Genomic DNA, 44367 nt, shown 5'->3' with positions numbered 1-44367 from the left:
CATCGCCGCCATCGGCGCGGCCCACCGGCCCTATGGCACCACCGGCTTCCTGCCGACCCTGATCAGCGACGACCTCGAGGTCGTCGATGCCGCCATGCGCGCCACCGAAGACGCCATCGAGCAGGGCGTGCCCGGGGTGCTGGGCGTCCACATCGAGGGCCCGTTCCTCAACGAGCAGCGCAAGGGCATCCACGACGCCGGCAAGTTCCGCGTCCTCGACGATGCGGCAATCGCCCTGCTGTCGTCGCTCAAGCGCGGCAAGGCCCTGGTCACCCTGGCGCCCGAAACCACCACGCCCGACATGATCGCCCGCCTGGCCAAGGCCGGGGTGGTGGTCGCGGCCGGCCACACCAACGCAGCTTACGAGACCGTCAGCGCCGCCCTCGACGCCGGCCTGACCGGCTTCACCCACCTCTTCAACGCCATGTCGCCCCTGACCAGCCGCGCCCCGGGCGCGGTCGGCGCTGCCCTGGAGAGCCAGTCGGCCTGGTGCGGCATCATCGTCGACGGCCGCCATGTCGATCCGGCCACGCTGCGCATAGCGCTGCGCACCCGGCCGCTGGACCGCTTCATGCTGGTCACCGACGCCATGCCCACCGTCGGCATGAGCGACAAGCGCTTCGTCCTGCAAGGCCAGCCGATCACCGTCGAGGACGGCGTCTGCGTCGGCCCCGGCGGCACCCTGGCCGGCTCCGACCTCGACATGATCGGCGCCGTCCGCAACGCGGTGGAGATGCTGGGCCTGTCGCTGGAAGACGCGGTGATGACCGCCTCGGCCGCTCCAGCCGCGTTCCTGGGCCTCTCGGCCACGCGCGGCGCCATCGCCCCCGGCCAGGCCGCCGACCTCGTGCTGCTCGATGACGAGCGCAATGTCGTTCGCACCTGGATCGACGGGCGAGGGTAGCCCCGCCCCTCCTCCGAGCATCCCCGCGAAGGCGGGGATCCAAGCCGAGTCCGCATGTGACCCACGGCCTCGCCCCACCTGAAAGTCAGCTTGGATCCCCGCCTTCGCGGGGATCTTGCGGGTGGGGGTCAGGGACGAAAGCTCCACAACCCCGCCCCAGCATCGCCAAAGATTACCAACCGTAGCGTCGCCGACGTCGGCCCGCAAAACCCCGCCCATCAAATCACCAGCATGTGCGCGAGCACGTAAGCGGGCCGCCGTGGCGGTCGTTCTGGGACGCTGGGGCTTTTGGGTCTGGAGACCACCACCGCGACACGGCCGAGCGTCGACGCCGGGCAAGGCCGCCGGACGTGAGCTCCTACGTCACCTCGCTGAGCGCCGCCCAGGTCTCGGCCCTGACCACCACCGCGGTCTCGGCGCTGACCAAGGCCGACATCTCGGCCCTGACGACCGACCAGATCCAGGCCTTCACGGTCGAAGAGATCCAGGCGCTCTCGTCGACCCAGATCACCTATCTGTCGACCAAGCAGGTCGCAGCCCTCACCACGACCCAGATCTCGGCCCTGTCGGCCGGGCAGATGTCGTTCAGCGCCGCCCAGCTGTCGGTGCTGATCGACGACCAGATCGAGGCCTTCGGCGTCGACGAGATCGCCGCCCTCACCACCCAGCAGATGAAGGGCTTCACCGCCGCCGAGATCGGCGAGCTGACCAGCGCCCAGTTCGCGGTGCTGTCGCCGACCCAGCTCAGCGCCCTGACCACCACCCAGATCAAGGGGCTGACCGAGGATCAGGTCTCGTCCCTGACCACCACCCAGCTGTCGGGCCTGACCGCCACCCAGCTGGGCGCCATGACCGTCACCCAGGTCGGGGCCCTGACGACGACCTCGATCGCGACCCTGACCACCACCCAGGTCAAGGGGCTGACGGCGACCGAGCTGAGCGCCCTGTCGACCGAACAGCTGGCCGTGCTGAGCACCAGCCAGATCGCCGTGCTCAGCACCAAGCAGGTGCGCGGCCTGACCGTGACCGAGATCGTCGCCCTCAGCATCGACCAGCTGGGCGCCCTGACCTCGACCCAGGTCGGCGCCCTGACCGTCACCCAGATCGACGCCCTGACCACCACCGAGGTCGCGGCCCTGACCATCACCCAGATGGACGGGATGACGGTCACCGAGATCGCCGCCCTCGACGCCGAGCAGATCGCCGCCCTCAGCATCACCCAGATCGACGAGCTGTCGAAGACCCAGATCAAGGGGCTGACGGCCACGGCCCTGTCGGGCCTGACCTCCGACCAGGCCTCGGCCCTGACGGCGACCCAGCTGGGCAACCTGACCACCACCCAGGTCAAGGGCCTGTCCGAGGCCTTCGTCTCGGCCCTGACCACGACCCAGCTGCGCGGCTTCACCTCCACCGAACTGGCGGCGCTGAAGGTCACCCAGATCGAGGCCCTGAGCGTCGAGCAGCTGCAATCGCTGACCACGACCCAGATCCGCGGCCTGACGGCGACCTCGCTACAAGCGCTGAACGCCACCCAGTTCGGCGCGCTGAGCGCCACCCAGATCGGCGCCCTGACGGCCACCCAGATCAAGGGCCTCAGCACCACCGAGATCGCCGGGCTCAGCGACGCCCAGCTTGCGGGCCTGACCGCGACCCAGGTTGTGTCGATGACCACGACCCAGGTCTCGGCCCTGTCGGCCGGCGAGATCAACAGCCTGACGACCTCGCAGCGGGCCGCCCTCAGCTACACCCAGGTGGCGGCGATCAGCGTCGACGAGATCGACGACCTGTCGACCACCGTCATCGCCGCCTTCACCACCACCCAGCTCAAGGGCCTGACCAAGACCGAGGCGGCGGCCCTGACCGTCGACCAGGTGTCGAGCCTGTCGTCCAAGCAGCTGTCGGCCCTGACCACCACGGCGACGGCGGCCCTCACCGAGGACCAGATCGGCGCCCTGACCACCACCCAGGCGGCCGGCCTCACCTCGACCCAGATCGGGGCCCTGACCAGCACCGAGATCGGCGCCCTGTCGGCGACCGTGCTGGCGGCGCTGAGCGCCACCCAGATCAAGGGCCTGACCGCCACGGCGATCGCCGGCCTGGACGCCGACACCCAGCTGGCCGCCCTGACCGCCACCCAGACCGCGGCCCTGACGACCACGGCGCTGGCCGGCCTGACCAGCGACCAGGTCTCGTCCCTGACGACCACCCAGCTCGACGCCTTCAATTCCTCCCAGATCAACGCCCTGTCGACCACCGCCCTGGCCGGCCTGACGGCGACGCAGGTCACCAGCCTCAGCACCACCCAGCTGAAGGGCCTGACGGCGACCGACATCGGCAAGCTGTCGACCACCCAGGTCGAAGCGCTGAGCGCCACCCAGATGGCCAGCTTGACGACGACACAGCTGGGGGGCCTGACAACGACGGAGATCGCCGCCCTCAGCGGAACCCAGCTGTCGGCGCTCAGCACCACCCAGTTCGCCGCCCTGTCCTCGACCGGCATCTCGGGCCTGACCGAGGACCAGATCGGGTCGCTGACCAACACCCAGCTGTCGGCCCTGACCTCGACCCAGATCAAGGGGCTGACCACCACCCAGCTGGACAGCCTGTCGACCACCGCCGTCGCCGGCCTCACCGCCACCCAGCTGTCGGGCCTGACCAAGACCCAGATCGGCGCCCTCTCGACCGACCAGGTCGCGGCCCTGACGACCGGCCAGCTGGCCTCGCTGACCACCACGGCGATCTCGGGCCTGACCTCGACCCAGGTCGGTGCCCTGACGGCGACCCAGGCCGCGTCCCTGACCTCGACCCAGCTGGCGGCCCTGACCACCACCGCCGTCGAGGGCCTGACCGCCGCCGAGATCGCCGGCCTATCGACGACGCAGCTCTCGGGCCTGACCGCCACCCAGATCGGCGCGCTCTCGACCGACCAGGTCCGCGCCCTGACCACCACCGAGGTCGCCGCCCTGTCGACGGGCCAGGTCGCCGGCCTGACCAGGACCGAGGTCGCGGCCCTCACCACCGCCCAGCTGGCGGCCATGAGCTCGACCCAGCTGAAGGCCCTGACCACCAGCGCCCTGACCGGCTTCACCGAGACCCAGATCGACGCCCTGACCACGACCCAGCTGGCCGGCCTGACCTCGACCCAGATCGGGGCGCTGACGGCCACCGAGATCGCCGAGCTCGACGTCGTCCAGCTGGCCTCTCTGAGCACGACCCAGGTCAAGGGCCTGACCACCACCCAGATGGGCGCCCTGACGGCCGAGCAGGTCGCGGGGCTGACCACCGCCGAGGTGGCGGTCCTGACCTCGACCCAGATCGGGGCGCTCAGCGACGACGCCGTGGCCGGTCTGACCGCCACCGAGATCGCCGGCCTGACGACCACCCAGGTCAAGGGTCTGAAGGCGACGCAGCTGGAAGCTCTGTCCACCGCCCAGCTGTCCAACCTCAGCGCCACGCAGATCGCCAACCTGACGGCCACGGCCATCGCCGGCCTCAGCGAGGACCAGATGGCCTCGCTGACCACGACCCAGCTGGCCGGGCTGACGACGACCCAGATCTCGGCCCTGACCACCGACGAGATCGGCGGCCTCGACGCCGCCGACCTGCAATCGCTGACCACCACACAGATCCGGGGCCTGACCGCCACCCAGATCGGCTCGCTCGATACGGGGACCCAGATCTCGGCCCTGTCCTCGACCCAGCTGTCGGTGCTGACCGCCACGGCCCTGGCCGGCCTGAACGAGGACCAGGTCTCGGCCCTGACGACGACCCAGCTGGCGGGCCTGACCTCGACCCAGATCGGGGCGCTGACGACAACGGCCCTGGCGGGCCTGGCCTCGACCCAGATCGCCGGCCTGACGACCACCCAGCTGTCGGGCCTGACGGCGACCGAGGTGGCCAATCTCGAGACCACCCAGCTGGCCGCGCTCAGCACCACCCAGTTCGCGGCGCTGTCGACCACCCAGCTGGCGGCCCTGACCGTCACCGAGATCGAATCCCTGAGCGGCGAGAAGCTGTCGGCCCTGAACGCCACCCAGCTCAGCTCGCTGTCGACCACCGGCATCGCCGGCCTCAGCGCCGAGCAGATCGCCGCCCTGACCACCACCCAGCTGACCACCCTGACGGGCACCCAGGTGGCGGCCCTGACCACCACCCAGATCGGCGGCCTGACGGTCACCGAGATGGGCGCCCTGACCACCACCCAGCTGCAAGCCCTGACCGCCACCCAGCTGGCGGCGCTGACCACGACGCAGCTGCGGGCCCTGACGACGGGCCAGATGAGCGCCCTGACGACGACCCAGCTGGGCGCCCTGACCTCGAACCAGGCCGCCAACCTGACCGCGACGCAGTTGGCGGGCTTCAACTCGACCCAGATCGCGGCCCTGTCGACCACCGCCGTGGCCGGCCTGACGACGACCGAGATCGCCTCCCTGACCACGACCCAGCTGCGCGGGCTGACCAGCGCCCAGGTCGCGGCCCTGACCACCAGCGAGATCGCCGCCATCACCACCACCGGCCTGGCGGCCATGACCACCACCCAGCTCCAGGGCCTGACCGCCGCCGAGGCCGAGGCCCTGACCACCGCCCAGATCGAGGCCCTGACCTCGACCCAGGTGGCGGCCCTGACGACGACGGCGATCTCGGGCCTGAGTTCGGAGCAGGTCGCGGCCCTCTCGACCACCCAGCTGCACCGCCTGAGCGCGACCCAGATCGCCGCGCTGGACACCGACGCCCTGGCCGGCCTGTCCGCCGCCGACATCGCGGTGCTGACCACCACCCAGGTCAAGGGCCTGACCGCCACCGAGCTGGGCGCCCTGACGACGACCCAGGTCGCGGCCTTCACCACCACCCAGGTCTCGGCCCTGACGGCGACGGCCCTGGCCGGCCTGCGCGACGACCAGCTGGCGGCCCTGTCGAGCAGCCAGCTGGCGGCCCTGACCTCGACCCAGGTCGCGGGCCTCACCACCACCGAGATCGGCGCCCTGTCGACCGACCAGATCGCCGCCCTGACCACCACCCAGATCGCCGGCCTGTCGACCACCCAGCTGGCGTCCCTGACCACCACCCAGCTGTCGGCCTTCAGCCCCGCCAGCATCGCCGCCCTGTCGACCACCCAGGTGGCGGCCCTGACCTCGACCGAGGTCGCCGCCCTGTCGGTCGATCAGCTCGGCGCCCTGACCGCCTCCCAGGTCTCGGCCCTGACGGCGACGGGGCTCAGCGGCCTGTCCTCGAGCCAGCTGGCGGCGCTGAGCACGACGCAGCTGGCCGCCCTCAGCTCGACCCAGATCTCGGGCCTGTCGACCAGCCTGATCAGCGCCCTGACCACGACCGAGATCGCCGCCCTCAGCTCGACCCAGCTGCGCGGCCTGACCGCCACCCAGGTCGGGGCCCTGACCCCCAGCCAGATCGCCGGCCTGACGACCACGGGCGTGGCGGCCCTGACCGCCACCCAGCTGTCGGGCCTGACCAAGACCGAAATGGCCGCCTTCTCGACCTCGCAGCTGGCGGCCCTGACCACGACCCAGGTCTCGGCCCTGACGACCACGGCGCTGTCGGGCCTGACCTCCGGCCAGCTCGGCGCGTTGACCACCACCCAGCTGCGGCGGCTGTCGGCGACCCAGATCGCCGCGCTCAATCCCGACGCCCTGGTCGGGCTGACGACCACTGAGGTCTCGTCCCTGACCACGACCCAGCTGGCGGGCCTGACCAGCACGGAGACCGCCGCACTCACCACCACCCAGGTCGGGGCCCTGACCTCGACCCAGCTGGCGGCGCTGTCGACCACCGCCATCGCCGGCCTGACGGGCGACCAGATCGCGGCCCTGACGACGACCCAGCTGTCGGGCCTGACCAGCACTCTTGTCCGCGCCCTTTCCACGGCCGAGGTCGCCGCCCTGACCACGGCCCAGGTGGCGGCGCTGTCGACCACCCAGGTCTCGGGCCTGACCGCCACCCAGGTCGGCGCGATGGAGGGCGAGGACGTCGCCTCCCTGACCGCCGCCCAGCTGGCCGCCCTGACCACCACCCAGTTGGCCGGCCTCGGCGCGGCGGGAGCCTCGTCGCTCAGCGTCACCCAGATCGACGATCTGGCCTCGACCCAGGTGGCGGCCCTGTCGACCACCGCCGTCGCGGCCCTTACGGCCACTCAGGTCGCCAGCCTCAGCACCACCCAGATCGACGGCCTGACCGCGACCCAGATGGGCGCGCTGAGCGCCGCCCAGATCGACGCCATGTCGTCCGAGCAAATCGCCGAGCTGACCACCACCCAGTTCAGCGGCCTGTCGGCGGCCGGGGTCGAGGCCCTGACCGCCGCCCACCTGGACTCCCTCACCACCAGCCAGATCGCCGCCCTGTCCCTGACCGGCGTCTCGGGCCTGACCGCCGACGAGGTGGCGCGCCTCACCACCACCCAGCTGTCGGCCCTCAGCTCGACCCAGATCGGCGCCCTGGCGGCCTCGGCGGTCAGCGGCTTCACCGAGACCCAGATCGCCGCCCTGACCCTGACCCAGCTGGGCGGGCTGACCACCACCCAGATCGGCGCCCTGACGGTGACCGACATCGGCGAGCTGACCACCACGGCCATCGCCGCCCTCAGCACCACCCAGCTCGGCGCCCTGGTGCGGATGCAACTGCGGGCCCTGACCACCACCCAGGTCTCGGCCCTGACCACCACCCAGCTGTCGTCGCTGAGCACCACCCAGGTCTCGAACCTGGCGGTGACCGAACTGCAGGCGCTCAGCGCCGCGCAGTTCGCGTCCCTGACCTCGACCCAGGTCGGGGCCCTGACCACGGTGCAGCTCGACAACCTGTCGGCTGTCGACATGGCGGCCCTGACCTACACCCAGATCTCGGGCCTCACGACGACCCAGGTCGCCACGCTGGGCACGACCTTCCTGGCCGGCCTGACCACCAGCCAGATCGGCGCCCTGAACGCCGAGCAGCTTTCCTACGTGACCACGACCCAGCTGGCCGCCCTCAGCGCCGCCCAGCAGGCGGCCGTGACCGCCGCCCAGCACTAGAGCCCAGATGCCCGACTCCGCCCCTGCAACACCCCTGGTCGCCCTGAGCGTGGTCGAGCTGATCAACGCCGCCGAAGGCGTGCGCCGCGCCCAGGGCCCGGCCGCGGCCGTGGCCCTCTACCAGGCCTGGATCGCCGCCAACGGCGACAACCCGCTGCTCTATGCGGTGCTGTTCAACTTCGCCGTCGTGCTGACCGACAGCGGCGACCTGGCCGGCGCCCGCAGCCAGCTGGAGCGGGCCGTGGTGGTCAATCCCGACTTCATCCCGACCTATATCAACCTCGGCCGGGTCTATGAGCGGATGGGCGCGGCCAACCTGGCCGTCCTGCAATGGACAGCCGCCACCGACAGGCTGGCCGCCGTCACCGGCGCGTCGATCGCCCACAAGACCACCGCCCTCAACCAGACCGCCCGGGTGCTGGAAGGCGCCAATCAAGACCAGCCGGCCCAGGCCATGCTGCGCCAGAGCCTGGAGCTTGACCCGCGCCAGCGCGAGGCGGTCCAGCACCTGCTGGCCCTGCGCCAGCGCCAGTGCGAATGGCCGATCATTGATCCCTGGGAGCGGATGGACGCCGAGACCCTGATGACCGGCATGTCGCCGCTGTCGCTGGCCGCCTATGCCGACGACCCGATGCTGCAGCTGGCGGCGGCCTGGAACTACAACCGCCTCGACGTCGGCGCACCGCCCGAGCTGATGGACCTCTCGGTCGCACTGGCCCGCGGCGACGACCAGCCCCTGCGGATAGGCTACCTGTCGTCGGACCTGCGCCACCACGCCATCGGCCACCTGACCGCCGAGATCTACGGCCTGCATGATCGCAGCAAGGTCGAGGTCTTCGCCTATTACTGCGGCCCCGAACTGACCGACCCGCTGCAGAAGCGGATCATGGGCGACGTCGACCACTGGGTGGCGATCAACCGCATGGACGACGCCACGGCCGCCCGCCGCATCGCCCAGGACGGCGTCCAGATCCTCGTCGACGTCAACGGCTACACCCGCGACGGCCGCACCAGGCTTTTGGCCATGCGGCCGGCCCCGGTGATCGTCAACTGGCTGGGCTTTCCCGGCACCACCGGCAGCCCCTACCACCACTACATCGTCGCCGATGACTTCATCATCCCGCCCGGCGACGAGGCCTTCTATTCGGAGCAGGTCCTGCGCCTGCCCTGCTACCAGCCCAACGATCGCAAGCGCCGCGTCTCGCCCTTCCCGCCGACCCGTCGCGAGGCCGGCCTGCCCGACGACGCGGTCGTCTATTGCAGCTTCAACGGCACGCAGAAGATCACCCCCTTCACCCTGGACCGCTGGTTCCAGGTGCTGGAGCGCGTGCCCAATTCCGTCCTCTGGCTGCTCAGCGGCTCTGACGACTCGCACGCCCGTCTCAAGGCCAGGGCGAGCGAGCGCGGCCTGTCGCCCGAGCGGCTGGTCTTCGCCGACAAGATGGCCAACCCCGAGCATCTGGCCCGCTACGTCCTGGCCGACGTCTTCCTCGACGCCCTGCCCTACGGCGCCCACACCACCGCCTCGGACGCCCTGTGGATGGGCGTGCCGATCGTCACCCTGGCCGGCCGCAGCTTCGCAGCGAGGGTCTGCGGCAGCATTCTCACCGCCGCCGGCCTGCCCGAGCTGGTCTGCGACAGCCCCGAGGCCTTCGTCGACACCGCCGTCGCCCTGGGCCTCGACGCCGATCGCCTGGCCGACCTCAAGACCCGGATTCTGGACCTGCGCGACGACAGCGTCCTCTTCGACACGCCCAAGCTCGTCGCCGCCCTGGAAGACCTCTACGCCGGCATGTGGCGCGACCTGCGCGAGGACCGCCTGCCGGTTCCCGACCTGTCCAACCTCGACGTCTATCTCGAGGTCGGCGCGACCCAGACCCACGACGCCTTCGACATGCTGGCCGTCGAGGACCATCGCGGCTGGTGGCGCGAGCGCCTGGCCCGCCGCCACGCCCACCGCCCGATCCCGGCCGACAAGCGTCTCTGGGAGGCTGATCGATGAGCAAGCGCGTCCTGGTCACCGGCGGGGCCGGCTTCCTCGGCTCCCACCTCTGCGAGGCCCTGCTGGCGCGGGGGCAGGAGGTGCTGTGCGTCGACAACTTCTTCACCGGCCGCCGCGCCAACATCGCCCACCTGCTGGGCCATCCGCGCTTCGAGCTGCTGCGCCACGACGTGACCTTCCCGCTCTATGTCGAGGTCGACGAGATCTACAATCTCGCCTGTCCGGCCAGCCCCCGGCACTACCAGCACGACCCGGTCCAGACGACCAAGACCAGCGTCATCGGCGCGATCAACATGCTGGGCCTGGCCAAGCGCACCAAGGCTCGGATCCTCCAGGCCTCGACCAGCGAGGTCTATGGCGACCCCGAGGTCCACCCCCAGGTCGAGGGCTACTGGGGCCGGGTCAATCCGATCGGCCCGCGCAGCTGCTACGACGAGGGCAAACGCTGCGCCGAGACCCTGTTCTTCGACTACCGCCGCCAGCACGGCCTCTCGATCAAGGTCATGCGCATCTTCAACACCTACGGCCCGCGCATGGACGTCGACGACGGCCGGGTGGTCAGCAACTTCGTGCTCCAGGCCCTGCGCGGCGAGGACATCACCCTCTATGGCGAGGGCGCCCAGACCCGCAGCTTCTGCTATGTCGACGATCTGGTCGCCGCGATGATCGCGTTGATGGCCACCGACGACGCCGTCACCGGCCCGATCAATGTCGGCAACCCGCACGAGCTCTCGATCCGCGACCTCGCCGAGCGCGTCATCGCCCTGACCGGCTCCCAGAGCCGCCTGATCCACCGCCCCATGCCCGCCGACGACCCCCGCCAGCGCCGCCCCGACATCACACAGGCCAAGGCCGCGCTCGGCTGGGCGCCGTCGACGGCCCTGGACGAAGGCCTGTCGCGGACGATTGCCTACTTCCGGGAGCTTCTGGCGAAGGAAGCGAGAACCGCTTAGCCCCTTCACGTCCCGTCCTCCCCCAATTGCAGACGGCGTCGCGAATACCTAAGCTGCCCGCGCAACCTGAGGAGGCGACCATCAGAGACATTGCCGTCCCCTGCTACACGGCCGGCGTCTTCATCGTGCCGTGGATCCTCGACGCGCTGGGCGCGCATCGGCTTGTTCGACTGCTCGTCGTGATGGCGCTCGTTGTCTGCGCCGTGGTCTTCGTGGTGCGCGATGTGCACGTGTACGTGCCGGCCAGCTACGGCGACCCCTTGTGCATAGGCCTCATCGTGGCGGCCGCGATCGGCGCGATCCGAAACATCGTGGATGCGGCGCGAAGTGAGCACCTCAAGCTGTGGGGCTAGCAGGCAGGAAGCGCCTCATCGGCGGCTTTTGCTAAGCTCCGTCCGTGGCGCTCGCGCCAACTTCCGAACCCGGCCATTGCGGACCTTCAGAAGGTGATCGATGATCGCAACATGGCCCCCTCGACACTGAGCATCAGGCCCGCCCTGCGGGCAGACATCCCGATGCTTCTTGACCTGTATGAGCATCTTATTCCGGGGGATGAGAGGCCCAGCCTCGATGAGGCCGCCAAGGTTCTCGAACGCTTTTTGTGCTATGATGGAAGCGCGATTTTTCTTGGTGAGACTGATGGACTGCTGGTGTCATCGTGCGCGCTTGTAGTCGTTCCAAATCTCACGCGCGGAGCCCGTCCCTATGGCTTGGTGGAGAATGTAGTCACGCACAGGGACTATAGGCAGCGGGGCTTTGGAAAAGAGATTCTGGACGCAGCTTCCGACGCGGCGTGGGACGCTGGTTGCTACAAGATCATGCTGATGACCGGATCGAAGAAACCTGACACGCAGGCCTTCTATCTCCGCGCTGGTTTCGAGCAGTCAAAAACTGGCTTTCAAAAGCGGTGTATTCCGGTTCGTGAGGAGAGTTGATCTGTAACGCAGCCTCTGCAACGGCTGCTTCCCACCCACAGCCGCCATTGGCCCCGTCCGCTCACCGCGACCTCGCCGGCGCCGGCCTTCCCCCGCCTCCAAACCGTCACCCTCCCGCAATCCCCGCGCAAACTTCACCAACCACAAGCGTCCGGACCTCCCAGCCGGACTCCGCCCATGCCCCGCCCCCACGCCCTGCTCCAGGACGGCCTGGCCGCCCATCGTGGCGGTGATCTGGCGAAGGCCGAGCACCTCTACCGCGCCGCCCTCTCCGCCGATCCGCAGCTCGATGACGCGGCCCACTATCTGGGCGTGGTGGCCCAGCAGAAGGGCGATCTCGTTGGCTCCGTCCAGCTGATCCGGGCGGCCCTGGCCAAGCGCCCCACCGCCACGGCTTGGTCGAACCTGGCCAACGCCCTGTGGCTGCAAGGCAAGCACGCCGAGGCCGAGCACGCCTGCCGCCAGGCCCTGGCGCTGGATCCCGACTGCGGCCCGGCCCTGCAGAACCTCGGCAACGTGCTGAAGGCGGCCAAGCGCTACGACGAGGCCGAGGCCGCCTACCGCCGCGCCCTGGCGCTGAGCCCCGGCCACCCGGACCTGCTGTCCAATCTCGGCGTCGTGCTCGGCGCGCTCGATCGTCCGGACGAGGCCCGCGCCCGCTTCGACCAGGCCCTGGCCGCCCGCCCCGGCTTCCCCGCCGCCCTGTTCAACCTGGCCAATCTGGAGGCGGCCTCCGCCGATCTGGCCACGGCCCTGGCCGCCTATGACCGCCTGCTGGCCGCCGCCCCCGCCCATGCCGAGGGCCACGCCGCCCGCGGCGCGGTGCTGCGCCGCCTCGGCCGCGGCGACGAGGCCGAAGCCGCCTACGCCGCCGCGCTCGCCGCCAAGCCGCACGAGGAAAAGCTGCACGGCATGCTGGCCGAGCTGCGGCTCGAGCTGAACCGGCTTGACGAGGCCGAGGCCGGGGTCCGCGCGGCCATGCAGCGCTTCCCCAGGTCGTCCGACCTCAACCGCATCCTGGCCCGCGCCCGCCGCATGCAGGACGACGGTCCCGGCGCCCTGGCCGCCATTGAGGCCGCCCTGGCCCTGGGCGCAAGCGGCGGTGAGATGCAGCTAGAGCTGGGCGCGGCCCGTCGCGCGGCCGGCGACCACGACGGGGCCATCGCCGCCTATGTCCGGGCGGTGCGCGAAAAGCCCGACCTGGCGGTGGCCTACGCCAATCTCGGCGGCCTGCTGCACGAGGAGGGCCGCTCGGACGAGGCCGTCCGTCCGCTGCTCGACGGGCTGAAGGTCGATCCCTGCCTGTCCGAGCTGCACGTCAATCTGGGCGGCGTGCGGCTGTCGCAGAGCCGCTTCGCCGACGCCCTGGCCTCGTTCCGCGCCGCCTTGGCGATCAAGCCGGACTCGTCCGAGGCCGTGTTCGGCGTCGCCGTCGCCAGCATGCATATGGGCGAGCTCGACGCCGCCATCGCCGGCTACGAGGCGGCCCTGGCCCTGAAGGAACTGCCCGAGGCCCGCTGGATGCTGGGCCTGGCCCTGCTCAAGCGCGGCGACTACGCCCGCGGCTTCCGCGAGCACGAGAGCCGCCTGCTGATCCGCGCCAAGAAGAAGATCGCCCGCGACTTCCCCCAGCCGCGCTGGACCGGCCAGCCCCTGGCCGGCAAGACCCTGCTGGTCCACTCCGAACAGGGCCTGGGCGACACCCTGCAATGCCTGCGCTTCGTGCCCCAGGTCGCCGCCCTCGGCGCGCGGGTTCTCTTGCAGGTGCAGGAGGCCCTGCTGCCGCTGCTGGCCGGCCTCGACGGCCCGTTCGAGGCCTTCGGCCCGCACGACGTCCCGCCGGCCTGCGACTATCACTGCCCGATGTTCAGCCTGCCGACGGGCCTGGCCACGACGCTGGACACCCTGCCCGGCGCAAGCGGCTACCTGAAGGCCGATCCGGCCCTGGCCGCGACCTGGGCCGACCGCCTGAAGGACATCCCCGGCCTCAAGGTCGGCGTCGTCTGGCAAGGCAATCCCCGCGCCGACGTCGAGCGCGGCCGCTCCTTCCCGGTGCGCGCCCTCGCCCCGCTGGCCGCCGTGCCCGGCGTCACCCTGATCAGCCTGCAGAAGGACCACGGCCTCGACCAGCTCGACGCCCTGCCTTCGGGCATGAGCGTACGCAGCCTCGGCTTCGACTACGAGGCCGGCGACTTCGCCGACACCGCCGCCATCCTGGCCAATCTCGACCTGCTGGTGACCTGCGACACCTCGGTCGCCCACCTCTCCGGCGCCCTGGGCCGCCCGACCTGGATCGCCGTCAACGCCGTCGCCGACTGGCGCTGGCTCACCGACCGCGCCGACAGCCCCTGGTACGACGGCGTCCGCGTCTTCCGCCAGGCCGAGCGCGGCGACTGGGACAGCGTGGCGGCGGCGATGGCCGAAGCCGCCAGGGCCAAGACCCTCTCTCTTTGAGAGAGGGAGGGGCCCGCGCCGAAGGCGTGGGAGGGTGAGAGGTTACGCCGTCGGTCGGAGGACAGGGAAACTTGCCCCCACCCCATTTGGAATGTCATCGCCCGCTTCATGCGGGCGACCCAAGCTGAAGTCGCCAAGTCCTGACGGGGCGCTTGGGTCGCCCGGACAAGCCGGGCGATGACTTCATCTAAAATCGCAGATTCAACGGAGCAATTCGCTCGAGATCGCCCGCGATATCCCAGCCCCGCCCTATCTGGACAGGCTGAAACCTCTCACCCTCCCACCGCCTGCGGCGGCGGGCCCCTCCCTCTCTCTCAGAGAGAGGGACCACACACCTAGAACATCGCCCGGCCGCTGAAGGTCAGCTTGTAGGCCTTCTGGTGGCGGGTCGCCTCGACCCCGCCCTTCATGGCGAAGTAGGACAGCGCCGAGCCGGTCTTGACGCCAAGGTCCAGCGTCACCGCGCCCTGGCGGTCGTCGATCGAGCTGATCGTGAAGCTGGAGCCGCCGCCGGTGAAGGCCGCCACGGTCTCGCCGAGATCGCCGGCCACGGTCTGGCGGTAGCCGACCCGGACCTCCGGCTCCCACCACACCCCGTCGGCGCTGGTGAAGCGCTTGCCGACCGCGACGCCGAGATTGGCCGACAGGTTGCTGAACGAGCGGGCCTGGATGATCTGGTCGAAGCCGTCGCCGCCGCCGTACTGCTCCTGCTTGCTCTCGTACATGTAGTTGTAGTCGAGCCGGGCCTCGGGCTTGACGAAGGCCGCGCCGATGTCCTGGCGATAGGCGACGCCGCCGAAGGCGTAGCCGGTCAGGGCGTACCAGTCCGAGCGGTTCTTGATGATGACGTCGGCCACGTCGTCGTCGTCGACATCCTCGGAGATCAGCACCCGCCGGCCGTCGAAGCGTCCGCCGCCGCCGCCGCCGCCCAGGTTGAAGCGCCAGCCGCCGGCCGAACGCCGCCAGTAGAGGCCCGCCTGGCCGAACAGGCCGCTGTTCTGCTCGCCGACCTTGGCGGCGGTGTCCTTGGATTCCAGGCTGACCAGCGACAGGGTCGCGCCCAGCGCCCCGCCCGCGTCGCCCATGGCCTCGTAGCCGGCCACGAAGCCGACCGCATAGGTGTCCGAGCCCATGGTGTCGCCGTCGTCGATGCGCACAAGGGCGTTGACCTCCTGCACCCAGACGCTGTCGGGGCCGTAGCGGTCGCCGACGTCGGGACGCTCGGCCGTGGCCTCGCCGATCTGCTGGTTGATCGAGGTCAGGGCGCGGAACGCCCCCACTCCGGTGTCGGGCAGCATCTGGTCGTAGAGGTTATAGAAGCCGTCGCGCGTGTACTGGTTCAGGAAGGCGCTGGCGATCGTCGAGTCCTGGCCCAGGGCCGCGAACACCGAGTCGTAGGCCGAGGCCTGGCCGCTGCTCATGCCCGCTTCCGAGGCCGTGCGGCGGCGCACGTCCAGATAGACGCTGTTGTCTTCGGCATAGGCGCTGGCGACATACAGATAGGGCGCCTGCGAGACGCTGCTGGACAGGGTTCCGGCGGTCAGGGTGTCGGCGGTCAGCACCGTATAGGTGGTCGGCGCGGTCAGCAGGCTGGTCAGGCGCACGCCGATGGTCGCGCCGCTGGCGATGGTCGCCGTGCCGACGGTAAACGAGGTCGACGCCCCCGTCGTCGGATTGGCGGTGATGAATAGGAACGAGTCCGAGCCCAGGTTCAGGCTCTTGACGGCGATGGTGTCGGTGTTGGTCACCGTCAGTCGGCCGGAGCCGATGGTCAGCGAACCCAGGCCGTCGGTGTCGTAGAGCGCGCCATAGGCCGTCGCCCCGCCGTCGATGTTGAGCACGTCGTCGCCGTCGCCGAACGAGATCGCCCCGATCAGATAGCCCGACAGCAGGTTCAGGGTGTCGTCGCCCGAGCCGAACAGCACGTCGCCGTAGATGTAGGGCGTGATGGTCGTCGCCGTGCTCGTGCTCAGGGTCACCGACTCGGTGCCAGCCACCGAGCCGCTGTTCGAGGTCGCCGCCGTCTGGGTCAGGGTCACGCCGGTGGTGTTGGCCGTCAGGTCGAAGGCGACGGCCGAGCCGGTCGCCGTGGTCGTCACCGTGTCGCCCGCCGTGGTCAGGCTCGGGGCCACGATGGCGGCGTAGATGTGGCCGCTGTTGGTGATCGAGGTCAGGGTCCCCGACTTGTCGACCACCGCCACGGCGTCGCCGCTCTCGCCCGTGCGGGTGACGGCGATCGTGCCGACATTGTTGAGGCTGGTCAGGGTGGCGCCCGCATCGACCACCAGGCCGTAAGCCGTCGCCGTCGCGCCGGACTCCGCGTAGGAATACGAGCTGCTGCTTATGGTGCCGCGGTTGAACAGCGTCGCCACGTCGGCGCCCGAGGTCAGGTGGATCGCCGTGGCGTCGGCCTCGTAGCTCGAGGCCCCGATCGAGCCGTCCAGGCGCATGCCGCCGGTCAGGGTCGTGGCGTAGCCGGCGTCGCCGCCGATCTGCAGCGCCGTCGCCGTCACCCCGTCATAGATGCCCGTGGCGGAGATCGAGCCCTTGATGATCAGGGCGTAGCCGTCGGCGTCCGTGCCGACCGCGCCGATGGTGATGTCCTGGGTGTCCGAGCCGATCAGCAGGGCCGGCGCCTCGCCGATCACCGAGATCGAGCCGGTGCCGGTCGAGGAATAGCTGGTGGTCACCGTCGTGGTCGTGGTGCCGTCGACGGTGACGGTGCTGTCCGAGCCGGTCAGGATGATGCCGCCGGCGACGTCGGCCGAGACCTCCACTGCCGAGCCGCTTTCCAGCAGATTGTCGCTGTAGGAGACGATCTTGGCCAGGGTCGAGGTGGCGCTGGCGCGGCTGCTGTAGCGATAGCCGGTGGCGCTGACGCTGCCCTCGATCGACAGGGCGCCGCCGATGGCGCTGTCCACCGCCAGGCCCACCGAATTTTCGCCGATGACGCTGATCGAGCCTGATTGGGTGACGTCGCCGCTGACCCCGCCGGAAATCTTGATGCCGGTGCTGTCGTCGCCGGTGATGGCGATCGAGCCGCTGTTGATCAGGTTCCCGATCAGCGGCGATTCCAGCAGGATGCCGTAGGAGTCGTTGCCCTCGATGGTGATCGAGCCGCTGTTGGTGACGTCGCCGGTGAAGGCGTCGGTTCCCTTCAGATAGATGCCGTAACGCCCCGAGCCCTCGGCGAAGGCGCCATGCACGATGCTCGAGGTGGTGGTGGCCGAATAGTCCTCGGTCAGCGAGATCGAGCCGTCGTTGATCACCGTGCCGGTGTTGCCGCCCAGCACGAGAACGCCGATCGAGTCCGAGACGTCCTCGGAGATCAGGCTGCCGTTGTTGGTGACGCTGTTGCTGCTGTCGAGCGTCACGATCGCGCCCGAGGTCGACAGGGTGATCGCCCCCGCCGTGGTGATCTTGACGTCGTCGGCCGTGCCGTCGCTGGCCGTCGAGGTGGCGATCGGCGTGGTGCGGGAGTCGCTGCTGACCGTCTTCTCGGCATGCGCCATGGTCGCGATCGCAAGCAGCGGCGCGGTCGCCACGGTCGCGATCAAGGTCAGTCTCTTCATGACGCACTCCTGTTGAGGGCGTCGATAGGGACCGTGTGCAGCGAGACGATGGCCCCAGATTTGCGGCGAAGCTACGAGAACTGCGTTCTCTGCAAGCATCGCCCGGATGCTGCAAGACTCGGTCATGAGCGCGCCATCTGGCGGGCTTTTCTTGCGGCGCTCGCGCCCCGGACCTCCCCCCGCCGACGGCGCGTCCCATCAACAGCCGGCGAAGATGGAGAGCGTCCGATGTCGACCCGCCTGGACCTGAAGTGCGAGGCCTGCGGCGGCCCCGCCGTCCTGACCCTCAAGCAGGACGTGCTGGACCTGCTCAGCAGCAAGGTCTCCGTCGACAAGCCCTGCCCCGCCTGCGGCGGCGCCCTCAGCTCGCCCGGCGGCTACTATCGCAAGAACGACGAAGGCGTGCTGGTGCGCCTGTCCGCGTATGCCCCGCCGTCGGCGGCGATCAACTGAGGCTTCGTCAGGTCTAAAAACACCCAAAGCCCGTCATCCCGGGCGGAGGCGCGCAGCGCCGCAGAGCCGGGACCCAGGGGACCGGGCTCGGCGGATCGCTCATCCGCCCTTCGCTAGCCGACGCGCTGCGCCGGCCCCTGGGTCCCGGCTCTCCGCTGCGCTACGGCCGGGATGACGAGCGATTGTGCATAGAAAAAGGGAGCGCCCTCGCGGACGCTCCCCTTCAGGTCTCCACCAATTAAGGCCGAGCCCTACTTCCCGGCCTTGGTCGCGGCGATGTAGTCGTCGACCACGCGGTCCAGCACGGTCAGCGGGGTCATGCCCGACAGCAGGCCCGCGTCGTGGAACTTCTTGATGTCGAACTTCTTGCCCAGTTCCTTCTTGGCGCGCTCGCGGGCCCGCAGCCAGGTGATCTTGCCCAGCATGTACGAGCAGGCCTGGCCCGGCCACACGACGTAGCGTTCGATCTCGGTGATCGTGCCGCTTTCCTCGTCGCCCATGGTCTCGGCCATGTACTTGACGGCCTGTTCGCGGGTCCACTTCTTGTAGTGCATGCCGCTGTCGACCACGAGGCGGACGGCGCGGAACAGGGCATCGTGCAGCATGCCGATGTGGCCGCGCGGGTCGCCCTTGTAGATGCCCATCTCGACGGCCAGCTGCTCGGAATAGAGCGCCCAGCCCTCGGCGTAGCCCGAGAAGCCGATCACCTTGCGGATCATCGGCAGGCCCTGGGCCTCGTTCGACAGCGACAACTGCAGGTGGTGACCCGGGACGCCTTCGTGCACGGTCAGGGTGGTCAGGGTGTACTTGGCCTGCTCCTTGGTGTCGCGCAGGTTGATCCAGTAGATCCCCGGGCGCTTGCCGTCGAGCGAGGGCGAGTTGTAGTAGCCGCCCGGCGCTCCGGCCTCGATGGCCTTGGGCACGCGGCGGATTTCCAGCTCGGCCTTGGGCAGCGCGCCGAAATAGGCCGGCAGCTGCTTCTCGATCCACTTGGCCTTGACGTTCAGGTCGGCGATCAGCTGTTCCTTGGCCGCGTCGGTGTTCTCGTAGATGTCCTTGCCCAGCTCGGACATCCGCTCGCCGACCGTGCCCTTGCTCATGCCGATCGACTTGAACAGCTTGTCGGCCTCGACCGAGATCGACTTCACCAGGTCCAGGCCCAGCTGGTGGATGTCGTCGGGGCTCATGGTCGAGGTCGTGTAGTTCTTCAGCGACACGGCGTAGTAGTCGCCGCCGTCCTTCAGGCGCCACACGCCGGCGTCGTGGGTGGCCTTGGGGCGCACGCTCTCCAGCAGGGCGATCTGGCGCTTCAGGGCCGGCAGCACCGAGTTCTCGTAGACCTTGCTGGCCTCGCCCGCCCAGTCGCCCTCGATCTTCTTTTCCTTGGTGCGGCGGGCCACCGACTTGACCAGCGGCGCGTCGGCCGTCGGCGTGTCGGCGAACGACTTCATCTGCACCAGGGTCTTGTCGATGACGAAGTCCGGCGGGATCACGCCGTCGGCATAGTCCTTCTTGGCGATCAGGGTCTCCTGATCCATCAGCCGGGCGAAGCCTTCCATGCGCTGCAGATAGGCGTCGGCGTCGGCCTTGGTCTCGATGCTGTGCTGGGTGTCGAGGAAGTCGGGCATCGACTGGTAGCTGCCCGTCAGCTGGCTCAGCACGTAGGGCGCGCCCGAACCGCCGCCGGCGTAGCTGAACTTGCGATTGCCCTCGTCCTGCACCGCCAGGGTGAACTCGACGGTGTCGTAGTTGACCGCGTCCATGCCGGTCAGGGCCTTGCGGTCGATGCCGCGCAGCTGCGCCAGCTGGGCGCTGGTCTGCACGACGCCCGCGCCGATCGCCTCGAACGAGCGGTCGGCCAGCAGGCCCTTGGTCCAGGCCAGGTCGCCGCTGTCGAGGCCAAGGCCGGTGGCCAGTTCGGGGGCCTGGCGCAGCAGCTTGGCCATGGCGTCGTCGAAGAAGGCGTTCAGCTTGGCGGCTTCGCCCGAGGCGGCGGCCGGCTGGGCGAAGCCCAGCGAGGGCGCGGCGGCGGCGGCGAGGCCCGCGGCCACGGTCGACAGCAGAAGTTCGCGGCGGTTTTGCAAGAGAGAGTCCCCTTCCCTGAAGCCCCTCCCCCAAGGGCGGGCTCGATCCTTACGTCCGGGCGGGATCGCCGCGTCCGGAACAGCTGGGGTGAAGGCGTAAATGTCCACGTCAGGTGGGGCAACCGGGGACGGATTAATTCCGTGTCATCAAGACACTGGAAGATCCGTCCCCACGTCGACCGATCAGCGGGCGCCCCAATCAGCGGGCGCCCTTGTACAGGCGCCACAGGGCCGCGCCGATCTGGCAGGCGAAGATCAGCCCGGCCACGAACATGCCGATGTGGAAGCCCAGTTCGACCACCCGCTGCAGCTGGGTCACGTCCTTGGCCGTCGAGGTCACCGGCGTCAGGGCGAACAGCGGCAGCGACTTCCACAGCAGGGTCGTCAGGATCATGCCGCCCACGGCCGTCGCCAGCTCGAACACCGCCCGCGCCCGCACCAGGCCCGGCTTGACCAGGGCGATCAGCGCGGCGACCAGGCTCAGCCCCGCCCAGGCCAGGATCGGCCAGTAGAGGCTGGCCCAGACCGGCGACGGGGTCAGGGCGATCGCGCCCTTCAGCGTCACGGCCCCGCTCAGGTCGACCTTCCACAGCCCCGTCCACCACAGGATGAACAGCGCCGTGGCGACCACCTCGAACAGGGCCTCGAAGCGCGCCTCGAACATCCCCTTCTTGCGGGTCAGCTGCGGCAGGTCGCGGACGTTCCAGTCGGTCAGGCCGGTCAGCGGCACCCAGCCGCGCTCGATGCCCGCGGCGACCAGGGTCACCAGCCCGGCCAGCATCAGCGCCGAGCGCGGGAAGTCGTGGGTCAGGGCGCCGATGACGCCCTCCAGCGCGTCGCCGCGGCCCAGCAGGGCGACCACCGCCGCCGGCACGACGGTGACGATCGCCGCCAGGGCCAGCGCCAGCTTCAGGGCGAAGACGTAGAACGGATACAGCGTCGGGCCGATCAGGCTTTGCTGCGGGCCATAGCGGCCGGCCACGGCCAGCGGATGGCCGAACGCCTTGAGCACCGCCTCGCGCTCCTTGTCGGTCAGGGGCCGGCCCAGGTCCTCCTCCTGTTCCTCGATGCGGTTCAGCAGGATGTCGCGCAGCTCGGCGACGATGTCCTCGCGCTGGGCTTTCGGCAGAAGGGCGCCCACGGCGCCGAGATAACGGTCGAGCAGGTCCATGACCTCGTCCCCTCAGATCAGGTTTTGCAGGGTGTCGTTGATGGCGCGCCACTCGGCGGCCAGGCGGGAAAGCACGGCCTCGCCCTCGGGCGACAGGCGGTAGAAGCGCTTCTTGCGCTTCTCTTCCTCGCGCCATTCGGAGGTCAGCAGGCCCTGCCCTTCCAGACGCCGCAGCATCGGGTAGAGCGCGCCTTCGTCGATCTCCAGCCCCACTTCCGAAAGGGCCTGGCGCAGGCTGTAGCCGTAGCGCTCGACCTTCAGCTGGGCCAGCACGGCCAGGATCAGCGTCCCGCGACGCAGCTCCTGGCGAAGGGATTCGAAGATGTCGGTATCGGTCGGCATGAGCCTTCCTGTCTTGGTGTGCGCCGCATGGTGTGCAGCACATAGTGTGCAATACACACTGTGTGTCACACAGTAATATCGTGTGCAACCGCCGTTCGCTGAATCTTTCGTAATGTGGCGGCCGTCGCGTAGACTGCCGCCATGCCTGCCCCCGACCTCCAGCGCTTCGTCGACGCCCAGGCGGCGACCTACGCGGCCGCCCTCGCCGAGCTGCGCGCCGGCCGCAAGCGCAGCCACTGGATGTGGTTCGTCTTCCCGCAGATCGCCGGCCTGGGCCGCAGCTCCACCGCCCAGTTCTATGCGATCGCCGATCTGGCCGAGGCCCGCGCCTATCTCGCCCACCCGTTGCTGGGCCCGCGCCTGATCGCCTGCATCGACGCCATCCTCGCCCTGGCCGGCGACGACGCCCACGCCGTGTTCGGTTCGCCCGACGACCTGAAGCTGCGCTCCAGCCTGACCCTGTTCGCCGCCGCCGCGCCGCAGGAGCCCCGCTTCCGCGCCGCCCTCGCCAAGTATTTCGCCGGCCAGGACGACCCGGCGACACTTGAGCGGTTGTAGGCCTCGCCTCCGACACCCGGCGTTGCGAAACCGGCGACGCCGTGATCTTAAGGCCCCGCTTGAGTGGGGACCTTGCATGAAACGCGTTTTGATCCGGGCGGCGATGTTGGCCGCAGGACTCGCCACGAGCCTGGCGGCCAGCACGGCCCGGGCCGACGAAGCCGCGCTGCGGGCGCGCAGCCAGCCCCTGCTGGCCGCCCTGGACGGCGCCCGGCTCGGCGCCTGCGACGGCGATCTGGCCGCGAACCTGGCGAGCGTGACCGGCGATCCCGACTTCGACCGCCTCGCGGCCGACCAGCGCGAGACCCTGCTGTTCGCCCAGTTCGGCTGCCTCCAGCGCGCCGACGACCGTCCCGCCATCGCGGCGACGGCCCGGCGCCTGCTCGGCGTGGCCACGCGTCCGGAGGTTCGCAGCCAGGCGGCGCTGGCCCTGATGATCGACGCCAGCCGCCGCAACGCGCCCGCCGACATGGCGGCCAACGCCCAGATCGTGCTCGAGACCACGCCGGAGAGGCTCGCCCAGGCGCCGCCGAAGCTGTTCGACTGGGGCCTGTCGGGCCTGACCGCTGACCGGGCCGCCAGCGCCGCCTTCGTCTCCGTCCTGCGCCGCGCGCCCTGGACCACCGAAGACGCCCACCAGGCCGTCGACAACGGCTGGGCCCTGCAGGAGGCGACCTTCGCCGCCGAGGCCGGCGACATGACCCGCGCCGCCGCTGTCCTGTCCCGCGCCACCCAGCTGCCGACCCTGATGGCCGTCTACCAGGACCGGCGCTTCGAGCCGCTGTGGCCGGAGATGGCGGCGGCCGGCCGTTTCGACTGGCGCGCCCTCGAAACCACCCGCCTGGCCGGGATCGACGAGCGCATCCGCCGCGAGCCGCGCCGCCTCGAACTGGTCGTCGAGCGCATCAAGGCCCTGAACAATCTCCAGCGCTACGACGAGGCCCGCGCCGTCGGAGCCGACTACGTGGCCCGCATGAAGCGCAAGGACGCCTTCGACGACCTGGAGGACCAGAAGGCCTGGGTGCTCTACGCCTACGCCAACGTCCTGAGCGCTCTCGGCGAGACCGCTCCGGCCGACGGGGCGCTGGCCGCCGGAGCCGACGGACAGGACAAGATCAGCCAGAACGTCAACCGCGCCGCCCTGCAGCTGACCCTGGGACATCCGGCCCAGGCCCTGGAGGCGATCGAGAAGGTCCCGCCCGGCTACGGCACGGCCTACGGCCGCATGGTCGTCGCCAGCAGCAAGCTGTGCGCCCTGGCCCAGCTCGATCGGCGACCGGAGGCCGAGGCCGAACTGGCCGGGCTCCGGTCGAACTGGCGGGACAACCCGAGCGCTGCGCTCCAGGGCCTGGCCTGCCTCGAACAGGACGACGAGGCGGCCGCCGTTCTGGTCCGCTGGCTGCAGGACCCGACCCTGCGCGGCGGCGCGCTCGCCTGGTTCCGCCATGGCGCCCCCTCGCCCGCCGCCAAGGCGGCCGAGGCGATGCGCCCGGCCTTCCTGCGCCGCCAGAGCGCCCTGAAGACCCGTCCCGAGGTCCAGGCGGCCCTGGCCAAGGTCGGCCGGTCACTCGCCGTCGACCTGGGCGGCGACTACGGCGCCTGACGACCGCCTCAGAACTCGCGGGTGAAGCCCAGCTCCATCCGCCGGCGCTCGAAGCTGTTCAGCGCCAAACTGGAGCGGTTGCGGGCCACCGACACGGCCAGGAACGGGAAGGCGCCGCGCACGGTCCAGTCGCGCTTCGAAAGCCTGGCGCTGACCCCGTACTCGCTGTCGACCCGACGCTCGCCGAAGGCGGCCGCGACCCCGTCATATCGGCGGTTCAGGCCGTAGGCCTCGACATAGGCCAGCACCGACCACGGCAGCGGGTTCAGCCGGCCGATCGCCAGCTGCTGCTGGTGGAAGCCCTCGGTCGGCGCGCTGGCCTGGCGCACCACCGCCGAACCGCTCAGCCGCCACAGGCTGCTGGGCCCGGTAAAGCGGGTGCGCGCGGCCTCCAGCCCATAGGCCATGCCGTCGCGGCCGTTGTTGATCCGGGCGTCGATATGGTCAATCCGCAGCGCCCCCAGCCAGCGCACCGGCGCGGCCGGGGCGGTCTCGGCCTCGATCCGCAGGCCCTGGCCGACCTCCAGCAGTTCGCCGCCGAACCAGCGGCCGCTGACCGAGGCCTGGGCCGTGACCTGCGCGCGGCGCGACAGCGTCCATTCCGGTCCGGCCCGCGCCTGCAGGAAGGTGTCGTCGAAATCGCCGCCCAGCGCCCGGGTGGTGGCGCCCGACAGGCTAGCCCGCACCGCCGTGCCCGGCTCGAAGGCGAAGCGCCGCTCCACCCCGCCCTGCGCCGAGACCGTCACCCCGCCGCGTCGCCGCGCCTCCTCGTCCAGCTCGAACGGCAGGCCGAAGATCTCGATGCGCGAGGCGTCGGTGGCGCCGTTGACGTTGCTGTCCGGCGCGATCGAGCCGCCGGCCCAGAAGCGCCAGCGACGGCGGTCCTGCAAGGTCGTCAGCCGCTGCTCGGCCACGCGCCGGCGCACCGGGTCCAGCCGGCCGGCCAGGGCCAGGCGATAGGCCAGGGTCGCGGCGGCGTCGCGGCCGGCCGCGAAATGCAGCTCGCCGACCTGGAAGCGGGCCAGAGCGTCGTCCGACACCCGCGTCAGCCGGCTCTCCAGCAGGGCCAGCCCCTCGGCCTCGCGACCGGTCAGGGCCAGCAGCTGGGCGCGCAGCCGCACCACGTCGGCGCGGTCGGCCAGGTCGGGCCGGGTGTCGATCAGCGCCAGGGCCTGGGCGTGCTCGCCCGAGCGGATCATCAGCTTCAAGGCCGTGGCGAAGGCCTGGTCGCCGCTCAGCGCCACCGGACCGGAGTCGGCCGCGCCCGCCGAGGCTTGCGACGGGGCCTGCGCCCAGGCGCCGCCCGTCACGATCGTCGCCGCCAGCACCCCGGCCAGGACGGCGAAAGCCGTCCGGCCGCCGCGCCTCAAGGCTTGCGGCCCAGCACCGCCGCGCCCTGCATCCAGGCGTTTCCGCTGGAGGACTGCAGGCTGTAGGCCAGACCCGCCTCGGCCGCGCCGGGACCGTAGAACCCGCCCTGCACCGTGCCGGTCATCGGCTGGGCGCCGCCGCCGAAGCCCGACTGCGTGGCTGAGCCCGAGAAGGTCGAGGTTCCCGAGGCGATCGAGGCGCTGAAGGTGAAGTCGGGATTGTTGGCCAGGGTGTTGAGATTGCCGCTCTGGTCGCGGGTGCGGAAGTTGAAGGTCGAGCCGCTCACCGCGCCGGTGGCGAAGTTGGCGGTCATCTCGATGTCGCTGGCCGTGGTGTAGAGCCCCGAGCCCTGACCCAGGAACAGCGTGCCGCGCGTCTCGCCCTCGAACTTGCCCGTGCCCGTGGTCGGCATCGACGAGGCCGCCGTCTGCGCGCCGACGTTGAGGAAGGCCAGCTGCGCGCTGGTCCCCAGGTCGCGCTCGAACGACACCAGTTGCACGTAGTCCAGGCTGCTGGCGAAGACGTTGTTGATGTCCATCAGATAGAGGGCCTCGCCCCGCCCGCCGACCGTCTGCACGGCGCGACGATACGAACTCAGGCCGTCATTGACGGTCGAGAGGCCCTGGTAGGTGCTCTCGTAGCCGCTCGGTCCATAGCGCACGGTGTAGCGGTCGTCGGTGGTGGTCGTCGGGTCGCCCGGCGTGAAGGTCACCGAGATCGCGCTGCCCGCCGCGTCGATCCGGCGGTCGGTGGCGGTGGAGCTCGACGCCGTCGTCGAGGTCGAGGCCCCCGACAGGGTCAGGGCGCTGGTCGCGCAGGCGATCTGGCCCGGCGCGGTAGCGCAGCTGGCCTCGGCCGGCAGGCTGGTCGCCATCGCCGCCGTCAGGCCGGCGCCGCCGACGCCGATGATCCGGGTCGTGGCGCTGGAGGAGTCGAGGTTGCTGCCCAGGTTGTAGGCGAAGGCGATCTCCTCGGCCTGGCCGCCGGCCGCGCCGTAGAACGCCCCCTCGACCATGCCGCGCAGGGTGGAGTCCGTGCCCGGGGCGCCGCGCGCCACGCCGCTGAAGGTCGACGCCGCCGTCCCGCCGCTCCAGCCGGCCAGGGTGGCGGTAAACACGAAATCCAGCGGCTGGGCCGGGGCGGCGACCACGCCGTTGCTCCCCAGCACCTGGAAGTTGCTGGTCCGCCCCGACAGGTAGCCGGTCTCCAGGTTCAGGTTGACGGCCAGGTCGCTGCGGGTGTCGAGATCCGTCCCGCCGCTGATCACCAGGCCGCGCGTCTGGCCGGCGTAGCTGGCCGTGCCGCGATAGGTCCCGCGGCTCAGGCTCGCGGTCTGGCCGAACGCCCCGTACAGCACGATCGGAGCCGAGATCTTCGCCCCGCCCACGCCGTCCGTGCCCTCCCACAGGCCGTCGAAGCGCGTCAGCAGCACATAGTCCAGCGACGGGGTCGAGCCCTGGTTCAGGTTGTAGATCCGCAGCCGCTGGCCGTTGCCCAGGTCGCGCTGGGTGTAGCCGCCCAGGGCGTCCGAGCCGCCGACGAAGGTCGGGCCGAAGCTCTTCAGGGTGGCCGAGGAGGTCGCGGCGTTCAGGGTGATGGTCTCGTCGCCGCCGACCGTCGGGTCGCCCGACGAGAAGCTCGCGCCATTGCCCGACACCGCCGTCGCGCTCAGCTGGTAGGTCGGCGCCGCCCCGGCCACCGGCGAGGTGTCGCGCCGCACGAAGCCGCCCAGCAGCGCCACGGCCGTCCGCGCCCCGCACGACAGGGCCGTCGGCCGCGCCGCGCAGTCGGAGACCGGCATGCCGTTGACCGGCACGGGGGCCGGCGGGGTCGGGGTCACCGTCGGCGGCGGAGGAGTCGGGGTGGTCACGCCGGTCGACGGTCCGCCGCCACCGCCACCGCCGCCGCAGGCCGCCACCAGGCTCGCCATCCCCAGGACGGCGAGCGACACCATGCCCCTATGACCCATGACGCAAATCCCCACACTGAAGCTGCGGCGATTTACGTCCATAAGTTTTGTTACCGCAAGTTGCTTTTTGCGACAGTAGCGTCACAAAACCCCGTCCCGCGCGAGCACGCCCTCCCGCCACCTGCCGCCAGTCTGCTGACAGCGTCTGTCAGCAGGCCCCCTGGCCTTGAGGCCTCCGCGCCCCTAGATTTGGGCCATGCCCAGCAGCCAGCCCCCCGGCGTCTCCGACGCCTCGACGCCCTTCGTGCTCGACGCGCCTCTGCACGAGGGCCCGCACGGCGACATGCCGATGCTGTGGACGCCCCACCGCCCGGCCCGGCCCGAGAAGTCGGAAGGCGGCAAGACCTTCAAGCTGGTGTCGTCCTACGAGCCGGCCGGCGACCAGCCGACCGCCATCAAGGAGCTGGTCGAGGGCATCGAGAACAACGACCAGGACCAGGTGCTGCTCGGCGTCACCGGCTCGGGCAAGACCTTCACCATGGCCAAGGTCATCGAGGCCACCCAGCGCCCGGCGCTGATCCTGGCCCCCAACAAGACCCTCGCCGCCCAGCTCTACAGCGAGATGAAGTCGTTCTTCCCGGAGAATGCGGTCGAGTATTTCGTCAGCTACTACGACTACTACCAGCCCGAAGCCTACGTCCCGCGCACCGACACCTATATCGAGAAGGACAGCTCCATCAACGAGCAGATCGACCGCATGCGCCACTCGGCCACGCGGGCGATCCTCGAGCGCGACGACGTCATCGTCGTGGCCTCGGTGTCGTGCATCTACGGCATCGGCTCGGTCGAGACCTACACCGCCATGACCTTCACCCTGACGGTGGGCGACCGGGTCGACGAGAAGCAGCTGATGGCCGACCTCGTGGCCCAGCAGTACAAGCGCAACGACGCCGCCTTCGAGCGCGGGACCTTCCGCCGCCGCGGCGACACACTGGAGATCTTCCCCGCCCACTACGAGGACCGCGCCTGGCGCGTCACCATGTTCGGCGACGAGGTCGAGGCCATCGCCGAGTTCGACCCGCTGACCGGCAAGAAGACGTCCGACCTGGAGACCATCAAGGTCTACGCCAACAGCCACCACGTCACCCCGCGCCCGACCCTTCGCCAGGCCATGATCGAGATCAAGAAGGAGCTCAAGGAGCGCCTCGACTGGCTGACCGCCAACGGCAAGCTGCTGGAGGCCCAGCGCCTGGAGCAGCGCACCACCTTCGACCTGGAGATGATCGAGACCACCGGCTCCTGCGCCGGCATCGAGAACTACAGCCGCTACCTGTCGGGCCGCCGGCCCGGCGAGCCGCCGCCGACCTTCTTCGAATACATCCCCGACAACGCCCTCCTCTTCACCGACGAGAGCCACCAGACGGTTCCGCAGATCGGCGCCATGTACAAGGGCGACCGCAACCGCAAATGGACCCTGGCCGAGTTCGGCTTCCGCCTGCCGTCCGCCCTGGATAACCGCCCCCTCAAGTTCGAGGAGTGGGACGCCATGCGCCCGCAGTCGGTGCACGTCTCGGCCACCCCGGCCGACTGGGAGCTGGAGCGGGCCGGCGGCGTCTTCGCCGAGCAGGTCATCCGCCCCACCGGCCTGATCGACCCGCCGGTCGAGATCCGCCCGGTGGCCAAGGACGGCGCCTCCCAGGTCGACGACGTCGTCGACGAGATCCGCCAGACCATCGCCAAGGGCTACCGCACCCTGGTCACCGTCCTGACCAAGAAGATGGCCGAGGACCTCTCGGAGTATCTGAACGAGCAGGGCATCAAGGTCCGCTACATGCACTCCGACATCGACACCCTGGAGCGCATCGAGATCATCCGCGAGCTGCGGATGGGCAATATCGACGTGCTGGTCGGCATCAACCTGCTGCGCGAGGGCCTGGACATTCCCGAGTGCGGCTTCGTCGCCATCCTCGACGCCGACAAGGAAGGCTTCCTGCGCTCGGAGACCTCGCTGATCCAGACCATCGGCCGCGCCGCCCGCAACGTCGACGGCAAGGTCATCCTCTATGCCGACCGGATCACCGGCAGCATGGAGCGGGCCATGGCCGAGACCGCCCGCCGCCGCGAGAAGCAGAACGCCTACAATATCGAGCACGGCATCACGCCCGAGAGCGTCAAGCGCGACATCAAGGACATCCTCAACAGCCCCTACGAGCGCGGCGACCGGGTCCTGGTGCCGATGGGCGTCAGCGACGGGGCCGGCGGCGAGAAGCCGTTCAGCGGCGACAACTTCAAGTCCGCCCTGCGCGACCTCGAAGCCAAGATGCGCGAAGCCGCCGCCAACCTCGAATTCGAAACCGCCGCCCGCCTGCGCGACGAGATCAAGCGCATGAAGCTCCTCGACCTGGAATTCGCCAACGAGGTCCTGACCGGGGCCGGGGAGACGGTGGACAAGTCAGCGCCCAAGCGGGTGCGGGCGGAACACCGGGCGGAGCAGGCGGAGGCGTTTCGGAAGGCGCGGCGGTAGGGGGCGATGGAGCTATTTCAAGGCTCGACTTTGCCAAGCAGCTAAGCTCCACTAATGCGGGAGCCGACCACTGCGCCGAATGGACCTCTTCAATGGCAACAGCACTTTCCAAAAGTAGAATTGATCGAGCAGGAAAGATGCTGTCTGAGGGCGGCGACCTTACCGAGGAATTGATCGAGTTTGAGTACAATTTCGATCAGTATAGAGCATCACACCTAGACCCACTATCAAAGACTACGCACGAAATACAAATGTGGTTACAGGACTATGGCACTAAATATTATCTTGCCCAGAGATTAAAGCGAAAGCCTCAAATTTTACGGAAATTGAAAAGATTAAGCGTTAGATTAACGCAACTACAAGATATTGGCGGAAGTCGCATTATCGTTGATAAAAATAACGACGTTGACAAGCTTATAGATTTTATATCTGAACAAATAAATTCAGGAGCCGCATTCACCCTTAAAAGGGTAACAGATTACAGAGAGAAAGGACGAGATGAGACTGGATATCGAGGAGCTCATCTCATTCTAGAAAGAGATAAAAAGACCCTGGAGCTTCAAATAAGAAGCAGAGTTCAGCACTACTGGGCAGAGTCCATAGAAAGAAGCTCTATAATTTATGGCCATCACCTAAAAGAGCAAGATGGGCACCCTAAAGTTATAGGATATTTTAAGTCTCTATCAGATATTTTCTACGAAATTGAGAGCGGAAGAGACCCTGACGCAAGGAATAAAGTGTCACTCGATCGACAAAGAGAGGAGGCACAAAATATAATTTACGCATCCGATAAACATCGGATATTTGATAGTTACGTAAATGAGGACGTTATCAGAACACTAAAATCCGTGGAAGGCGGATCAGGAGATATTGACAACTGGATCATCGTATTCGACTGGAAAACAGGCGAATTTGTCACCTGGGCGTCCGTGAGCAGAAATGCAGAAGAGGCCACTCAAAAGTATGTAAGCTACGAACAACAATTCCCGGCTGACGAAAATTTTGAAGTTGTCCTTATCGGATCATCCGACATATCGACGATTAGGCAGACGCATAGCCACTATTTTGGGATAGAAAAATTCGACAACATATTAGAGAATTTGGATCAATCAATATCTGGACTCAAAACGAGAATGGATATTGACGTTGGCTCAAGGCAGATACTTTCCGTACTACAAGTTAGAAATTATTGGGGGCGAAACACCGTCTCCATAGATACATTGAAAAACCATTTCGCGAAGAAGGTGGTTACGTTCGATGCATCATTGAAAACACTTCGCGATTTAGGATTAATCAACATGAAAGACTACCAATCCCCCATATCACTAAACATCAAGCGAAAATCGGATATCGAAGCCTATCTTTGACGATCAAACGTCGCCCGCTCCACACCAATATTATCAAGTGGAGCCCCCTGTCGGCCACGATACCCAAGCCCAGCCCAGTGAACGCCGTACAGAATTATTAGCATTTTCGCCCGCCACTTTCTCTCGTGCAGACCCTCACCCTCATCCCTTCGCATGGAGATTGCGCAAGAATGCGGCCCGAAGCGCCGTACAACTACGTTCATATCGCTTCTGGCCACCAGCAGAGACGAGCTAGCCCCTCTCAACGTAATGATCTGGCACGCTCTCCCAAGTCGAACACTTGCGCCCTACGGCCCGCTTGAACGCGCGGAAGAGTTGGTGAGCGTCAACGTCTGCACCGGGAACACACTCCCTCACGGCATCCTCAAGTGCGCGTCGCATTTCAGAACTCAGATGATCCACAACTTATTCGATTTTCACTCGCGCCACGATCATCTCCAAAATACTTGCTGATATTTAATAGGCTCAAAGCAAATCAACTCTATCTCCGATCCGGCCTATCCTCTCCGGGCTGGCTGGGAGGCCAAAGCTCCCTTCGGACATCTTCAATCAATCGCGAGAATCCAGACGCAACATTCGCTGCCAGTACACTCTGGTCAGGCACGTCGCTCAATCGATAGAGGCGATTACCTGGCACTGAGAGGACAGCTAGGTCCGGGACATCTCCCGGCTCGTCCGCATACAACTCCGCCATGAGAGTGAGGGCGGCATAGGTCATCCTGGCTTCCAAGGCTGGAAGCTTAGTGTTCCAAATGTGCACGGCGACAAGAACGCCATCAATGTCGATGCCGAAATCAGGCTCATATCGAACCTTATACCTGCCCTCAGGATCGCTGTAGACGCGCGCAGCGATCGGGCTGACCCGACCTGGGTGGTCGCTTCGCCAGTCCTCTAGATACTCAAGTGCGGCAATTGCAGACCGCCCCTCCGCAGGGTTCGTAATCTCACTCGCCTCACGCAGAAGAGAGCCAATCGGCTCACCTCCAGCCAAATACCGGCGAGCAAAGCGGCGAAAAGCGCGATGAAAATCATAGGCGCTGTCGCTTGGCAGCAAGCGATTGCGCATTTCGGTCCTTTGCCGACGCGGGCTCAAGGACAGCATTTTCAGGAACGCGGAAAAACCAAAAGTCGGCATGACGCACCTCTGATCTCGTTTCAGAGGCTATCGCGATTCTCTCTTTTTGCGATTCATCCACAGGTTGACTCGATTCTTACGGGAGTAAAAGTCGGAAAGGTGGCGCCCCCAATCCCCGTCCGCCGCCCCATAAACCCCAACCCAATCAACGCCCTAGAAAATTATCAGCGTTTTCCATCCGCCCCTTCCAAACCGGCCGCATAATACCTCTCGTCCCGTCGCAGGGAGAGGGCGCAAGGATCCGGCCCGAAGCGTGCGACGGTGATGCGATCGAGCGGGGCCTCCTGGAGCGGCGTGAGCCGGGCCGGCGGGGCTTGAACGGAGGGCGGGGGACGTAAACCCGCCTATCGGGGGCTTGCCTGTCATGGGCTCCCGCCCGCCCGAGGGTTCGCGCCATACGCGCCTCCTGGCCGCAAGAACGGGGGAGCCTGCGCGGTGGAAGGGACACAGGGCGGAAAAGGCCCGCGCGTCCCGGCCTGAGGTCAAACGATCGCGCGGGGCGTCAAGGCTTCGTCGAAACGGTAACCAACACACACGCTCCGGACGCGGTCCGGACGCCCCGCGCCCTCTCCATCCCCTCAGCGGTTTTCCGCGTGAGATCGCCCACCCATTCCCTCTCCCCTTGCGGGAGAGGGTGGCCTCGCGGAGCGAGGTCGGGTGAGGGGTCTCACGGACCTCACAACCGCGTGCGGCGGTCAGGCCGGGCAAAGCGTCCGAAGTCTGAGAAACCCCTCATCCGTCGGCTCCGCCGACACCTTCTCCCGCAAGGGGAGAAGGAAGGAGATCATCATGAAGCACAAGCGCCGCAATCCCCTCCCCGTCCGCCAGCACCGCAAGCGCGGCATCGCGCCCGCGCCCGGTCTCTCTCCCGCTATCGTCGAGGCCAAGCGCCGGCTCGATGAACGCCTCCAGGCCACCCTCTCGGCGTTGCGGATCGAGCACGCGCGGTCCCAGACGGACACGCCCGGCGAGGCGCTGCGGTCGCTGGCCGAGCTGTGGAAGACGACCTACGCCGACGGCTAACTTCAACAAGACGACGCGCCCCCGATCGTGTGACCCTCCGGCCGCGCAACCGCTTCCCCCGGACCGACACGGAGACCCCATGATCGACCTCGTCATCGACGCCCGCCGCCGCGACATCGGCGGTTTCGAGGTCGGGCGGGTGCTGCCGTTCGCCAAGCATCGGATGGTCGGGCCGTTCGTGTTCCTCGACCACATGGGGCCGGCGAGCTTCCAGCCGGGCTTTCCCAAGAGCGTCGACGTGCGGCCCCACCCCCATATCGGCCTGTCGACCCTGACCTACCTGTTCGACGGCGCCATCACCCACAAGGACAGCGTCGGCTCCGACATCGAGATCCTGCCCGGCGAGGTCAACTGGATGACCGCCGGTTCGGGCATCACCCATTCCGAGCGCTTCGAGACCCTGCGCCACGACGGCGGGCTGATGGACGGCATGCAGGCCTGGATCGCCCTGCCGACCGAGCTGGAGGAGATCGCCCCGAGCTTCACCCACCACGCCGGCGGCGAGGATCTGCCCTTCTACGAGGGCGGCGGGATGAAGGCGCGGCTGATCGCCGGCGAGGCCTTCGGCGCCAAGTCGAAGGTGCCGGTCTATTCGCCGCTGTTCTACGTCCACTGGGAGCTGGCGGCCGGGGCCAAGGCGGTCCTGCCGGCCGAATATCCCGAGCGCGCGGCCTATGTCTCCAGCGGCCGGGTCGAGGTCGCCGGCCGCGTGCTGGAAACCGCCCAGATGGCCGTCTTCGCCCCCGGCGAGACCGTGGTCTTCGAGGCCCTGGAGCCCTCGGTGGTCATGCTGCTGGGCGGCGAGCCGATCGGCCCGCGCTTCATCGAATGGAACTTCGTCTCGACCAGCAAGGAGCGCATCGACCAGGCCAAGGCCGACTGGCGCGCGGGGCGGATGAAACTGCCGGATCTGGACAATGGGGAGTTCATTCCGCTGCCGGAGGACCCCGCGCCGCCCGCGCCGCCGATGTCCTGAATCCTTCTCCCCTTGCGGGAGAAGGTGTCAGCGAAGCTGACGGATGAGGGGTCGATAATCCTGTCCATTGCGACAGGCGGAACGACTGGATGCGGCGGCTGAAGGGTCTGAGAGACCCCTCATCCGTCGCCTGTCGGCGCCACCTTCTCCCGCAAGGGGAGAAGGACGTCTTAGGCGGCCGCCTCCTCGAACGCCGCGTAGACCAGCGTCCGCAACTCCCGCCGGATGGGATAGACGCTGGACGGCATCAGCTGGGTCATGAACACCACCGCCAGGTCCTCCAGCGGATCCACCCAGAAGGCGGTCGAGGCCATGCCGCCCCAATAGGCCTCGCCCTCGCTGCCGATCGTGCGGGTGCGGGCCAGGTCGATCGAGACGGCGAAGCCGAGGCCGAAGCCCAGGCCCTCGAACACGCTCTCGCTGAACAGCGAACGCGACAGCTCGGTAAGCTCCTTCCCGCCCGGCAGGTGATTGAGCATCATCGCCTTCAGGGTCTTGGGGCTGACGATGCGGGCGCCGTCCAGCTGGCCGCCGTTCAGGATCATCCGGCAGAAGCGCATGTAGTCCGAGGCGGTGGAAACGAGCCCCCCGCCGCCCGACTTGAACAGCGGGTCCTTGAGGAACGGGCTGGCGGCCGGATCGTCCTGCAGCACCACCCGGCCCTTCGGATCGAGGCTGTAGCAGGCGGCCAGCCGCCCATGGTCGGCCTCGGGCACGAAGAAGCCGGTGTCGGCCATCTTCAGCGGCGTGAGGATCCGCTCCTTGAGGAAGACGTCGAACGGCTGGCCGGAGATCACCTGCACCAGATAGCCGAGCACGTCGGTGCAGACCGAATAGTTCCAGGCCTCGCCGGGGCTGAACTCCAGGGGCAGCTTGGCCAGCTCGGCGATGAAGCCGTCCAGGTCGCGCGGGCCCGGCAGGTCGTCCAGATGCAGCTTGCGATAGGCCGCGTCGATATTGCCCCGCTGCTGGAAGCCGTAGGTGAAGCCGGCCGTGTGGCGCAGCAGGTCGATCATCCGCATCGGCTCGGTCGTCGGCTTGGTCTGGAACATGCCCAGGCTGCCGGCCGCGAACACGCCCAGGTCCTTGAACGCAGGGATGAACCGGTGCACCGGGTCCTCAAGGGCGACGCGGCCCTCCTCGACCAGCATCATGAAGGCGATCGAGGTGATCGGCTTGGTCATCGAATAGATGCGGTAGAGGCTGTCGGCCTTCAGCGGCGCATTGCGCTCGCGGTCGGCCAGGCCCAGCACGGTCTCGTGGGCCAGCTGCCCGCGCCGCCAGACCTGCAGCTGCACGCCCGGCAGCAGGCCCGGGCCGACGTACTTGTCCTGCAGGAAGGCGTCGATGCGTTTGAGGCGCCCCGACGAAAGGCCGACGGATTCAGGCGTACTCACTGGCGTTTTCCCCACATTGGCGCGACCTTGCGTCGCGGTCGCTTTCTTGTCGCGGATCGAATAGGCGGTAAGGGCAACGCAACCTTTGCCGTATCCGGCGTTGGTCGATTGAAGACGAGGGGAGCGCGATGAGCAAGGGCCCGGACGCAGAGACCGGTCCAAGCATCGCCAGGGCCGCGGCCGACTGGTTTTTCGAGAACGGCCTCGACATCTTCGCCGTGCTGCGCGACCGCGCCATCGTCCGCGTCAATCCCGCCTGGACCCGCATGCTCGGCTGGCCCGAGGAGGAGACCCTGGGCCGCCACGTTATGGACTTCCTGCACCTGCACGACACCGAGGTGCTGAAGACCACCGGCCAGACCCTGCGGGCCGAGGGCCAGGTCGAGTCCGAGCACCGCCTGGCCCGCAAGGGCGGCGGCTGGCTGTGGGTGCGGGCGCGGTCCAAGGTCCTGACCGACCAGACGATCCTCGTCGCCTACCAGGACATCACCGAGGAGCGCCTGCGCCGCCAGCGCCGCCAGCAGGCCGAGCGGGCCAACGAGTCGCTGCGCACCGCGGCCGGCGTCTATGTCTGGCGCTTCGAGACCCGCACGGGCCTCTACACCTTCGAGCAGGACATCACGACCCAGGCCCGGCCGATGGGCGGCGTGCGCCAGGTGTCGGGCATCGAGATGGTCGCCGCCATCCATCCCGACGACCGCCAGGCCATGACCGACGCCTTCCGGCGCACCCAGGAGACCGGCGAGCACGTCCAGGTCGTCTATCGCAACATCGACGCGGCCACCGGCCAGTGGATCTGGATCCGCACCGACTGGCGCGGCGTGCGCGCCGCCGCCGGCGAGCTGCACGACGTCATCGGCATCAGCCAGGACGTCACCGAGCTGCTGGGCGCCCGCGACGCGGCGCTGGAGGCCGCCGCGGTCAAGGCCCAGTTCCTGGCCAATATGAGCCACGAGATCCGCACCCCGATGAACGGCGTGCTGGGCGTCCTGCACCTGCTCAAGCACGAGCCGCTGTCCGACGACGGCCGCCGCCTGCTGGCCGAGGCCCTGGGCTGCGGGGCCATGCTGTCGGAGCTGCTCAACGACATCATCGACTTCTCCAAGATCGAGGCCGGCAAACTGGAGCTGAGCCCCGAGGCGCTCGACCCGTCGGCCCTGCTGCGCAGCGTCGCCGACCTGCTGGAGCCCCAGGCCGAGCAGAAGGGCCTGCACCTGCGGGTCGAGGCCCCCGCCGTCGGCCAGGCCTGGGTCGCCACCGACCCGGTCCGCCTGCGCCAGGCGCTGTTCAACCTGATCGGCAACGCCGTGAAATTCACCCTGGAGGGCGGCGTCACCGCCCGCCTCTCCATCGCGCACGGTCCGGACGGCCAGCGCCTGCGCTTCGAGATCGAGGACACCGGCGTCGGCATCGCCCCCGAGGCGGCCGAGCACCTGTTCGAGCGCTTCAGCCAGGCCGACGGCTCGACCACCCGCCGCTTCGGCGGCGCGGGCCTGGGCCTGTCGATCACCCGCCGCCTGGCCCGGATGATGGGCGGCGACATCGGCTTTTCCAGCCGTCCGGGCCAGGGCTCGACCTTCTGGCTGGAGATCCTGGCCGAGGCGGCCGAGGCCCAGGCGCCGGCCTCCGCCGAGCCGGACGCCCCGCTGCTGGCCGGGCTCGACGTGCTGCTGGTCGAGGACAACGCCGTCAATCGCCTGATCGCCACCCGCATGCTCGAAGCCCTCGGCGCCCGCGTCGCCACGGCCGAGGACGGCGAGGCCGGCATCGCCGCCGCCCGCCTCGGCTACGACCTGATCTTCATGGACATCCAGATGCCGGTGATGGACGGCGTCGAGGCCACCCGCGCCATCCGCAAGCTGCCCGGCCGGGCCGGCGCCGCGCCGATCCTGGCCATGACCGCCAACGCCATGGCCCACCAGCAGGCGGCCTATGTCGAGGCCGGGATGAACGGCGCGGTGGCCAAGCCGCTGTCGCCCGCCGCCCTGGTCCGCGCGGTCGCCGAGGCGCTTCCCGCTCGCACCTTGGAGACCTCGTGAACGAAAGCCTTTCTGCGGCCTCGTTCCAGGCCTAGATTGGACCCGAGAGTCCAGCGCCGGCATGCGGCGTTGCAGGGGGCGTGAAGATGGACGACGGCCACACCGTCACCGCCGCGACGGCGCGCTACGCGCAGAAGAAGGAAGCCATTCTGGCGGCCGCGACGGCGGTGCTGAACCGCCAGGGCGTCAAGGGCATGACCCTCGCCGACGTCGCCGCCAAGGTCGGGCTGATCACCACCAGCGTCACCTACTACTACCGCAAGAAGGACGACCTGGCCGCCGCCTGCTTCATCCGCGGGCTGGAACGGCTGGACGCCATGATCGACGAGGCCGCGGCCCAGCCCGACACGGCCGGCCGCATCCGCAAGTTCCTGACCCTCTATCTCGACCTCTCGCGCCAGGTCCGCGCCGGCCAGGCCGCGCCCCTGGCCAGCTTCACCGAGATCCGGGCGCTGAAGGAGCCGATGCGCGCCTCGGTGCAGGCCGCCTTCGCCGACATCTTCCGCCGGGTGCGCGGCTTCTTCGACGGCGAGACCTTCGCCCATCTCGACAAGGCCGAGCGCAACGCCCGCGCCCACCTCCTGCTGGAACAGGTCTTCTGGACCGGCGCCTGGCTGCGCCGCTTCGACCTGGACGACTACGAGCGGGTGCGCGAGCGGATGTACGACATCCTCGTGGGCGGCATCGCCGCCGCCGGCCGCGACTGGACGCCCCCCGCCCTGCCCGACCCGACGCCGGTCGCCGACGAGGGCCAGGACTGGCGCGAGACCTTCCTCGTCGCCGCCACACGCCTGATCAACCAGCGCGGCTATCGCGGGGCCTCGGTCGAGGACATCTCGGCGGCGCTCAACGTCACCAAGGGCTCGTTCTACCACCACCACGAGGACAAGGACGCCCTGGTGGTCGAGTGCTTCCAGCGCACCTTCGCCGTCACCCGGCGCGCCCAGCTCTCGGCGCTCTCCCTCCCGGCCGATGGCTGGACGGCGGTGTCGGCGGCCACGGCGGCCCTGGTCGAATACCAGCTGTCGGACCACGGCCCGCTGCTGCGCGCCTCGTCCATGGGCGCCCTGCCGATCGAGATCCGCCACGAGATGAGCGACGGCTACGCCCGCGGCTCCAACCGCTTCGCCGGCATGATCGCCGACGGCATAGCCGACGGCTCGGTGCGGCCGGTCGATCCGCTGGTTGCCGCCCACATGATCAACTCGATGCTCAACGCCGCCGCCTCGCTGCAGGCCTGGGCCCCGGGGGTCACACGGGAAGACGCCGCCCGCCTCTTCGCCCGGCCGCTGCTGATGGGGCTGATGGCGCGCTAGGCGGCGGCGCGGTTTCGGCCGCCATCGCGCGAATTATCCTGTACGCACGGCCCGTAGCGCGCCAAGCCGGACCCAGTTCTCTCGGGGAAGCGTCCATGCCCAAGTTCACGATCCGCGCCCTCCTGCTGGCGAGCGCCGCCCTGCTCGCCGCGCCCAGCCTCGCCTGCGCCGCCGACAAGGCCGTCCAGGCCGGCAAGCTGTTCGACGGCGTGAAGCTGCGCGGCCCCAGCACCGTGGTCATCCGCGACGACAAGGTGATCGCCGTCGAGGATGGCTGGACCGCCCCGGCCGGCGCGGAGATCATCGACCTCAAGACCCAGACCGTCCTGCCCGGCCTGATCGACGCCCACGTCCACATCGGCGCGGCCCTGCCCAGCAAGACCAACGCCATCGAGTACGGCGTCACCCATTCCGACCTCGACCGCGCCTTCGACGCGGCGCTCTACGCCCGCCAGATGCTGCTGCAGGGCTTCACCGCCGCCCGCGACCTCGGCGGCGGTCCAGAGACGGCCGCCGTCCGCGACGCCATCGACGGCGGCAAGATCGCCGGCCCGCGGCTGTGGATCGCCCTGGAACCGCTGGGTCCCACCGCCGGCCATGGCGACATGCGCAGCGGCATCGACCCGGCCCTGGCCAACCCCGGCTGGGACAACGGCCTCGTCGACTCGCCGCTGGAGGCCCGGCTGAAGGTGCGCGAGCACAAGCGCCGCGGGGCCACGGTGATCAAGCTGATGCCGTCCGGCGGCATCGCCTCGATCGGCGACGACCCGCGTCACCAGACCATGGCCCAGGACGAGATCGAGGAAGCCGTCCGCACCGCCCACGGCCTGGGCCTCAAGGTCGCCGCCCACATCTATCCCGCCCCCGCCATCGAGACGGCGGTCAGGGCCGGCATCGACTCCGTCGAGCACGGCTCGTTCGCCACGCCCGAGGCGCTGAAGCTGATGAAGGAGCGCGGCGTCTACCTGGTGCCGACGCTCACGGTCTACGACGTCTTCTACGAGACGGCGTCCAAGCATCCCGAGCTGCTGCCGCCCGGCACGGCCGAGAAGGAACTGGCCAACGACCTGATCCCAAAGAAGAACTTCCCCCAGGCCGTGAAGGCCGGGGTCAAGATCGCCTACGGCACCGACCTGGGCGAAGGCGACCACACCCTGGAGTTCGACCTGCTGGTCCAGGGCGGCCTGACCCCCACCCAGGCCCTGACCGCCGCCACCGGCGCCGCCGGCGACCTGATCGGCGATCCCTCCGCGGGCCGACTGGCGCCGGGCAGCTGGGCCGACCTGGTGGCCGTCGCCGGCGATCCGACGGCCGACATCGGCCTGATGCGCAAGGTGGCCTTCGTGATGAAGGGCGGGGTCGTCTACAAGGTCGGCGGGGTGGAGGTGCTGGCGCGGTAGGAGCCCGCCTCCCTACACCCGATATTCCCGTCATTCCCGCCCTTGTGGCGGGAAACCCTGGCTCCGCTCGCAAGTGAAGCGCCAGCGGCGTGCCGGGCACGCCTCCCCATCCGCCCTTGCGGCTGACAGAGGGGTTCCCGCCACAAGGGCGGGAATGACGGGACTAAAAGTTAGTTGTCAGTTCCCCGCCACGTACGCATCCACCTGCGCCAGCCGCCGCGCCTTCTCGGCCTCGTCCAGGAACGAGCCGGTGAAGCTGTTCCTGGCCAGCACCACCAGGTCCTGGCGCGTCAGGTCCACGGCCTTGGCCGTCTGCAGATAGTTGTCGAGCAGGTAGCCGCCGAAATAGGCCGGGTCGTCGGAATTGACCGTAGCCTTCAGGCCCAGATCCAGCATCTTCCGCATCGGGTGCGCCGTGAGGTCCGGCACCACGCAGAGCTTGAGGTTCGACAGCGGGCAGACCGTCAGGGTCGTCCCGTCGGCGACCAGGCGCCGCGTCAGGGCCTCGTCCTCCAGGGCGCGGTTGCCGTGGTCGATGCGGTCGACGCCGACCAGGTCGATGGCCTCCCAGACATAGTCCGGCGGCCCCTCTTCACCCGCGTGGGCGACGATCTTCAGGCCCAGGTCGCGGGCGGCCTTGAACACCCGGACGAACTTGGCCGGCGGGTGGCCGACCTCCGAGGAGTCCAGGCCCACGCCGGCGATCTTGTCGAGATGCGGCTTGGCCAGCTCCAGGGTCTCGAAGGCGCTCTCCTCGGGAAGGTGGCGCAGGAAGCAGAGGATCAGCTTCGAGGTCACGCCCCAGCGGCTTTCGGCTTCCGCCATGCCGTCCAGCAGGCCGTCGATCACCGTCTCGAAGGCGATCCCGCGCTCGGTGTGGGTCTGCGGGTCGAAGAAGATCTCGGCGTGCACGCCGCCGTCCGCCGCCAGGCGCTCGAAATAGGCGACGGCCAGGTCCTTGAAATCGGCCCGCGTGATCAGCACGCCCGCGCCCTGGTAGTAGATGTCCAGGAAGTCCTGCAGGTTCGAGAAGGCGTAGGCGGCGCGGATCTCCTCCACCGACTTGTACGGCAGGTCGATCCCGTTGCGTTCGGCCAGGGCGAACATCAGTTCCGGTTCGAGGCTGCCCTCGATGTGCATGTGCAGTTCGGCCTTGGGCAGGCCGCGGGCGAAGGCTTCGAGCGTGGTGTCGGTCATCGCAATTCCATCGGCTCGCGGCGTGCCGGGGTCAAGCCCGCACGTCAAGCCCGCACAAGGCGGCGCGGGAGCCTTGAAGCCCCCGCGCCGAGGTGCGCTTCACCTCAAAGTTTCGACGCGTCGTATGCACCGCGTCGCGCCCGCGCCTGAAACGGTCTTGGAATGTCGCGCACGCCTGCAAGCGGCGGCGGACGGCCGATCCTGGTGCGAACTCCCTCCCCAGTCTGGTCGATTGTTCTAGAAGACCGTGGGCTTACGCGCCGACGTGGCGTCACGTCGGTCCGCACCGGCAGGCGCTCTCTCGACCGAAACTGAACCCTTCGAATGTCCAGTACGACGCCCGCGCCGTCAACCCGCGGCGCCCGAAAAAGCGGCGCCGTCCGCGCCCCTCTGGACTCTGACGCGCCGCCGTGCTCGCTTGAGTCAAACAAGCGTTCAAACGAACCAAAGGGTGGAACCGCATGGCCGCGATCAACGCCGTCACCGATCTGACCGTCGAAGGCGACATCGGCGTCGTCACGCTGAACTCCCCGCCGGTCAACGCCCTGTCGGCCCAGGTCCGCGAAGGCCTGAAGGCCGCCTTCGAGGCGGCGATCGCCGACCCGGCCGTGCAGGCCATCGTGCTGATCTGCGACGGCAAGACCTTCATCGCCGGCGCCGACATCAGCGAATTCGGCAAGGCCATGACCGGCCCGTCCCTTCAGGACGTGCAGAACACCATCGAAAATTCGCCCAAGCCGGTGATCGCCGCGATCCATGGCACGGCCCTGGGCGGCGGGCTGGAGGTGGCGCTGGTCGCCCACTACCGCGTCGCCGTGCCTTCGGCCAAGGCCGGCCTGCCGGAAGTCAACATCGGCCTGCTGCCCGGCGCCGGCGGCACCCAGCGCCTGCCGCGCATCGTCGGCGTCGAGAAGGCGCTGGAGATGGTCACCAGCGGCCAGCATGTGCCGGCGAAAGCGGCCCTGGCCATGGGCCTGTTCGACAGCCTGGTCGAGGAAGGCGCCCTGCGCGACGGGGCCATCGCCTTCGCCCGCGTGGTGCTGGCCGAAGACAAGCCCCTGGCCAAGGTCCGCGACCTCAACGCCAAGGTCGAGGCCGCCCGCGGCAAGCCCGAGATCTTCGCCGAGTTCCGCGCCGCCAACGCCAAGAAGTTCCGCGGCTTCCTCGCCCCCGAGAACAACATCAAGTGCATCGAGGCGGCGGTGAACCTGCCCTTCGACGAGGGGCTGAAGGAAGAGCGCCGGCTGTTCGTCGAGCTGATGAGCGGCAGCCAGTCGGCCGCCCAGCGCTACGTGTTCTTCGCCGAACGCCAGGCCGCCAAGATCCCCGACGTGCCGGACGACACCCCCACCCTCCCGATCAAGAAGGTCGGCGTCATCGGGGCCGGCACCATGGGCGGCGGCATCTCGATGAACTTCCTCAACGCCGGCATCCCGGTGACCATCGTCGAGATGAAGCAGGAGAACCTCGACCGCGGCGTCGGCGTGATCCGCAAGAACTACGAGAACACCGCCAAGAAGGGCCGCCTCACCCAGGACGACGTCGAAAAGCGCATGGGCCTGCTGACGCCGTCGATGCACCTGGAGGACCTGGCCGACTGCGACCTGATCATCGAGGCCGTGTTCGAGCTGATGGAGATCAAGAAGGACGTCTTCGGCAAGCTCGACACGATCGCCAAGCCCGGCGCGATCCTGGCCACCAACACCTCCTACCTGAACGTCGACGAGATCGCCGCCTGCACCCAGCGCCCCGAAAACGTCATCGGCCTGCACTTCTTCTCGCCGGCCAACGTCATGCGCCTGCTGGAGATCGTCCGCGGCGAAAAGACCGACAAGTCCGTGGTCGCCACCGCGATGAAGCTGTCCAAGACCATCGGCAAGGTCGGGGTGCTGGTCGGGGTCTGCTTCGGCTTCGTCGGCAACCGCATGCTGGCCCAGCGCCAGCGCGAGGCCCAGAAGCTGATCCTCGAAGGCGCCATGCCCTGGGACGTCGACCGCGTGCTCTACGATTTCGGCCTGCCGATGGGGCCCTTCGCGATGAGCGATCTCGCCGGCCTCGACATCGGCTGGGACCCGGCCAAGACCAGTTCCTCCACCGTCCGCGAGGTGCTGTGCGAGATGGACCGCCGCGGCCAGAAGAACGGCAGGGGCTTCTACGACTACGACGAGAAGCGCAACGCCAAGCCTTCGGCAGACGTCGAGAAGGTGATCCTCGACTTCGCCGAGCAGCGCCAGATCCAGCGCCGCGAAATCAGCGACGAGGAGATCCTCGAGCGCTGCCTCTATCCGATGGTCAACGAGGGCGCGAAAATCCTCGAGGAGGGCAAGGCCATCCGCGCCTCGGACATCGATATCGTCTGGATCAACGGCTACGGCTGGCCGGTCTATCGCGGCGGCCCGATGTTCTGGGGCGAACTCGTCGGGTTGGACAAGGTCCTGGCCAGGATGAAGGAGTTCCAGGCCCTGCACGGCGACGACTTCAAACCGTCGGCCCTGCTGGAGCGGTTGGTGGCGGAAGGCAAGGGCTTCAAGGACGCCTGACCGCCGCTGCGCGGCGGGGGGGGGGGGGGCCGGGGGCGGGGGGCGGCGCGCCCCCGGGCGGCGGGGGGCGGACCCGGCAGGGACGCGGGACAAACGAGCCACACCGGGGACAGGCGGGGCGGG

General features: G+C 68.7%; 27 protein-coding genes and 1 pseudogene. 19 read left to right on the top strand and 9 right to left on the bottom strand.

The window, feature by feature from the left end; translation table 11 throughout:
* The 7 genes from nagA to I4Q42_RS24475 form a co-directional block, all read left to right on the top strand.
* On the top strand, positions 1-904 hold a 904-nt coding region (nagA, locus tag I4Q42_RS24505), incomplete at its 5' end, for an N-acetylglucosamine-6-phosphate deacetylase (RefSeq protein WP_198578724.1).
* A gap of 350 nt (positions 905-1254) precedes the next feature.
* Positions 1255-7923 (top strand): beta strand repeat-containing protein, encoded by a 6669-nt coding sequence (locus I4Q42_RS24500; RefSeq protein ID WP_198578723.1) that lies wholly within the window; start codon positions 1255-1257, stop codon positions 7921-7923.
* 7 nt (positions 7924-7930) lie between these two features.
* Positions 7931-9925: an O-linked N-acetylglucosamine transferase, SPINDLY family protein gene (locus I4Q42_RS26450; protein ID WP_198578722.1), complete on the top strand. Its 1995-nt coding sequence runs from the start codon at positions 7931-7933 to the stop codon at positions 9923-9925.
* A complete protein-coding gene (locus tag I4Q42_RS24490; protein ID WP_198578721.1) occupies positions 9922-10878 on the top strand; it encodes a UDP-glucuronic acid decarboxylase family protein in 957 nt (318 codons plus the stop codon). The genes I4Q42_RS26450 and I4Q42_RS24490 overlap by 4 nt, the downstream gene beginning before the upstream one ends.
* 125 nt (positions 10879-11003) lie before the next feature.
* Positions 11004-11231 (top strand): hypothetical protein, encoded by a 228-nt coding sequence (locus I4Q42_RS24485; protein WP_198578720.1) that lies wholly within the window; start codon positions 11004-11006, stop codon positions 11229-11231.
* Positions 11232-11324: 93 nt separating this feature from the next.
* Entirely contained in the window at positions 11325-11813 is a 489-nt protein-coding gene (locus I4Q42_RS24480; protein ID WP_332873148.1) for a GNAT family N-acetyltransferase, read from the top strand.
* Positions 11814-11990: 177 nt separating this feature from the next.
* The gene (locus I4Q42_RS24475) at positions 11991-14267 is read left to right on the top strand and encodes a tetratricopeptide repeat protein (RefSeq protein WP_198578719.1); all 2277 of its coding nucleotides are present in this window, start codon (positions 11991-11993) and stop codon (positions 14265-14267) included.
* 335 nt (positions 14268-14602) lie between these two features.
* Here I4Q42_RS24475 and I4Q42_RS24470 read toward each other — a convergent pair whose 3' ends face one another.
* Complete coding sequence (locus tag I4Q42_RS24470; RefSeq protein ID WP_198578718.1) at positions 14603-17839, bottom strand: autotransporter outer membrane beta-barrel domain-containing protein; 3237 nt, start codon at positions 17837-17839, stop codon at positions 14603-14605.
* Positions 17840-18067: 228 nt separating this feature from the next.
* Here I4Q42_RS24470 and I4Q42_RS24465 point away from each other — a divergent pair, with 228 nt between their 5' ends.
* Positions 18068-18292: a hypothetical protein gene (locus I4Q42_RS24465; RefSeq protein WP_198578717.1), complete on the top strand. Its 225-nt coding sequence runs from the start codon at positions 18068-18070 to the stop codon at positions 18290-18292.
* Positions 18293-18326: 34 nt separating this feature from the next.
* A pseudogene (locus I4Q42_RS26700) lies at positions 18327-18468 on the top strand (hypothetical protein); the annotation flags it as partial.
* Between the two features lie 75 nt (positions 18469-18543).
* Here the strand turns inward: I4Q42_RS26700 and I4Q42_RS24460 are convergent.
* The 3 genes from I4Q42_RS24460 to I4Q42_RS24450 form a co-directional block, all read right to left on the bottom strand.
* Positions 18544-20376: a DUF885 domain-containing protein gene (locus tag I4Q42_RS24460; protein ID WP_198578716.1), complete on the bottom strand. Its 1833-nt coding sequence runs from the start codon at positions 20374-20376 to the stop codon at positions 18544-18546.
* Positions 20377-20575: 199 nt separating this feature from the next.
* A complete protein-coding gene (locus I4Q42_RS24455) occupies positions 20576-21547 on the bottom strand; it encodes a hypothetical protein (RefSeq protein WP_198578715.1) in 972 nt (323 codons plus the stop codon).
* A gap of 12 nt (positions 21548-21559) precedes the next feature.
* Positions 21560-21889 (bottom strand): PadR family transcriptional regulator, encoded by a 330-nt coding sequence (locus tag I4Q42_RS24450; protein WP_198578714.1) that lies wholly within the window; start codon positions 21887-21889, stop codon positions 21560-21562.
* A 141-nt stretch (positions 21890-22030) separates the two neighbouring features.
* On the opposite strand from I4Q42_RS24450, the gene I4Q42_RS24445 reads away from it, so the two are divergent.
* Both I4Q42_RS24445 and I4Q42_RS24440 read left to right on the top strand, forming a co-directional pair.
* Positions 22031-22447 carry a DUF1810 domain-containing protein gene (locus I4Q42_RS24445; RefSeq protein ID WP_198578713.1) on the top strand — a complete coding sequence of 139 codons (417 nt, stop codon included), beginning with the start codon at positions 22031-22033 and terminating at the stop codon, positions 22445-22447.
* Between the two features lie 76 nt (positions 22448-22523).
* Entirely contained in the window at positions 22524-24050 is a 1527-nt protein-coding gene (locus I4Q42_RS24440) for a hypothetical protein (protein ID WP_198578712.1), read from the top strand.
* 8 nt (positions 24051-24058) lie between these two features.
* Here the strand turns inward: I4Q42_RS24440 and I4Q42_RS24435 are convergent, their stop codons facing one another.
* A complete protein-coding gene (locus I4Q42_RS24435; RefSeq protein WP_198578711.1) occupies positions 24059-25420 on the bottom strand; it encodes a surface lipoprotein assembly modifier in 1362 nt (453 codons plus the stop codon).
* Entirely contained in the window at positions 25417-27375 is a 1959-nt protein-coding gene (locus I4Q42_RS24430) for a transferrin-binding protein-like solute binding protein (RefSeq protein WP_198578710.1), read from the bottom strand. The genes I4Q42_RS24435 and I4Q42_RS24430 overlap by 4 nt, the downstream gene beginning before the upstream one ends.
* 211 nt (positions 27376-27586) lie before the next feature.
* Here I4Q42_RS24430 and uvrB point away from each other — a divergent pair, with 211 nt between their 5' ends.
* Together uvrB and I4Q42_RS24420 are read left to right on the top strand one after the other, a co-directional pair.
* Complete coding sequence (gene uvrB / locus I4Q42_RS24425) at positions 27587-29854, top strand: excinuclease ABC subunit UvrB (RefSeq protein WP_198578709.1); 2268 nt, start codon at positions 27587-27589, stop codon at positions 29852-29854.
* A gap of 92 nt (positions 29855-29946) precedes the next feature.
* Positions 29947-31221 (top strand): RelA/SpoT domain-containing protein, encoded by a 1275-nt coding sequence (locus tag I4Q42_RS24420; protein WP_198578708.1) that lies wholly within the window; start codon positions 29947-29949, stop codon positions 31219-31221.
* A gap of 481 nt (positions 31222-31702) precedes the next feature.
* Here the strand turns inward: I4Q42_RS24420 and I4Q42_RS24415 are convergent, their stop codons facing one another.
* Positions 31703-32356: a hypothetical protein gene (locus I4Q42_RS24415; protein ID WP_198578707.1), complete on the bottom strand. Its 654-nt coding sequence runs from the start codon at positions 32354-32356 to the stop codon at positions 31703-31705.
* 789 nt (positions 32357-33145) lie between these two features.
* Here I4Q42_RS24415 and I4Q42_RS24410 point away from each other — a divergent pair.
* Positions 33146-33379 carry a hypothetical protein gene (locus tag I4Q42_RS24410; protein WP_198578706.1) on the top strand — a complete coding sequence of 78 codons (234 nt, stop codon included), beginning with the start codon at positions 33146-33148 and terminating at the stop codon, positions 33377-33379.
* A 79-nt stretch (positions 33380-33458) separates the two neighbouring features.
* Positions 33459-34355: a pirin family protein gene (locus I4Q42_RS24405; protein ID WP_198578705.1), complete on the top strand. Its 897-nt coding sequence runs from the start codon at positions 33459-33461 to the stop codon at positions 34353-34355.
* 170 nt (positions 34356-34525) lie between these two features.
* Here I4Q42_RS24405 and I4Q42_RS24400 read toward each other — a convergent pair whose 3' ends face one another.
* Complete coding sequence (locus tag I4Q42_RS24400) at positions 34526-35752, bottom strand: serine hydrolase domain-containing protein (RefSeq protein WP_198578704.1); 1227 nt, start codon at positions 35750-35752, stop codon at positions 34526-34528.
* A gap of 128 nt (positions 35753-35880) precedes the next feature.
* Between I4Q42_RS24400 and I4Q42_RS24395 the strand changes: the two genes are divergently transcribed.
* From I4Q42_RS24395 to I4Q42_RS24385, 3 genes are all read left to right on the top strand, one after another.
* Entirely contained in the window at positions 35881-37791 is a 1911-nt protein-coding gene (locus I4Q42_RS24395) for an ATP-binding protein (RefSeq protein WP_198578703.1), read from the top strand.
* A gap of 86 nt (positions 37792-37877) precedes the next feature.
* Complete coding sequence (locus I4Q42_RS24390; protein WP_198578702.1) at positions 37878-39107, top strand: TetR/AcrR family transcriptional regulator; 1230 nt, start codon at positions 37878-37880, stop codon at positions 39105-39107.
* Between the two features lie 95 nt (positions 39108-39202).
* Positions 39203-40507 carry a metal-dependent hydrolase family protein gene (locus I4Q42_RS24385; RefSeq protein ID WP_198578701.1) on the top strand — a complete coding sequence of 435 codons (1305 nt, stop codon included), beginning with the start codon at positions 39203-39205 and terminating at the stop codon, positions 40505-40507.
* A 177-nt stretch (positions 40508-40684) separates the two neighbouring features.
* Here I4Q42_RS24385 and I4Q42_RS24380 read toward each other — a convergent pair whose 3' ends face one another.
* The gene (locus tag I4Q42_RS24380; RefSeq protein ID WP_198578700.1) at positions 40685-41704 is read right to left on the bottom strand and encodes an adenosine deaminase; all 1020 of its coding nucleotides are present in this window, start codon (positions 41702-41704) and stop codon (positions 40685-40687) included.
* A gap of 461 nt (positions 41705-42165) precedes the next feature.
* Between I4Q42_RS24380 and I4Q42_RS24375 the strand changes: the two genes are divergently transcribed.
* A complete protein-coding gene (locus tag I4Q42_RS24375) occupies positions 42166-44244 on the top strand; it encodes a 3-hydroxyacyl-CoA dehydrogenase NAD-binding domain-containing protein (RefSeq protein WP_198578699.1) in 2079 nt (692 codons plus the stop codon).
* Positions 44245-44367: the final 123 nt, after the last annotated feature.

It is taken from the genome of Caulobacter hibisci, from assembly GCF_016135805.1.
Classification (GTDB): domain Bacteria; phylum Pseudomonadota; class Alphaproteobacteria; order Caulobacterales; family Caulobacteraceae; genus Caulobacter; species Caulobacter hibisci.
The sequence above is the reverse complement of the archived record's forward strand: the minus strand, read 5'-3'. Positions and strand labels throughout refer to the sequence as shown.

What these genes read in the sequence shown, in the direction of transcription:
- I4Q42_RS26450 (WP_198578722.1), top strand. Translation starts at nt 7,931, where the DNA reads ATGCCCGACTCCGCCCCTGCAACACCCCTGGTCGCCCTGAGCGTGGTC.
- I4Q42_RS24490 (WP_198578721.1), top strand. Translation starts at nt 9,922, where the DNA reads ATGAGCAAGCGCGTCCTGGTCACCGGCGGGGCCGGCTTCCTCGGCTCC.
- I4Q42_RS24475 (WP_198578719.1), top strand. Translation starts at nt 11,991, where the DNA reads ATGCCCCGCCCCCACGCCCTGCTCCAGGACGGCCTGGCCGCCCATCGT.
- I4Q42_RS24470 (WP_198578718.1), bottom strand. Translation starts at nt 17,839, where the DNA reads ATGAAGAGACTGACCTTGATCGCGACCGTGGCGACCGCGCCGCTGCTT.
- I4Q42_RS24465 (WP_198578717.1), top strand. Translation starts at nt 18,068, where the DNA reads ATGTCGACCCGCCTGGACCTGAAGTGCGAGGCCTGCGGCGGCCCCGCC.
- I4Q42_RS24455 (WP_198578715.1), bottom strand. Translation starts at nt 21,547, where the DNA reads ATGGACCTGCTCGACCGTTATCTCGGCGCCGTGGGCGCCCTTCTGCCG.
- I4Q42_RS24450 (WP_198578714.1), bottom strand. Translation starts at nt 21,889, where the DNA reads ATGCCGACCGATACCGACATCTTCGAATCCCTTCGCCAGGAGCTGCGT.
- I4Q42_RS24445 (WP_198578713.1), top strand. Translation starts at nt 22,031, where the DNA reads ATGCCTGCCCCCGACCTCCAGCGCTTCGTCGACGCCCAGGCGGCGACC.
- I4Q42_RS24440 (WP_198578712.1), top strand. Translation starts at nt 22,524, where the DNA reads ATGAAACGCGTTTTGATCCGGGCGGCGATGTTGGCCGCAGGACTCGCC.
- I4Q42_RS24430 (WP_198578710.1), bottom strand. Translation starts at nt 27,375, where the DNA reads ATGGTGTCGCTCGCCGTCCTGGGGATGGCGAGCCTGGTGGCGGCCTGC.
- uvrB (WP_198578709.1), top strand. Translation starts at nt 27,587, where the DNA reads ATGCCCAGCAGCCAGCCCCCCGGCGTCTCCGACGCCTCGACGCCCTTC.
- I4Q42_RS24420 (WP_198578708.1), top strand. Translation starts at nt 29,947, where the DNA reads ATGGCAACAGCACTTTCCAAAAGTAGAATTGATCGAGCAGGAAAGATG.
- I4Q42_RS24415 (WP_198578707.1), bottom strand. Translation starts at nt 32,356, where the DNA reads ATGCCGACTTTTGGTTTTTCCGCGTTCCTGAAAATGCTGTCCTTGAGC.
- I4Q42_RS24410 (WP_198578706.1), top strand. Translation starts at nt 33,146, where the DNA reads ATGAAGCACAAGCGCCGCAATCCCCTCCCCGTCCGCCAGCACCGCAAG.
- I4Q42_RS24405 (WP_198578705.1), top strand. Translation starts at nt 33,459, where the DNA reads ATGATCGACCTCGTCATCGACGCCCGCCGCCGCGACATCGGCGGTTTC.
- I4Q42_RS24395 (WP_198578703.1), top strand. Translation starts at nt 35,881, where the DNA reads ATGAGCAAGGGCCCGGACGCAGAGACCGGTCCAAGCATCGCCAGGGCC.
- I4Q42_RS24390 (WP_198578702.1), top strand. Translation starts at nt 37,878, where the DNA reads ATGGACGACGGCCACACCGTCACCGCCGCGACGGCGCGCTACGCGCAG.
- I4Q42_RS24385 (WP_198578701.1), top strand. Translation starts at nt 39,203, where the DNA reads ATGCCCAAGTTCACGATCCGCGCCCTCCTGCTGGCGAGCGCCGCCCTG.
- I4Q42_RS24380 (WP_198578700.1), bottom strand. Translation starts at nt 41,704, where the DNA reads ATGACCGACACCACGCTCGAAGCCTTCGCCCGCGGCCTGCCCAAGGCC.
- I4Q42_RS24375 (WP_198578699.1), top strand. Translation starts at nt 42,166, where the DNA reads ATGGCCGCGATCAACGCCGTCACCGATCTGACCGTCGAAGGCGACATC.